Raw genomic sequence first — 56262 nt, 5'->3', positions numbered from 1 at the left:
TCGCGTTTTCGGTCGCCGCCCTGATCAACCTGCCGGGGAACGCGCTCGGCTCTGCTTCCACTATCATCACCGGTAAACGTCTCGGCAAAGGGCAGATTGGCCAGGCCGAGCGCGAGCTGCGCCACGTTTTCTGGCTTTCGACAATCATGCTGACCGCCATCGCCTGGGTGAGCGCGCCGTTTGCCGGGCTGTTCGCCTCGTTTTATACCCATGAAGACGATGTGAAAGAGGTTGTAAAAGTCCTGCTGTGGCTCAACGCGGCGTTTATGCCGATCTGGGCGGCCTCATGGGTGCTGCCGGCGGGGCTTAAAGGCGCGCGCGACGCACGCTTTGCGATGTGGGTGTCGATGCTCGGCATGTGGGGCTGTCGCGTTGTGGCGGGGTATACGCTCGGGATTGTGCTCGACATGGGCGTTGTGGGCGTGTGGCTCGGCATGTTCCTCGACTGGGCCGTGCGCGGCGTCTTCTTCTACTGGCGCATGGTGAGCGGCAAGTGGCTGCAAAAATATCCACGCCCGCCGAAGCGGCCCGTGGTACTGGACACCCCCGCACCGCCGGGGCAACCGAAGGCGATGTAAGCCTGAAGCCAAAAAGCCCGCTAAAAAGCGGGCTTTTTTATACCCATTGATGCGTCTTCTGAAGACGCTTTGCCAGCCAGTCGATATTCCATACTCCCTGAAAATATTTTGTTTATATATCCATTCAGTTTCATTATTTATTTAATAAATAAATTCGCGTGATAAATATAATTGACTATATATTTAACTAGCCAAAAATAAATATTACGCATTGTTTTTCCTGCGTGGTGGCTATAGCAGGCATTCGCATCGAAATATACCTGGCTAAAAATGATTTATTACTTTTTCCCGGATTGACCCGGATTTTTTGCGGCTTATCCTGTTATTTTTTTCGTTATTAAAACTTATCGGACGATTGCCGAAAGCGGCAATCTTTTTCAAAGGAATGAAGGATGACTATTTCCGATAAAGGATTCAGTGTTGCTTCCCGTTATACGCTTGAAATCGCCCACAGCCGGGTGAGGCCCGACGTACTTAATTTTCACGGGCGCGAAGCCCTTAGCGAGCCACACCAATGGCGCATTGAATTCACCGCACCGCAGAGCGACCTTGCGCCTGATGACGTTCTTTTGAAATACGCCACTCTGAAGATGCTTTCTGGCCGCGTGGTATATGGCGTCATTACCCGTTTTGAATGGCTGGGAACGTCAGCAGACCAGACGCACTACGCGGTGACGCTCGCTTCGCGGCTGGCGTTACTGAGCCTTACCCGCCGCTGCGCGGTTTACCAGAATCTTTCTGTGCCTGAACTGCTGGAGCAGATACTGCGTGCGCACGGCCTGGAAGGGCCGGATTTTGATTTCCGCCTGGAGCGGTCTTATCCGCAGCGGGAACTCATCACCCAGTGGCGAGAAACCGATCTCGAATTTATTCAGCGCATTCTCTCTGAAGTGGGTATCTGGTTTCGCACAGAAATGAACGCGGTGACGCAACTGGAAACCCTCATCGTTGGCGACAGCCAGCTTAACTGCGTGTTCGGCGTCAGCGTGCCATACCGGGAGCCATCCGGCCTGTATGACGGCGCGCAAGACGCCGTGTGGGATGTACGGTGCTGGCAGAACACAGTCACCGGCGTGGTACGCACCCGGGATTACAACTATCGCACCGCTGATACCCCGATGGATTCTGCCGTGACGGTAAGGAGCGAGGCTATCACCACCGGCGAGCATTACCGGTATGGCGCGCCGTTTCTTGAAGCGGGCGACGACGCGACGTCAGAGCCGGAAACGGAGAGCGGCGCGTTTTATGCGCGCATCCACCATGAGCGCGAACTGAACAGTGCTACGCGTCTGCATCTTTTCAGCAACGCCTCGCATCTCACGCCAGGGCAGGTGCTGGAAACGCCAGAAAGTCCGGTAGCCGCGCTGAAAGAGGGGATGCTGATTACGCTCGCAACATACCGCGCCGCGCGGGATACGCGCCTGCATGTCTCGCTGTGGGGCATTCCTTATTCCGAGCGGGTGAATTATCGCCCGGTGGAGATTATCCGCCCGGAAATTCACGGTACGCTGCCCGCCCGTATTGAAAGCCGTGAGCCGCATGACACCTACGCCTGGCTGGACGATACAGGCCGCTACCGGGTGAAGCTGGATTTCAGCCGTGAAGATGCTGAGCCTGGCTATCACTACCTGTGGGTTCGTCAGGCAAAGCCGTATGCGGGTGTTGCCTTTGGCTGGCACACGCCGCTTCTGGACGGCACCGAAGTCAGCATTGCGTTTGACGACGGCAATATCGACCGCCCTTATATCGCCCATGCGTTTCACGACGCTGAACATGCCGACATCGTCACGCGCGACAACCGCAGCCAGAACATTCTGCGCACAGCGGCGCGCAATGAACTGCGGATGGAGGATCTGCGCGGGCAGGAGCACGTCGCACTCACCACTCCATACGGTGCATCTTCTCTGAATCAGGGCCACATCACGGATGAACAGAGTCAACAGCGTGGCGCGGGTTTTGAACTCAGAACGGATGAATATGGCGTTATCCGCGTGGCGAAAGGGCTGTTTGTCACTGCAGACGGCCAGACGAAAGCCGCAGGCGAGGTGCTGGAGAGGGAGGCGGCGCAGAGAGAAATAGAAATTTGCCTTAACCAGATCCAACAGTTAGCTGACGCCGCAGCGCAGGCACAGGCGCTGGAAGCAGATATTGCCAGCCAGATGGCGATGTTTAATGCGCGGCTAAAGCCGTTAAACCAGATGGTGCATTTCCACGGCCCGCAGGGAACGGCGTTCACCAGCGGCGAACATCTACAGATGACGGCCAGCAAGAATGTGGTAATGAATGCCGGAGACTCTCTGAGTATGGGCGCGATGGGAAACATGACCCTGAACGCCGGTGAAAAAATCGGCCTGTTTGCCCACACAGGCAAACTGAATGTTATCTCCGGTGAAGGCCCGGTGCAGTTTCAGGCACAGAACGGCGCGATGTCTTTGAGCGCGCAGCAAAAAATAAGTCTGGTTTCGACAAGCGATATGCTGTTTGCCGGCAAAAAGAAGGTGACGCTGATTGGCGGCGGCAGCTACCTGAAAATAGAGCAGGGGAAAATAGAGTACGGAACGACGGCCACGTATTTACGCAAGGTGGAGCGGACAATGGTGGGCGCGCCGAAGAATATGCCTTTAAAAGTACAACGCGTGGGAACGGCCTATATATATTCCGCGATTTACCAGCTACAGGACAAGCACGGCAATATTCTCATCAACACGCCTTACCGCCTCACCACACCCTCTGGCCAGACGATTGCTGGATACAGCGATACTGAAGGCCGCTCTGTACCGGTCTATACCCGCCAACCGGAAGATGTGGAACTGCATATTCTGCACAAAACAGCATCGCCGGAAGAGTCAATGTGGTTTGTAGGCGAAACGAATGTATATCAACTGGAAACCGAACTCAGGGAGAACCCGTCATAATGGACATGCCCGCTTTACCGGACACACCGACAACCGCGCCCGAAACCCCCACCGGCGAGAAAAATCAGCCGTGGGACTGCACGACGACAGGGGTTGAGATGGTCGAAAAACAGTCGCGTCTGCCCACAAATGAAAACCGCCAGTACCTGCATCTTAAGGTGGAATACGCCATGCGTTTTCCTCAACTGGCAGCAAAAATTTGTCGTGAAGGAAAAACGTACCAGATGAGCCTTAAACAGCTCATGATGAGCGGACTTATCCGCGCGGATGAAATCGCCCGTAATTACTACTGGTATTACAAAGCAGAAGTGCCGTTTGATATGCGCACCACGCCGCCACGTCCATTTCTTAGCAGTACATTGAAGCAAGACGACGGCGCTCGCAGACGCCACACCACCAATCCCTTCCCGGTACCCGGTAAAGGAATTTATCGACGTCCTGACGTCATTATCGTGAAAGACAAACAGGATCGCTGGCCTGGGCTGGCGGGGCCGGATCACGATGATCCTCCGGGTATGCATGGCGACAATCTGGCCCGTCTGGTAGAGGTCAAGTTTCCGGGGGATACACTTTTTGAAGATCAATATGACGAATATATGAAGATTGTCGGTAAAGATCGTAACCGTATGACCATTCTGGAGATCCACGACTGCCGCCCGCAAGAGCAGCAGTGGGTGGATCAGGTCGTGAATGTGACGATGAAAGCCTGGCAAACCAGCGGGGCAAAATACTGGCCGCTGTTTCTCTACCCGCCGATATTTATGCCTCGCCCGCCTTCCACGCCAGTAGCCGCACGAATTGAGCCATGGACATACGCCGGTCAAGCCGTGGTCAGTCTTAGCGATGGCGCGATTCGCGGCGTCGCTGAAGGCTGGAGCTCGCTATCAAAAGAGACGCAACAGCTCCTGAACTCAACGGCAGGCTGGCTTAATGACAGCGGGGAGTGGATCTACCGGCAGGGAAGTGAAGTCTGGATATGGGCCAGTAAAACCGGTAAGGCGGTGAAATCCTGGAGCAATGTCCGGATAAAAGCTGCATGGGCGGAAATCCAATACGCCACGGATATGACGCTGGACCTGCTCAAGCAGGTGGACTGGGTACAGATTTTAACGAATGTAGCGAAAACGGTGGGCGTTATCCTGGTGGCTATTTGTGTCGGCGCGCTGGTAGTGACGCTGGGTATCCCGGAGGCCATTATTAGCGCATTTCTACTGATTATTCGTCTGGCGATAACTGCCTGGGAAACCCTCGTAACAATTCTCGGCGGTGGCGCAGGCGCAGCGGCGTTGGGTGCCGGTTAAAAGGAGCAGGTATGGTATTACGGGATTTTGAGCTGAACTACCTTGAGAAGTGGCTGCCGGAAGCGTCAGTGAAATATAAAGACGGCAGCCCGGCAGTTAATCTTGGTCTGATTATCACGGTATTTTTTAAGGACGGGCATACGCCGGACGTGCGCCGCAGGATGGTGGAGTGTGTCGATCGTTTTTATACGGAATTTAAGCCGTATCTGAAAAAAACATTACCGGGTAAAAGGTGGACCGCAATTACTGAGAAAAACTACGCAAGGCAAAAACAAGCAATACTTGACTCTACACCTGAAGAAATTTTCGACTGGACATTAAGTAGCGCCAATGAATCTTATTTAGCGCCCGATTACAATATTCTCATTGTAGGTGAGCGAGTATTTCATAACGATAATGATCGTTCAGTCATAAAATTAACGTTTCCGCTTTCGCTGCTGAAAGAGCCTGACGGTAAAGCGCGATATGAAGGCTGGCTGCTGTGGCTGTGTAACACCTTTGCCGTGGAAAGCGGCTATGCCGGGCTGGCCTTTGTTCTTCCTTACGCATTCGAACGGATGTTTCCGTATGAGTATGCCCTGGCGCAGCGTTTTTCCGGCGTGATGGTGGACTCTCTCGGAACGCTTGAGGGCGGCGAAGCCGTTGAAGGGCTGAAAGGTGCCTGCTGGTACACCATTCTCGGCACCCCGTGGCTGGAAAAGTTGGGGGGTGCAGAGCAGTTAACGCATCGCCTGATTAAAAAGCCGGAAATCAGGCTGTTGCCCTACAGCAACGGTGTGGTCCTTAAGGCCGGAGAGCTTCCTCCGCCGTTGGGTGACATGAAAACGGAAGGATTATCGCCACTCCTGATTAAGGTAAACCAGCTTATTCGCCCGGTGCGGTATGACGGGCATAATGGCCTGCACTTTTTTTCAGGCTATGAAAACTTACAGTTTGAAAAAGCGTCGTCCATGGCCTGGTTTGCCCGCTTTGACGAAGCCAGCGCTCAACTGGATAAAGCCAAAGCAAAGACATCCCGCGAGCCGTGAGGTCAGCGCGTAAATTTACGATACAAAAAACCCGGCGATCTTTAGCAGAAGCGCCGGGTTAATTTGTTTTTAGCATCCCAGGATTGACTGGCACATCACAGGATTAAAATCTGGCTCCTCTGACTGGACTCGAACCAGTGACATACGGATTAACAGTCCGCCGTTCTACCGACTGAACTACAGAGGAATTGCGAGAACGGGGCGCATAGTAACGGCAGCGTTTCGGGTTGTCAAAGCCTGAATGTAAAATGCTGAACCGTTTGCTGAATAATTCCACAACCCCGGCGCGGCCAGCGCTACGCCGGGGTTGCGTTAATCAGCGGAAGGGCGGCTCGTTAAAGGTGCGCAGTTTGCGCGAGTGCAGGCGTTCGCCTTCCGCGCGCAGTAAATCGATGGCGCGAATGCCAATCTGCAGGTGTTCGGAAATCGCGCCCTCATAGAAGCGGTTCGCCTGGCCCGGCAGCTTGATTTCGCCATGCAGCGGTTTATCGGACACACACAACAGCGTGCCATAAGGCACACGGAAGCGATAACCCTGGGCGGCGATAGTCGCGCTTTCCATATCGATAGCCACCGCGCGGCTGAGGTTAAAGCGCAGCGCCGAGGCCGAATAGCGCAGTTCCCAGTTGCGGTCGTCGGTTGTCACCACCGTTCCGGTACGCAGACGTTGTTTCACTTCCTCACCCGGCATATTGCTCACAAGCTTCGTGGCGTCATAGAGCGCGCGCTGCACTTCGGCGATGCTCGGCACCGGAATATCCGGCGGCAGCACCGCGTCCAGCACGTGATCGTCACGCAGATACGCGTGCGCCAGCACGTAGTCGCCAATCGACTGGCTTTCACGCAGGCCGCCGCAGTGGCCAATCATCAGCCAGACATCCGGGCGCAGCACCGCGAGATGATCGCAAATCGTTTTGGCGTTGGACGGGCCGACGCCGATATTCACCAGCGTAATGCCCTGACCGTCAGCGGTAATTAAATGCCAGGCGGGCATCTGGTGTTTTTTCCATGCGAGATCGGAAATCGCCGCCTCCGGCGCTTCAGTATCGGCGGTGATCCAGGTGCCGCCCGCGCACGAGAGCGCCACGTACGGGCTGTCCGGATCGAGGATCTGGCTGCATCCCCAGCGCACAAACTCATCGACATAGCGCGTGTAGTTGGTAAAGAGTACGAAGGGCTGGAAATGCTCGACCGGCGTACCGGTGTAGTGGCGCAGACGCGCCAGCGAGAAATCGACGCGGCGGGCGTCGAAGTGCGACAGCGGGTAGAATTCAGTCGGGTGGAAAATCCCGTCGGCGGTCTCATCGCCAATCTGCGCCAGCTCGGTGGTCGGGAAGTGGCGGGTCAGACCGGCGCTCATCGAACGATCCAGCGTCAGCGCCGAGCCGTCAATCACATACGGGTAGGGGATCTCGTGCTGTGACGGGCCGACTTCAATCGTCGCGCCGTAGTCTTCATACAACAGAATCAGCTGTTCGCGCAGATAACTGCGAAATAACCCAGGACGCGTAACGGTGGTGGTGTAACACCCCGGATGGGTGAAACGCCCGTAAGCGCGCGTCTTCTGCGCTTTGCTACCGTCACCATCCCAGCATACCCGCAACTGCGGATAGACAAATAAACCCTGCGCGCGCGCTGTCTCGTCCGGGAGGCGGCCTTCGTTAATATAGGCGGCGATTGCCTCGCGCAGCGCGTTAACCGCGTCATCATATAACGCTTCCAGTTTGTCGAGCGCCTCGTCGGGCGTCAGTGGTGTTGCAGTGGTATTCATCGGTTCTCCTGATCCCACATAGCTCGGCGGGGAGATGGGCTGTCTCTGATAATTATTTCACAGGTTTATGAAACATAAAGGAATGGCGCAATGGCATAAATCTGTAAAGTGTTTACTTGCTGAGATTGTGCGCAATGGGCCTGGTCGTCTCACGTATTAACGTATTCGCTTTATGAATAAATATTTTCACTGGTTATACATCTGTTTTTATTAATTAAAGTCGCAATAGCCCATAGTGAGCGACTTTTTGCGGGCAAATTCGCCGCTTGCGGTGAAAAGCGACAGGGTATACTGATTTTTTATATGACCTGAACACGCAGGAAAACGATGCTATCTACCCTGATTTACCGCAGTCGGCTGAAAGGCGATATCGACCAGGCGAGCCTGCAGGTGATTGTAAGGCAGGCACAGACGCGGAATGCGCAGATGCAGGTCAGCGGTATTCTTGTCTTTGATGGTCATCAGTTTCTTCAGGTGCTGGAAGGGCCGCTGCATGCGGTAGAAGCCCTTTTTGGTCGTATCAGCCAGGACGAACGGCACGATTTCGTCGTGGAGCTGATGCGCGACTACGCCCCGCGTCGGCATTTCGAAAATGTTGGCATGGCGCTCTTTGATCTGCGTAACGTCAAAGCCCACGCGGTGCTGAAAGCGGTGGTTAAATCAAGCGTGGTGCCGTTTAATCTCGCCCGAGAGGCGCGCGTCTATAAATTTATCCGCTCTTTCCTGCGCCGGCCGGACAGCCAGCAGCTTTCCCGTCAGTTTCAGCCTGGTGCCTGGCGGATGGAGCCCACCTCGCCGCCACCGCTGGCGTCTGTCGCGCCCGTGGTGACGGATATCGCCTGCCAGTTTGCCCTGCAGCCGATTGTTGAGCCGACGACCTGCAAAATTAAAGCGTATGAGGCGCTGATCCGCTCCCCTGAAGGGGGCTCGCCCGCCGCGTTGTTTGCATCACTCTCCAGCCAAGCACTGTACGATCTCGATCTGCATTCCAAAGAAATCGCGTTTGCACTGGCGAAAGCGGTCAATATCGGCAGCCAGATGATCTCGGTTAACCTGCTGCCAGGATCGCTGGTGCAGTGCCCGCATGCGGTGGAGATCCTGCTGGCGCAAATTGCGCGCCAGGGGCTGTTACCACAGCAAGTGATTGTTGAGGTCACCGAGAGCGAGGTTATCTCGCGCTTTGATGAATTTGAGTGCGTCATTCGCCAGTTGCGTGCCGCGGGCATTAACCTGGCGATAGACGATTTTGGCGCCGGGTTTGCCGGTCTGTCATTGCTGACCCGCTTCCAGCCAGGCCGCATCAAAATCGATCGCTGCATCGTCGCCGATATTCACCTGCACGGCCCGAAGCAGGCGATCGTGCACGGCATCGTGCGTTGCTGCGCCGAGCTTGAGATAACGGTGGTCGCTGAAGGCGTGGAAAAAGTGGAAGAGTGGTGCTGGCTGGAAGCGGCGGGCATTCGCTATTTCCAGGGGTATCTGTTTGCAAGGCCATTACTCAACCGCGCCCCGTCGGTAAGCTGGCCAACGGTCAGATAAGCAAGCTCACGAAGGCTGGCATCGGAAACTGTCGTCAGCCTTCATCTGCCAACCCGTCATGCCATTTCAGCTTTCGCGCCAGCCCATTCTTCAAGAAATTTGAACCATTATGTTAAACAAAGGGCATTTATTCTTTCCCGTTATCAGCACAGAGTAGGGTATCTGAACCAGACAACGCGGCGGGCATGGCGTGATTGATATCGGTTGCGCCATATATGCTCGCCCTGAAAACGGGATCAACATGAAAAAAATAGGCTTTTTGTCATTTGGCCACTGGACGCCGTCGCCGCAGTCCGCCACGCGCGCCGCCGCGGACGCGCTGCTGCAATCCATCGATCTTGCCGTCGCGGCGGAAGAGCTGGGCGCGGATGGCGCGTATTTCCGCGTGCACCACTTTGCGCGCCAGCTCGCCTCGCCATTTCCGCTGCTGGCCGCCATCGGGGCCAGAACACATCACATTGAGATCGGTACCGGCGTTATCGACATGCGCTATGAGAACCCGCTCTATATGGCGGAAAGCGCAGGGGCGGCGGATCTTATTTCAGGTGGTCGCCTGCAGCTGGGTATCAGCCGCGGATCGCCGGAACAGGTGATCGATGGCTGGCGCTATTTTGGCTATGAGCCTGCCGCCGGTGAAAATGAATCCGACATGGCGCGCCGTCACACCGAGGCGCTGCTGGAGGTGCTGCGTGGGGAAGGCTTCGCCAAACCCAATCCGCAACCGATGTTTGCTAACCCGCCAGGCCTTCTGAGGCTTGAGCCGTGGTCCGAAGGACTGCGCGAACGCATCTGGTGGGGCGCAGGCTCCAACGCCACTGCGGTCTGGGCGGCGAAGCTCGGAATGAATCTGCAAAGCTCCACCCTGAAAGACGATGAAACCGGCGAGCCGTTCCACATTCAGCAGGCGCAGCAGATCCGCGCCTACCGCGCCGCCTGGGCAGAGGCCGGGCATACGCGCACGCCCCGCGTATCGGTGAGCCGCAGCATTTTTCCGCTCATGGACAGCCGGGATCGCGCCTGGTTTGGCAACAGCCGTGATGACAGCGATAAGGTCGGTTTTCTGGATGAGAAAACGCGCGCCATCTTCGGGCGCAGCTATGCGGCTGAACCGGAGACGCTCATCGAAGAGCTTAAGCAGGACGAAGCGATTGCCGAAGCGGATACCCTGCTGTTGACGGTGCCGAATCAGCTGGGTGTGGAGTACAACGTGCATGTGATTGAATCGGTGCTGCGCCATATCGCCCCCGCAATGGGATGGCGCGATTAGCGTAGATAGCAAAAACCCGCTTAAGTTGCCTTAAGCGGGTTTTAAAATTTGGCTCCTCTGACTGGACTCGAACCAGTGACATACGGATTAACAGTCCGCCGTTCTACCGACTGAACTACAGAGGAATCGTGTGAACGGGGCGCATAGTACCGAGGTCGCCAGGCGTTGTAAAGCCCTGAACGCACCAGAAAATTCGTTTGCTGAGAAAAGCGTCAACCAGCCGAAACCTTCCGCCTTTGCACTCTTCTGGTGCAAACGTACCTCTTATGGGGCATAAGCAAAACAGTGTTTCAACGTTGTAAACCGATAAGTTATCGCTTTCTCTTATAATTTAAGCATTTATATTAGCCGCTCCTGCTTTTCAAAAACTGGCAAGCATCTTGCAAAACCTGTTACGACATCATTGCCGGCATTGGCTCTGGCATTCCGTACAGGAGGCAAAATGAACTTAAGACGACTGAAATACTTCGTGAAAATCGTCGATATCGGTAGCCTGACGCAGGCGGCGGAAGTGCTGCACATCGCGCAGCCCGCGTTAAGCCAGCAGGTGGCGACTCTGGAAGGGGAGATGGATCAGCAACTGTTGATTCGCACCAAACGGGGCGTCACGCCAACGGAAGCCGGGAAAATTCTTTATGCGCATGCCCGCACCATTTTGCGCCAGTGCGAACAGGCGCAGCTCGCCGTACATAATGTCGGCCAGACGCTACAGGGCCAGGTCTCTATTGGCCTCGCGCCTGGTACCGCCGCCTCTTCAGTAACCATGCCGCTGCTGCAGGCCGTGCGCGCCGAACTCCCGGACGTGCTGGTTTACCTGCATGAAGACAGCGGTGCGACGCTGAACGATAAACTGCTAAGCGGCCAGCTCGATATGGCGGTGCTGTATGACCGCGCGCCGGTGGCCGGGCTCACCAGCCAGCCGCTTATCAAAGAAGATCTGTTCCTGGTCGGCACGCGCGATTGTCCGGGGCAGAGCGTGGATCTGGCGAGCGTCGCCCAGATGAATCTTTTCCTGCCGCGTGATTACAGCGCCGTGCGCAAGCGCGTCGATGAAGCTTTCTCGCTGCGCCGCCTGACGGCAAAAATCATCGGCGAAATCGAGTCGGTGTCCACGCTGAGCGCGGCCATCGCCAGCGGCATGGGCGTGACAGTGCTGCCGGAATCCGCCGCGCGCTCGCTTGCGGGCTCCACCAACGGCTGGCTCGCGCGTATCACTAGCCCGTCGATGACGCTGCCGCTCTCGCTCAATGTCTCCTCCCGCGTGCCGTTAACGCCGCAGGCGCAGGCCGTGAAAGATATTCTGCTGTCACTGGTGGCGCGCCCGGCGCTGGAAAACCGCGAACTGCTGCTGGTGGGCTGACAGATATTCCGCAACGGAATAACAGACAGCTTTTTATTATTTGTGATGCCCGCCGGGGGACTTTAACAATAGCGTCATGTTGAATCGCTTCCGGGGGCGCTGTGAATTTCCAGCAACTGAAAATTATTCGTGAGGCGGCAAGGCGGGATTTTAATCTCACCGAAGTGGCCAACATGCTTTATACCTCGCAGTCTGGCGTCAGCCGCCATATTCGCGAACTCGAAGAAGAGCTCGGCATTGAAATTTTCATTCGCCGCGGCAAACGGCTACTGGGCATGACGGAGCCTGGCAAAGCGCTGCTGGTGATTGCCGAGCGCATTCTTAACGAGGCCAGCAACGTGCGCCGCCTGGCCGATCTCTTTACCAACGACGCCAGCGGCGTGCTGACTATCGCCACGACGCACACCCAGGCCCGCTACAGCCTGCCGTCGGTGATTAAAACCTTTCGCTCGCTCTTTCCCGAGGTGCGTCTCGAGCTGATTCAGGGCACGCCGCAGGAGATAGAATCGCTGCTGCAAAGCGGCACGGCAGATATCGGTATCGCCAGCGAACGCTTAAGCGCCGATCCGGGCCTGGTGGCTTATCCGTGGTTTCGCTGGCATCACAGCCTGCTGGTGCCTAAAGATCATCCCCTCACGCAAGCCAGCCCGCTGACGCTTGAAGAGATCAGCCGCTGGCCGCTTATTACCTACCGGCAGGGCATCACGGGCCGTTCGCGTATCGATGAAGCCTTCAGCCGTCAAGGGCTGACGCCGGATATCGTGCTGAGCGCGCAGGATTCCGACGTTATCAAAACGTATGTGGAACTGGGGCTTGGTATTGGGCTGGTGGCTGAACAGGCGAGTGAACCCCATGAAGAGAGCCTGCTCACGCGGCTCGACACGCGGCATCTGTTCGACGCCAATACCGTCTGGCTGGGCCTCAAACGCGGGCAGCTTCAGCGCAATTACGTCTGGCGATTTATTGAGCTGTGCAACGCCGGGCTGTCGGTTGACGAAATTAAACAGCAGGCGCTGGAGCCTGCGAGTGACGTGGTGATCGATTATCAGATTTAGCGGTAAACGCCCCGCCAGCGCAGGGCTGGCGGGGCGTGACGATTACTGCGCCTGTGGCGTTTTAATAAAAAGCGCGGTCAGCGCCGACAGCAGACAGCCCGCCATCAGGTAAATCGCCACCGTATGCCATGCGCCGCCGGAGAAAGTCAGCAGGGCGGCGGCGATAAACGGCGTAAAGCCGCCACCCACCACGCTTGCCACCTGATACCCCACGCCCGCACCGCTGTAGCGATACCCCGCGCCGAACATCTCAGTAAACATCGGCTGCTGCACGCAGACCACCATATCGTGCGCGATGTTCGCGAGCATCAGCGAGAAAATCACCACGCCGACAATCGAGCGCGCTTCCAGCGCCATAAAGAAAGGGAAAGCGCTCAGCGCGCCGAGCAGCGCGCCGGTGATGTAAATGCGGCGGCGTCCGTAGCGATCGGCCATCCACGCGAACAGTGGAATGGTCAGGCAGCTCACGCCGCCCACCAGCAGGCCGATATTAAGAAACAGCTCGCGCGGCATGCCCAGATTCTGCGTGGAATAGTTAAGGGCGAAGGCGGTAACGATATACATCGTCAGCAGTTCGCACAGGCGCAGGGCGATGATTTTCAGGAATGCGCCCGGGTGGCGCACCAGCGCCTCAAAGACCGGCGGTCGCTTTTTCGCCTGCGCGGGCTTTGCCGTCTGCGCGCGCTCAAATTCCGCGGACTCCGCCATACCGTTACGCACCCACAGCGCCGCCAGCACCAGCACAATGCTGAACAGGAACGGCAAGCGCCAGCCCCAGCTCAGGAACTGCGCATCGGTCGTCAGGTAGCTGATAAGCGACACCAGCCCGGTGGCGAGCAGCAGGCCTACGCCATATCCCACCTGAACGCCGCTACTGTAAAACGCTTTTTTCCCGGCGGGGGCGCTTTCCACCGCAAGCAGCGCCGCGCCGCCCCATTCGCCGCCCACGGCAAACCCCTGAATGGCGCGCAGCGTCACCAGTAATACCGGCGCCCACCAGCCAATGGTGGCGAACGACGGCAGAATGCCGATGCAGGCGGTGGCGATGCCCATCATCCAGACAGTCATCATCAGCATCCGTTTGCGGCCCAGGCGATCGCCGAAGTGGCCAAAGACAATCCCGCCGAGCGGACGGAATAAAAAGCCGACGCCGAAGGTGGCGAAGGCGGCAAGCGTGCCCATGGCCGGTGAGATCTGCGGGAAAAACTCGGTGTTAAACACCAGTGCCGCGGTAATGCCATAGAGTAAGAAATCAAACCAGTCTACGACCGCGCCGGCAAAGCTGCCCCAGGCCGCGCGGCGCGCGCGATTGCAGGCAGGGAGCGCCTCATCAGGGCGGGGAGTTGTGATTGTGGAATCCATCGTTGTCCTGTCCATTCGTCAACATTCTGTATTGTTATTGTTATCAAAGCAGATTGAAGGTTACTCACATCGTACGCAGCCAAAAAAAGCCGTTACTGAGACTACCGCGCCAGCCGCCGGGTGAAAACCGTTTTGCGCCGTGACGGACGTTTAAGGACCAATTAACTCAGAGATGCCGGGTGGGCAGAGAAATATGCGGTAAAGAGGGAGAGAATAACGGAAGCAGAAAAGCAAAAAGCCCGCTAAAAAGCGGGCTTTTTTGAATCTGGCTCCTCTGACTGGACTCGAACCAGTGACATACGGATTAACAGTCCGCCGTTCTACCGACTGAACTACAGAGGAATCGTGTGAACGGGGCGCATAATAATCATGCCCCGCATCAGTGTCAACGCAAAAAATTACGCTATGTATTCAAACGCTTAATTCTGCGTCAGATTGCGCTTTTAATGTACCTGACCGCCGTCGGAAAGGGCGGGCGTTTCGCGCAGGCGTAAGCGCAGCAGCGGATCCTGACCGTAAAAGTGACAAAAACGCTGCCACAGCGACGGGAAGCGCGGCGCGAAAAGCTCCGGCGCACTGAAGAAATATTCGGAGAGCACCGCGAAGCACTCCGCCGGATCGGTGGCGGCATAGGCATCAATGCTGGCGGCGCTTTCACCCACCAGATCTATCTCATCCTGAATATTTTCCATCGCCGCGTGCAGGTCGTGCTCCCAGCCTGCGACTTCACGCAGCGCGATAAGCGGAATGCCGCTTGCGCGATCGCCGTTACGCATATCGAGCTTATGTGCCACTTCATGAATGATAAGGTTAAAGCCGGAGGCGTCGAACGAATCCTGAATATCGAGCCAGTTGAGGATAATCGGCCCCTGCTGCCAGCTCTGGCCGGACTGCACCACGCGCTGGTTATGCACCAGACCGATGTCGTCTTCCCATTCGTCATCCACCACGAACGGCGCGGGGTAAATCAGCACTTCGTGAAAGCCGTCGAGCCACTCTAAACCGAGCTCCAGCACCGGCAGGCAGAAGAGCAGGGCAATGCGGGCGCTTTTCAGCTCATCCAGCTCAAAACCCTGTAAGGGCACCAGCCGCTTCTGCTGTAAAAAACGCTCGCCTAAGCGCACCAGCTTCTGCTGTTGTTCGTCGCTCAGGCCCGCCAGTAACGGAATGGCGAGCGCCGCTTCCCAGGGAAGAGGTGCCAGCGCGGCGGTGTGATTTGCTTTCCAGGGCCACTTAATCATCTTATTGCTCGCAAACTCGTCACTTGAACAAAATCGAAGAGGCAGGGACTGTTAAAATGCCAAAGATCCTGGCATCATGGCAACCTCAAGTACGGAGAGATGCCGGAGCGGCTGAACGGACCGGTCTCGAAAACCGGAGTAGGGGCAACTCTACCGGGGGTTCAAATCCCCCTCTCTCCGCCACTATTCAAGCACTTACCGCCTCGTTTTTCAGTGATAAAAATCCCGTTGAGAAAAGTTTGAGACTAATCGCGCCGTGAATTGTGCCCGGCTTCGCTTCTCGCCTGGATGCTTTTTACCTTTCTTTGCAGTTTTCACCCGCTTTCATGTTGCTGGTGGCTTCTCTTTTAAACGCGACAGCGCGCGTCAGTCACCCAAACTAACCCTTAACGATTACCACTGATTTGCGCCATAAAACTGCCGCCTGTGACGCGATCGGGTCTATTCTTATCTAATGCATATTGATGTTAACTCGCGGAATTCTCTGGCTTGTCGTTCGGGGGCTTTCAAAGTGAGTTAAAAACGAGCCTGACGCGGCTTCCGATAAACTTCAGTAAAATTAATGCAACGCGGGCAGGATACGCAGGAGGTGGCCGTCGTGCCTGAGAAAAAACAGTTTATCCGCATTCTGGCGCTGGATACGCCGCTCGGGCGCAGTCTGGCGTTCTTTCTGTTTATTCTGCTGGCAGGAAGCATCGCGGCCAATGCGGTAACGCTGTATCTCTCCTGGGAGCGCACGGTTGAAGATGCCGAGAGCAAGGCGATTAACCTGTCGCTTTCGCAGGTGCGCCAGGCGGATGACACCTTTCTCCAGACAGAGCTGACCCTCCAGGAGATCCGCCGCAATCTGGCTTATGGCTATCTTCCCGATCACGAACTCAACGCATCGCTTGCCGAGCTGGAACAGCGGCTGCCGCAGCTTGATGGGCTGTTTATTTACGATGCGCACGGCGCATGGCGCAACAGTTCTTTCGGGCAGGAACCTGCTGAGGACAACATCGCGGACCGCGATGATTTTCTCTACCACAAAGATCACGGCTGGATGGGCGTGCATATTGGTCATGTGGTGCGCAGTAACATCAGCGGCCAGCTGGTGATCCCGGTTTCGCTACGCCTCAATGACATTACCGGCGGCTTTGCGGGCGTGGTGATGGCCACCGTGAAAATGGACTATTTCCGCCAGTTTTACAGCTACTTTGAACTGACAAATAACGACATCCTGGCGCTGCTGCTGGTCGATGGCAAACCGCTGTACATTCGCCCGTTTGACGAAAGCGTGCTGAATAAAGATCTCTCTGACAGCCCGCTTTTTACGCAGGTGCTGCTGCGAGCGCGCCAGGGCAGCGCCACCTGGCTGTCGGCGCTTGATCAGGTCGTCAGAATCTACGGCTTTGCGCGCTCGACGCGTTACCCGATTGTCGTGGTGGCCGGGTATGACAAAGACAATCTGCGCGCGACCTGGCTTAAAAACAGTATTCCTGATTTGCTTATCAACGGCGCGCTGCTGACCGCCATTATCCTGATGGGCATGGTGCTGTTCAGACAGGTGAGAGTGAATATCCGCGATCGCAACGAGCTGGCGACGCTGCGTGACGAGCTGGTGAAAATCAACCACACGCTGCATTCCATGGCAATGGTCGATGGTCTGACGGGGCTTGCTAACCGGCGGCGCTTTGACGCCTTTCTTGAGCAGGCGCTGGCCGACTCCGCTGTCACCGGAAACCCCGTCTCACTCATTCTTATCGATGTCGATTTTTTCAAACGTTATAACGACAATCGCGGTCACGTGGCCGGTGATGCCTGCCTGCGCCGCATCGGCGGTGTGCTCCAGCAGGCTTCTTTTAGCCATGGCGATCTGGTGGCGCGTTACGGTGGCGAAGAGTTCGCAATCATACTCTCTGAGGCTTCGTCCGCCGACGCCCTGCGCGTCGCGGAAAAGGTGGTCAGCATGGTGCGGGAGCAGGCGCTGCCACACCCCAACACCGAACTGCCCGATGGCGTGGTGACTATCAGCGCGGGCTGTTACAGCATGACATCCGACGGCAGAATGGCGTGTCTGACCGAGCTTATCAAAGGGGCGGACGAGGCGCTTTATCAGGCGAAAAGCACCGGGCGTAACCGTGCCGTCCTGTTGTCATAAGCCCCACTAGCCTGTTGCCTGCTGTATGAAGCGAATAAACGCTTCACTGGCGGATGACAGCCCTTTGTGCGGCGCGTAGATAAGCGAAAAGGGGCGCGTGCGGCCGCGGGTTTGCGGGAGGATCTCCGTCAGCAGGCCGTTTTCCATGAGCGGGCGCGCGATAAAATCGTAAGTCTGACAGATACCCGCGCCGCTGACGGCAAGCGAGATAACGCCCAGAATGTCATCCGAGACCTGAATCTGCCCCTTCGGTGTCCACTCAATGGGGGCTCCCTCCTCGCACAGGCTCCACTGCGCGATACGCCCGCTGCTTGGCATGATAAACGGCAGGCAGCGGTGGTTTTCAAGCGCGGCTAACGTGTGCGGCTCGCCGTGCTGGCGCAAATAAGCGGGTGCTGCGACCAGGCACAGCGGTGCCTCTTCAAGCTTACGCGCGACCAGCCGGCTGTCCGGCAGCGTGCCCAGACGGATAGCGAGATCGTAGCCTTCGGCCACCAGATCCACGTTTCGGTTAGTGATATTCAGCTCAACGGTAATCCCCGGATAGTGCGCGGCGAAACGCTGCAACAGCGCCGGAAGCCGGTAGTGCCCGTAGGTGGTCGGCGCGCTAAGCCGGATATGGCCGACCGTCTGCGCGCCGCGTCCCTGAATATCCCGCTCGGCGCGCTCAAAAACTCCAAAAGCGCTGCACGCCTGCTCGTAATAGTGCCGCCCGGCCTGCGTCAGGCTGAGCTGGCGCGTGGTGCGTCTCACCAGCTGTACGCCAAGCCGCGTCTCAAGCCTTGTTAGCGCCCGGCTCAGTACGGATGCCGTGGTGCCGAGCGCCACCGCCGCCGCGGTGATCGAGCCTTTCTCAATGATCGTCACGAAGATTTCCACATCGCTGAGATGGGCGAAACGGGGGCTCATTATGTCTCCTGAAGAACAAATGAATGTCTTTAGCGGTGGTTTATCCACTTTTGAGGAAACACTACAGTGTGCGCCAGTTGCAGGCAAGGCTTGCAAATCTAAACACATCAACAGGAGTACATGGTGAAAATGGTACGTCATCTCGCGCTCGCCGCAGCGCTTGGTCTTTCTGCCCTGAGTGCGCAGGCCGCCAGCGTGCTGGTAGTGCTGTCGGATTCTGACCATCTGGATCTGAAAGACGGCAAAGTGTTTCAGACAGGCTTTTATCTCAATGAACTGATGCAGCCGGTAAAACGTCTGCTGGACGCCGGGCATCAGGTCACGTTCGCCACGCCGAACGGACAGGCGCCGACGCTCGATAAATCCTCTGATGACAAAATGTATTTCAACAATGACGTGAACGCGTGGCGCACGCATCGCGCGTTGCTCGACAAACTGAAACTGACGTCGCCTTCGTCTTCGCCGGTGATCAGCTTGGCGCGTGCCGCGCAGCGTGGCTACGGCGAGTTTGACGCGATTTACATTCCGGGCGGCCATGCGCCGATGCAGGATCTGCTGACCAGCCCGGCGCTCGGCAAGGCGTTGGCCGCGTTTCATGCCGCCGGTAAGCCGACGGCGCTGGTCTGCCACGGCCCCATCGCGCTGCTCTCCACGCTGCCGGATGCGCCGGCATTCACCCGCCAGCTGGCGGAAACCGGCCATGCCGCGGCGCAGCCCGGCTGGATTTACGCGGGTTACCGGATGACGGTTATCAGCAATGCGGAAGAGGAGATTGCCAAAGGCCTGCTGCCGAAAGGCGGGGCGATGAAATTTTATCCGCAAACCGCGCTTGAGCAGGCGGGTGGCCAATACAGCAGCAATACCGAACCGTTCACCTCGCATATCGTGACGGACAGGGAACTCATCACCGGGCAGAACCCGGCTTCGGCAACGGCGGTGGCGCAGGCGCTGCTGGAACGTCTTCATTAATCTCTGACGCACTGCACTGAGGAACCAACATGGATCTGCAACTGAACACTAAAACGGCGATAGTGACGGCGGCGACGGCAGGCATTGGCCTTGCGATCGCCCGGACGCTGGCGCAGGAAGGCGTGGCGGTCACCATCACCGGCCGCGACCATAAAAAACTGGCGGCGGCGGTCGCGACCATTGAGGCGGAGGCGAAAGGTGCCTTCGTGACCGGCGTGCTGGCGGACGTCAGCACCGTGGAAGGCGTCGCGGCGCTGACGGCGCAACAGTCGGAAACCGATATTCTGATTAACAATCTCGGCTTTTATGAGGCAACACCGTTTGCGGAAATCACCGACGAGGCGTGGCTGCGGATGTTTGATGTTAACGTGATGTCCGGCGTGCGGCTCTCCCGTCACTATTTCCCGCAAATGCTGACGAAAAACTGGGGACGCGTCATTTTTATCTCCAGCGAAGTGGGGGCGTTTACGCCGCCGGATATGGTGCACTACGGGATGAGCAAATCGGCGCAGCTTGCGGTGGCGCGCGGCATGGCGGAGTTAACCAAAGGCACCGGCGTGACGGTAAACAGCGTGTTGCCTTCGGCCACGCGTTCAGAAGGCATTATGGAATATTTGCGCCAGACCGCGCCGCAACCGGGCATGACCGACGCCCAGATTGAAGCGAATTTCTTTGCGACGTATCGCCCGAGTTCGCTGCTTGCGCGCATGATTGATGCCACGGAGATAGCCTCAATGGTGGCGCTGCTGGCAAGCCCGCTGGGCGCGGCGTCAAACGGCGCGGCGGTACGCGTGGAAGGCGGTACGTACCGCTCTATTCTGTAATCAGAGGCGTAACAGGAGAAAAGGGCTGGCCGGGCGTGACGCCGGGTGAGCCTGAATAATAAAAAACCCGCGCTGGCGGGTTTTTTACTGTCGCTTATTCGTTAACCAGCCACATGTCGGCTTCGTCGAACATCTCTTCCAGCATCCGGTTCAGCTTTTCGCGATCGTTTTTATTGGCGTCGGAATTGAGACCGTTTGTCTGCATCGGCTTAACGCGCACGTCAGCATCCGGAAAAATGCGGTGTACGCGGCGGGTCAGCTCGGCCAGGATAATCTCACGCGCGCCGGGCAAGCCTGCGACATTGCGTTTGTCATAAACCAGTTCAACAAACATGGAAAACTCCACAGTATGGATATATATACAGTCCTGGCACACTATAGCGCCCGTCCGGCATCCGGTAAAGAGGAGAGTGAAGGCGCGCGTGAAGAAGCGTGGAAAATAAAAAAGGCCCGCACGCGGCGGGCCTGAAAAGGATGAGTAAAACGCTTAGAACTGATACACCATACCAATGCCGACGATGTCGTCGGTTGCGATGCCATTATCTTTATAGAAGTCGTCGTCGCTATCCAGCAGGTTGATTTTGTAATCAACGTAGGTCAGGAAGTTCTTGTTGAGATACCAGCTGGCACCGACATCCGCGTATTTAACCAGATCGTTGTCCTGGTACTTACCGGCATACCACAGATCTTTACCGCGGGATTGCAGGTAGGCCAGTGACGGACGCAGGCCGAAATCAAACTGGTACTGCGCCACGATTTCGATGTTCTGCGTTTTGTTGGCAATGCCATCGCCGTCGCCATACGGCGTCATGTTGCGGGTTTCAGCATAGGTGGCGGCAAGATAGATATTGTTGGCGTCATACTTCAGGCCAGTCGCCCACGCATCCGCGCGTTCGCCGCCTGCGACGATAGAATCGCCACGGCCCTCATTAACCTGTTTTGACGTACGGTCAGAGGAGGAATAGGCCGCGGATGCGCTAAAGCCCATACCGCAATCATAGGTCGTGGAGAGACCAAAACCGTCGCCGTTCTGGGTCTGGATGCCGTGACCGTTGTTGGTGCCTTCGTTGCCGTTGCCGTCGTCTTCGTTATTTCCCTGGTATTGTAGCGCGAAGTTAAGCCCGTCCACCATGCCGAAGAAATCGGTGTTGCGGTACGTCGCCATCCCGTTGCCGCGGCCCACCATGTAGTTATCGCTGTAGGTGTAAGAGTCACCGCCGAACACCGGCAGCATATCGGTCCAGGCTTCAACGTCATAAATCACGCCGTAGTTACGGCCATAATCGAAGGAGCCGTAATCGCCATATTTCAGGCCCGCGAACGCGAGTTTGTTGTAAGAGGTGTTGCTGTCCTCGGTGCTGTTGGCCATGATTTTGTAGTTCCACATGCCATAGCCGGTCAGCTCTGAACTGATTTGGGTTTCGCCTTTAAAGCCGAATTCCAGATAGGTGCCGTCGCCGTCGTCACCCGGGTTATCGGAAAAGGTATGACGCGCGTCGACTTTACCAAACAAATCGAGTTTATTGCCGTCTTTATTATAAATCTCTGCCGCATTCGCAGCGCCTGCCATTAATAAAGCGGGTACTACAAGAGCCAGTACTTTTCTTTTCATTATTAATTTCCTTATCGTCATAAATAAAATAAATGAATGGTTTAATTGAATGACGTAACGGAGCATCGTCCGCGGCACGCATATTAGCAGAATGTAAAAACGCCACAAAAATTATTTCCCAGGGCGAATTCTGGTGAAAATTAATATATTTGTGTTGGTTATTTTATTTTTTCTTTCATTATTTTCATCAATGTTCTTGGTAGGGCGTTGAAATTATTTATAAAGGGTTGTTCTGGTCGAGGCACAGGCCCAGAGGGTATGGTGGCTGGTTTTTCTGGATGTGCGCGCTATCAAATAAATAAGCGTTAAAGGCATCAGTAATAAAAGATAATTGCCTGTTGAATTATTATTCGGATAATTAATTTTCAGAAAAAAGAACGGTACGAAGCGGGTCTGTTAGCGCTGAAAAAAGTCCGGTTCCGGCGTGTGAAAATAAAAATCAGATAAGTGATGAATGCCTCCTTTTTAAGGAGCGAATTTTAGGGCCCGATATCAATCATTATCCCTGCTACCCGGCACGTTCTTTTTACTTAGCGATTTGTTACGCCTGCAGAAAGCCGTCCGCGCAAAAGCGCATAAAGCATGCTAATTTTGTGATCTGCATTACAGAAAAAACCGGACTGACCCGCGTAGAAGGAGACGCTATGTCGCTCACCCACTGGCAGCAGCGTTTTGAAGACTGGCTGCATCAAAGCTGGAATCAGGATGACAAAGCGCATGATATCGCGCATTTTCGCCGCGTCTGGAAAACCGCGCAGCAGATCATGGCAGGCAGTGAGGCCAACCGTCTGGTGGTACTGACCGCCTGCTATTTCCACGATATCGTCAATTTGCCGAAAAACCATCCGCAGCGCCATCTGGCCTCGACGCTGGCCGCTCAGGAGACGTTGCGCATTCTGGACACTCACTTTCCCGATTTCCCACGTGAAATGTATGACGACGTGGCCCATGCGGTGCGTGCGCACAGCTTCAGCGCCGGTATTGCGCCGACGACGCTGGAGGCGAAAATTGTGCAGGACGCCGACCGGCTGGAGTCGCTCGGGGCTATTGGTCTTGCGCGTGTCTTTTATGTCTCCGGCGCGCTTGGCCGCGCCCTGTTCGACAGTGACGATCCGCTTGCCGCACACCGTGAACTCGACGACACCGCCTGGGCGCTCGATCACTTCCAGAAAAAATTGCTGACGCTGCCTTCCACCATGCAAACCGAGGCGGGCAGGGCGCTGGCGCGCCATAACGCTGATTTTCTCGTGCATTACATGGCCAAGCTCTGCGCCGAGCTGAAGGGCGATTTTTGTGAGCTTGATGAAGAGGTACTGCGTCGCTTTATTCAGGTTACGCCTTAACCGCAGCCCCGCGCGAAAGTGTGTTACTCTGTCCTATATCGGTTTTGTATGGCGAAGGTAATGCTCGACAATCACGCTGTTACTGAAGACGGACTGGCAGGCGCGGAGTTCAACGCCGCTCCTGCGCTGAGCGCGCACGCGCTGCTGCAAAAAGTGCTGGAGATTTACGACACCAAAACGGTGGTGGCGCTGTTAAATGAGGCAGGCGAAAAGCGCTGGAGCCGCGCCAGGCTTAAGCGCCAGCAGCTCAACGCGGATGGCGCGCGCCTTGGCCCGCAAGAGTATCGCCGCCTGCTGGCGTTACTGCCCACGCCACCGCGGCATCATCCGAACTACGCGTTTCGCTTTATCGATCTCTTCGCCGGTATCGGCGGTATTCGCAGCGGGTTTGAAGCCGCAGGCGGCCAGTGCGTGTTTACCAGTGAGTGGAATAAACACGCGGTGCGCACCTATAAAGCCAACTGGTATTGCGATCCGCAACAGCATCAGTTCAATGAAGATATCCGGGATGTCACGCTAAGCCACAAGCCAGAAATCAGCGACGAGGCCGCCGCCGAGCATATCCGCGCGTGTATTCCGCAGCATGACGTTCTGCTGGCGGGCTTTCCGTGTCAGCCGTTTTCGCTCGCGGGCGTGTCGAAGAAAAACGCGCTGGGCCGCGCGCACGGTTTTGCCTGCGAAACTCAGGGCACGCTGTTTTTCGACGTGGTGCGCATTATCGCCGCGCGCCAGCCTGCGATTTTCGTGCTGGAAAACGTCAAAAACCTGAAAAGCCACGACAAGGGCAATACTTTTCGCATCATCATGCAGACGCTGGATGAGCTGGGCTATGAAGTGGCGGACGCCGCCGAAATGGGCCCGGACGATCCGAAAATCATCGACGGCAAACATTTCCTGCCGCAGCACCGCGAGCGCATCGTGCTGGTGGGCTTTCGCCGCTCGCTCAATCTGCACGACGGGTTTACGCTGCGCGCGCTGCCTGAGTTTTACCCCGCGCGTCGCCCGGCGTTTGGTGAACTGCTCGATACGACCGTCGATGCCCGCTACGTGCTGACGCCGACGCTATGGAAATATCTCTACCGCTACGCCCAGAAGCATCAGGCGAAGGGCAACGGCTTTGGTTATGGTCTGGTGGACCCGCAAAATCCCGCAAGCGTGGCGCGTACGCTCTCGGCGCGTTATTACAAAGACGGCGCGGAAATCTTAATCGACCGCGGCTGGGATAAAGCGCTTGGCGAGCGGGATTTCGACGATGCCGCCAACCAGCAGCGCCGCCCGCGCCGCCTGACGCCGCGCGAATGCGCGCGCCTGATGGGCTTTGAAGCGCCGCAGGGCCACGCGTTTCGCATTCCGGTTTCCGATACCCAGGCCTATCGCCAGTTCGGCAACTCGGTGGTGGTGCCTGCTTTTGCGGCGGTCGCAAAGCTACTGCGTCCGCGTATCGCGCAGGCGGTGCGGCTGCGGCTGGAGAATCGCGATGGCGGACGTTCATAGCAAGGCCGTTCGCAGTAAAAATATGCGCGCCATCGGCACCCGCGATACCGCCATTGAAAAGCGGCTCGGCGCGCTGCTCACAGAGCAGGGGTTTACCTTTCGCGTGCAGGACGCCGCACTCGCCGGTCGCCCCGATTTTGTGCTCGACGACTACCGCTGCGTTATCTTCACCCACGGCTGTTTCTGGCATCATCACGACTGCTATCTCTTTAAAGTGCCTGCCACCCGCACCGATTTCTGGCTTGATAAAATCGGCAAGAATGTGGCGCGCGATAAGCGCGATGTGGCCACGCTGCTCAGTGAAGGCTGGCGCGTGCTGTTAGTCTGGGAGTGTGCGTTACGCGGTCGTGAAAAACTCTCTGACGCGGCGCTCGCCGAGCGGCTGGAAGAGTGGATTTGCAGCGGCGGGGCGCATGCCGAAATAGACATCCAGGGCATTCACGCCCTTGAGGGCGAGCGGCCTGCGCCACCCGCCGGTTAAGGTTTACTTCTGAACGTCACAGGGCTCAACGACCGGTTTAGCCGGCAGCAGATATTTACCGAGCGTCACCAGCAACACCGCTACAATGATCACGCCAAGCGCAATCCACTCAATCTGTGACAGGCTCTCGCCGCCAAAGCCGGTGCCAAGCAGCACCGCCACCACCGGGTTGACATACGCGTAGCTGGTGGCGACCGCAGGCGAGACGTTGCGGATAAGATACATATAAGCGTTGATGGCAATCACCGAGCCGAACAGCGCCAGATAGCCCACCGCCAGAAAGCCCGAGAGATCGGGCAGCGCGGTCATCCGCTCGCCGGTGAGCAGCGACGCCACCATCAGCACCAGGCCCGCCGCCAGCATCTCAATCGCGCCCGCCATCATTCCCGTCGGCAATTCAATACGCGAGCCGTAGACCGAACCGAACGCCCAGCTAAGCGAGCCAATCAGAATTAACAGCGCGCCCCACGGATTGCCGTTCAGGTTGCCGCCGCTGTTTAACAGCACAATGCCCGCCAGGCCAATCGCCACGCCGAGCCACTCCAGCTTACGGGTCTGAATGCCAAAGAAACGGCTGAAAATCAGCGAGAAGAGCGGGACGGTCGCGACCATCACGGCGGCGATGCCCGACGGCACATGCTGATGCTCCGCCACCGTCACAAAGCCGTTACCGACGGCCAGCAGCAGCACGCCAATCAGCGCCGCGTTTAACATCGGGCGACGCGCCGGGAGTTTGTGGCCGGTCGCCAGCAGATATGTCAGCAGCAGAACGCCCGCGCAGAGAAAGCGCACGCCCGCCATCATAAACGGCGGCCAGCTTTTTACGCCGACGGCAATCGCAAAATAGGTGGAACCCCAGATGATATACAGCGCGAACAGTGCGCCAAGCAGCGGTAATACTCGACCGAAACGCATACTCCCTCACGACGTGAAATAAAGAACGCTTATAGTGAACGCTAAAATTATTGCCGAGGCGAGATTTTTAATTGTTTCGCTTAGGTTAATTTTGCGTTGACAGAAGGTGGTAGTTTCGGGGTAGCGCCTTTTACTCCATACTTAACACTTCAGAATCACAACACGAAGGAATGAAATTTTGGCCGGAAGTAGTTTATTAACGCTGCTGGATGATATCGCCACGTTGCTGGACGATATCTCAATGATGGGAAAACTCGCGGCAAAAAAGACCGCCGGGGTGCTGGGCGACGATCTTTCGCTTAACGCACAGCAGGTGACTGGCGTGCGCGCGAATCGCGAACTGCCGGTGGTCTGGGCGGTGGCGAAAGGATCGCTGCTCAATAAACTGATTCTGGTGCCGCTCGCGCTTATCATTAGCGCCTTCGCGCCGTGGGCCATTACCCCGCTCCTGATGGTGGGCGGCGCGTTTCTGTGCTTTGAAGGCGTGGAAAAGGTGATGCACAGCATCCACGCGCGTAAACACAAAGAGACACCGGAGCAGAGACAGCAGCGTCTGAATGAGATAGCAAAGCAGGACCCGAAACTCTACGAGCGCGATAAAGTAAAAGGCGCGGTGCGCACCGATTTTATTCTCTCGGCGGAAATCGTCGCCATTACGCTTGGCATCGTGGCCGAAGCCCCGCTCTTAAACCAGGTGCTGATATTAAGCGGTATCGCTGTTCTGGTGACGCTCGGTGTCTATGGAATTGTGGGCGTCATTGTGAAGCTTGACGATATGGGCTACTGGCTTGCAGATAAACGCTCGGCGCTGGCGCGCGGCGTTGGTAAAGGGCTGCTGGTGACGGCGCCGTGGCTGATGAAGGCGCTCTCTGTCCTCGGCACTATCGCGATGTTTCTGGTGGGCGGCGGCATTGTGGTACACGGCATCGCGCCGCTGCATCACGGGATTGAACACTGGGCGCAGAGCCTGGGCGGCGTGGGCGCGGCGGTGATGCCCACGGTACTAAACCTGGTGCTCGGTTTTATCCTCGGCGCTGTCGTGCTCGCGGTTGTTTCGCTTATCGGCCGGCTGCGCGGTAAACCGGCGCATTGAGAATATTCCTGAAACTGCGCGCCTGACAGGCGAAAATCGCGCGTGTTGACTATCTTCTGGATGTTTTCACACTGATAAAGGAGGCAGGCATGGTCTTTTTAGTCAGCGATGAAGTCCGGCGCAAAAACAGCGGTCAACGCATGGTCGTGACCGGTTATTCAAGCGGCATGGTGGAATGCCGCTGGTATGACGGTTACGGCGTGCAGCGGGAAGCGTTTCGTGAAGACGAACTGCTGCCCGGCGAAAGGAAATCTCGCGAAGAACGTCGTTGAAAGAACGCCCGGTTACACTGCCGGGCGTTTTCTTTCCCCCCTCCATCCTGCAACAGATCAATGACATCCTTTTACTTTCCAGGCGACAATCCGTAAAAAAACGGCCACACTTTTAATATCCGCGCCGCCTGGTATTATCTGAGCCGCCTGACCTTCACTCTGCTTCATCCAGTCGAGCCTTTATCAGTACAGGGAGTCTGACGTGCCTGACAAGTTACTCATCAGCCGCTGGCGGACCAAAAACCCTATTCGGGTCGTCAACTTCTGCTTCTGCGCCGTCTTTATCTTCTCCACGCTGCTGACCTGGCGTGAAGGAGTTATTCTGCAGGACGCTTTTATCTCCTCGCAGCGCAATCAGCTCGACAGCATCGCCACGGCGATGGACCGTAATCTGCAATACAGCGTCGATAAACTGCTGTTTTATCGCGCGGGTATGCGTTATGCCATGCATAACCTGTTAGAAGGCCCGCAGACCGACGCTCTCATCGCCGGGTTTAAGGCGGAGCGCGATAAACCTGAATGGACGCTGCCGACCGGGCGCGATCTGGCACCGGAAATTCAGGGCGTATCTGACGCGTTTATTGGTCAGAGCACACTGCTTGAGCGCGACGACGCGTTACTCTATAGCGAGCTGAATGCGACGCTGGCGCTCGGCCACATGCTGAGCATCGCCGATGCCCGCGCTGAGCGTCCGGAAGTACGCACTTTTTATGTGTCGCGCGCCGGTTTTTACCTCACTAATTTGCCGTTTTACGGTCACGGCAGCATACCGGAACTCTACTACCAGCAAGTCAGTAGCCGCTGGTTTCTCGATCAGTCGCGGCGGCGCAATCCTGGGCGTGGCGTGCGCTGGCTGCACGGGCGCGATCTCAGCATGCCCACGGGGCAGCGCGTCACCGCCAGCATCCCGCTGGATGATAAAGGCCGCTGGTTCGGTGTGCTGGCGATGGATTTCCCCATCGGCGCAATGCGCGATTTCCTGAAAAACGCACTGAATGACGACGACAGCGGCGGCGAAATTCTGCTTTTCGACAGCCAGCTAAGCCCGATAGCCACGACCGCTTCCGGCAGCGACACCGCGCTGCATTTCACGGCGCAGGATAAAGCGATGCTGGCCCGCCAGATGGAGCTTGGCAACGAGGGCGACGCGCGGATGGATACCCGCTTCATCACCTGGGCGAAGCTCGATTATTTCGACGGTGTGCTGGTGAAAGTCACCACGGTGTCGCAAAGCGCGGAAGGGAAATTCGGCAAAGTGGCGATGGTGCTTGGCCTGCTGTGGCTGCTCTTTACCGCCATGCTGTTTCTCTCCTGGCGGGTGATCGTGGGTATGGTGCGCAATATGCTGACCATGCAGCGCTCGCTGAAATGGCGCGCCTGGTATGACACGCTGACGCGCCTGTACAACCGTGGCGCGTTCTTTGAGCGCGCGCGTATGGCGGCGAAAACGTGTTTTGCGCAAAGTGAGCCGTTTTCGGTTATCCAGCTCGATCTCGATCACTTTAAAAGCATCAATGACCGCTATGGTCATCAGGCGGGCGATAAGGTACTGACGTGGGCGGGCGGGCATGTTAAGCCGTTCGCTGCGCGCCCAGGATGTGGCGGGGCGCGTCGGTGGGGAGGAGTTTTGCGTGATTCTGCCGGGTACGACCGCTGACGGGGCGCGGCAGGTGGCAGAGCGGATACGCCAGCGCATCAACAGCCAGGAGATTCTGGTGCGCCCGGATACGACCATTCGTATCAGCGTGTCGGTAGGCGTGAGCGAGGCGCGACGCGACGGCGATTACGATTTCGAGCATCTGCAATCGATAGCCGATCACCGGCTTTATCTGGCCAAACAGCGCGGGCGCAACCAGGTATGTGACGAGGGGTAAGGCTTACGCCTTACCCAGAAAATGATCGAGCCCTTCGCGAAAGCCCGCCGGGCCGCGCTCGGTCGTGCGGTAGACGCGGGCGGGATCGTCATTTTTAAGCATCACGCCCTGGCGGTTTAAGCCTTTCACCACCACCGCCAGGTCGACGTTATCAAGCAGCGAGGCGTCATCCGGCCCGTCGCCAAGCCCGATTGTGGTGCGCAGTGTGCCTTCACGCTTGCGGTACTGCTCTTTCAGCCAGTTCACCGCCTGGCCTTTACCGCCGCGTGCATCCAGCACGTGCCAGAAACGGCCACCCTCAATCATCATCAGGCCGAGCGCTTCAAGGCTTGCGGTAAAGCGCGCCAGGTTTTCGTCGCTGTCGCGCCAGATAACCGTCTCGGAGGCTTCCAGCAGCGTCGCCATCGCGGCAAGTTTCGGGCTAAGCCCGGTCCATTCGGCAATGGTTTTCTCATCCACATCGCTGAAGCAGAAAAGCTTATAGCCGTGCTCGTCGCGCAGGCGGTTAATCACGGCGAGGATGTCGTCATGGGGAACGCCATTTAGCAGGCGAGGGAAGTCAGGGCTATCCTCCCAGGCGGCGTCAAGCTGAATAATCGCGCCGTTCTCGGCGATAAAAGGCTGCCCGGAGAGACCAAGCGCATCCTGGATGGCGATAATTTCCGCCGCCGTTTTGGTGCTGGAGAGAATGACCGGCACCTGATGGTCGATAAGGCGAGTAAGCCACGCCTGCGCCGGTTCCCATTCATGCGTATTCGGATCAAGCAGCGTGCCGTCCAGGTCGGTAATCACCAGCAAATCGTCATTCAGATGCGCCATAGTGGCTCCTTTTTACGCGCAGCCATTTGCCTGGCTAACCAGGAATAATCTCGATTAATCGGCCTTTTTTGCAGGGTTATTTTGAGATCGTTGCCACGAAAGGCGCGCGGTTGTTGGCTTGCAGTGAATATATGGTTCCATAATATTAGCAATGTATTATTCACCAAGAAAATATATCCTTGTGCGGCAAAAATTTTGCGGTATGTTGTTCATCGACATCAGTTTCCCTGGTGTAACGAATTTTAAGTGCTTCTTGCTTTCGCAAGCTTATCCCGGCTCCCCAGGCCGGGATATTTTTATGCTCAATGGTTCACTTCGCTCGGCCCCGCATCGCGGATATCCAGTTCAAACTCCTCGCCAAGCTCCCGACACGTATCCTTTCTGCGCGCATCCGCCAGCGTCGGGGAGACGCATTCTGGCGTGTGCCGCTCGTCTTCGCTAATCACCTCAATCGCGCCCAGCAGCGCGTCGATATCAGCCTGTGGCGTTTCTGGCGTTGGGTTTTCCGGTTTCATGGCATTCACCTCACACGACCCCATCACGCTAATTATAGCTGTCCGCCGGCAGGCGCCACTCAGCCCGGTGCCAGCAAAGCGGTTTTGTTCTACACTGGCACAATAGCGATAAGAGGAGCAGTTATGAACGTTAACGATCGGGTTACCGTTAAAACGGATGGCGGGCCGCGTCGTCCAGGCGTGGTGCTGGCCGTTGAGCCTTTTAATGAAGGTACGATGTATCTGGTTTCACTGGAGGAGTATCCGCTGGGAATATGGTTCTTTAATGAGAAAGATCACCCGGACGGGATATTTGTCGAAAAGGTGGAATAACACGTCATATTTTTTACTTATTGTTACGCCGCTCCGTTAATTCGGGGCGGCGTTATTTTTAAGACAGGGTTCATCCTCGCCTGAGCGATATGATGATGAGTAATGTAATCGTTCCGACGAGCGTCAGAGACGAATCGTGTAGGGTACAGGGTAAATTAACGTGCTGCGTTAGCGCATATTCACAAAAATGCCGTTGGTGACGTTATCGGTCAACCGCACAACATGATAGATCACTTGCTTATTATGGGTCTTGATTTTACGTTTTATATTCCCTTTGTGAGACGAAACTGTCTTGGCCTTAATATTCATCTGATCGGAAATCTGAATCGTATCCTGGCCCGACATCCACATTCTCAGCATACTGGATTCAGTACGGCTTAAAGAGAGTGTAGGCAAACTGATTTTCCCAATACACTGCATATCTTTGGTTAAATAATCTCCCAGAATAGCGTCCAGTGACTCTGGTTTAATCGATTTAGAGCTAATTAACAGATTCTTACGCACCCGTAAATATTCATCGAAGTGAATATTGGCAATCGCCATAAAAACAATAAATAACGTACCGGGATGCTGATTAATGATGTGCTTTATATGCTGACTGCTTTCGGGATCGTGAATAAAACAGTCTTCATTAATAAACACCACATGGGGCTTACGCAGCTGACAGGCTTCTTCCAGAGTTTCAACACTATCAGCATGAAATATCTGACGTTTTCTGACTCCTCTTGTCGATAAATAACCGGTTAGCCCGAGCCTGGTATAGCTGCAGAGATCCATAATAATCGTTGACATAGCCTACCCTCACTAAACGCGTTATCCGTTAAAGCACAACGATTGCTCCACCAGCCTGAGAACGACCGCCGTTCTGCCAAGACCAGCATTTACGGGATAATAAAGCGTCAAACGGCGTACCGCAGACCGATAGCGTGAATCGTATCAGCCGGGTATCGAAGTCATTCAGGCGACCCCAACTATCCCGTAAAGTTACGTATAATTTGCCAGGAAAGTTCTTAAAGTAAAGAGGCGATCCGGTTCTGTGAGAGGCGTAAAATCATTAATTCCGCCTGGGATGTATGGTCAGCCAGAGAATATATTTTCCATATTAGGAATATCCTTAGGATGACCATTTAAAGAGAGGGGTTAACCCTTTGCAGGAATTTCGCTAACGATATCAGTCAACAAGTGAAATATTTCTGCGAATAAATGTTCACAGAACGGTGCTATTAAGGGCATTAACGCAGCGAGGACGATTATCCCGATACTCAGCGTCAGCGGAAAGCCAATGGCGAATACGGTCAACTGCGGGGCCATACGGTTTAACAGGCCAAGCGCCAGGTTTAATGACAGCAAAAGGGTAATCATCGGCAGCGCCAGCATGACGCCATTAATAAAAATCAGACCGCCCGCGCGGGTCAGCGCCATGAAAGCGTTGCTGTTAATCGCTTCGCCGCCAATGGGCAGGGTGTGAAACGTGTCGGCAAGAATGGAGATAAGCCACAGATGACCGTTAACCGTGAGAAACAGCAGCATTGCCAGCATATCGATAAAGCGCGCCAGCACCGGCATATTCAGTCGGCTGCCCGGATCGAAAAACGTGGCGAATGAGAGCCCCATTTGCAGCCCGATAAGCTCGCCCGCGGTACGCACCGCCGCGAACGCAAACTGCATCGTAAAGCCAATGGCGACGCCGATAAGAATCTGCTGCAACCCCAGCCACAGCCCTTCAAGCGAGAAAATCGGCACGTTACTGCCGGGAATATTGGGCGCGAGCGCGATGGTAATCAGCAGCGCCAGACCAATCTTGACGCGGATACTGATGGAGCGCTCGCTTAAGATAGGCGCGGTGCTGATAAGCGCCAGCACCCGCAGCAGCGGCCAGAAGTACAGAGTCAGCCAGTGAAGATACTGGTCGCTGGTGAATTGCAGCATGGGCGCGGCCGTCAGCCGATGATATACGGCAGGTTAGAAAACAGCGTGCGCATATAGTCGAGCAGCAGGTTGAGCATCCACGGGCCCGCCGCCACGATAACCACAAACACCGCCAGAATTTTCGGAATGAACGAGAGCGTCATTTCGTTAATCTGGGTGGCCGCCTGCAAAATACTGATAAACAGGCCGGTCACCAGCGCCACCAGCAGCAGGGGCGCGGCGAGCGCGAGCGCGACTTTCATGGCTTCCGTGCCCATCATCATGACCGATTCTGGCGTCATCATGCACCTCGTTAACTGTAAAAGCTTTGGGCAAGCGAACCGACAAGGAGCTGCCAGCCATCAACCAGCACAAACAGCATCAGCTTGAAGGGCAGGGCGATAGACGCAGGCGGCACCATCATCATCCCGAGCGCCATCAGCACGCTCGCCACCACCAGATCGATGATCAGGAAGGGGATAAACACGGTAAAGCCAATCTGGAATGCGGTTTTCAGCTCGCTGGTAACATACGCGGGCAGCAGGATGCGCATCGGCACCGCTTCCGGCCCCTGAATCGGCTGCGTATTGGCAAGTTTCGCAAACAGCGCCAGATCCGCCTCGCGGGTCTGGCGCAGCATAAATTCGCGCAGCGGTTGCGCGCCGCGGTCGAGCGCCACTTCCATCGAAATTTTGTTTTCGGTGAACGGCTGATAGGCGTCGGAATAGATCTTATCGATAACCGGCGACATGATAAAAAAGGTCAGGAACAGCGCGAGGCCCAGCAGCACCTGGTTTGGCGGCGCGGACGGGGTGCCGAGCGCGTTACGCAGCAGACCGAAAACGATAATGATGCGCGTAAAGCTGGTCATCATTAACAGAATGGCGGGCAGGAACGTCAGCGAGGTGATAAACACCAGCGTCTGTACCGGCAGCGACCAGCTCTGACCGCCGCCCGATATCGGCTGGCTGACAAGACCCGGCAGTTGCGCCATCGCCGGCGCCGCCAGCAGGCCGAGCGCGAGGAAAGAAAGATTTAACCAACGACGCATTACTTTCTCCCGCTACGCTTAAGCAGATTTTTCATCAGGTTCTGGAAGTCAGCGCCCGGCACGGTTTCCGGCTCCTGCGCGGGGGGCGCAGGCGGCAGGGTGTGCAGGGGCGTGATAGAGGTGGCGGTCACGCCCAGCACCAGGCGGGCGTCTTCCACTTCGACAATCACAATCTTTTCGCGAGCCCCAAGGCTCAGGCTGCTGTTGAGCTTCAGACCACGCATCCCGGTGCTTTTAGCCGCGAAGCCAAAACGCTTTGCCATCCAAGCAAACAGCAGAATAAAGAGGATAATCAGCGTCAGCGCGCCGCTTACCTGGATTAAGGATGAGCCGGCGTCGGGCATTGCCGGCTGTGCAACCGTGGTCTGATTTTTCATTTAACGACTCAGGCGACGCATACGTTCTGACGGGGTGATGATGTCGGTGATGCGCACGCCATATTTATCGGCGACGACCACGACTTCACCCTGAGCAATCAGGTAACCGTTGATAAGGATATCCAGCGGCTCGCCGGCGAGACCGTCCAGCGCGACCACGGAACCCTGCGTCAGACGCAGCAGCTCTTTAATGGTCATGCGGGTGCGGCCCAGCTCCACGGTGAGTTTCACCGGGATATCCATAATCAGGTTGATATCCTGGAGCGCGCCGACCATGTCGCCGCCTTCCAGCGCGCGGAACACGCTATCCGCCGAGCTCTTGCCCGCGGTTTTCTGCTCGCTCAGCGCATCGGCCCACAGATCGTCTGCGGAGTCGCCGGTGCTTTTTTGTTCTTTCAGTGCATCAGCCCACAGATCGTCCATTTCACCAGCATTTTCATCGGACGGTTTGTTAATGTCACTCATTGGGCTGTTCCTCATTCAGCGAATTCAAAATTGGGTTGATCAAATGTTCAACGCGCAGGGCGTATTGCCCGTTTACGGTGCCGTACTGGCTGGTGAGAACCGGTACGCCATCCACATGCACCAGAATGCGATCCGGCTTATCAATGGGCAGCACGTCGCCTGGCTTCAGCTTCAAAATCTTCGAGAGTCGCAGCGGGATCTCGGCGAAGTTAGCAATTAACTCCAGCTCCGAGTGCTGCACCTGCCGTACCAGAGTGTCGCGCCAGTTCTGATCTTCCTGACGGGAGTTTTCCAGCGGCGGGTTAACCAGCAGTTCGCGCAGCGGCTCAATCATGCTGAACGGCAGACAGATATTAAACTCGCCGGTCAGGTTACCAATCTCGACGTGAAACGGGGTGTTAACCACGATATCGTTCGGCGAGGTGGTGATATTGGTGAATTTCACCTGCATCTCTGAACGCACATACTCCACGTCCAGCGGGTTAATCGCTTTCCACGCGTCGCTGTAGGCTTCAAGCGCCAGCTTGAGCATACGGTTGATGACGCGCTGTTCGGTGTGGGTAAATTCGCGGCCTTCCACTTTGGTCGGGAAGCGGCCATCACCGCCGAACAGGTTGTCCACCGCGATAAACACCAGGCTTGGCGAGAACACAAACAGCCCGGTGCCGCGCAGCGGTTTTAAATGAATCAGGTTAAGGTTGGTCGGCACCGGCAGGTTGCGGGCAAACTCGTGGTAGGGCTGAATACGAATCGCCCCCACGGTAATGTCCGGGCTGCGGCGCAGCAGGTTAAACAACCCCATACGGAACTGGCGCGCGAAGCGTTCGTTGATAATCTCCAGCGCCTGGAGGCGCTCGCGCACCACGCGACGCTGGGTATTGGGATCGTAGGGGCGAATGTCGCCATCGCCGCCTGTCGCTTGCTGTTCCGCGCTCTGCTCGCTGTCGCCGTTTAACAGCGCATCGATTTCGGCCTGAGAAAGAATACTGTCGCCCATGGCTTTACCGCAGAATAAAGGCAGTGTAGAGGACGTCAGTCACTACCTGCTTCGGTTGTCCTGCCACCAGCGGCGCGGAAAGCGTCTGTTTAATCGCTTCCACCAGCTTCTGTTTGCCTTCATCGGTCGCGAGCTGTGAGGCATCCTGACGGGAGAAGAGCAGCAGCAGACGGCTGCGCACTTCCGGCAGGTAGTCGCTAAGACGCTGGCGGGTCGCCTCGTCCTTCAGACGCAGCGTAATGCCGACATACAGCACACGGTCGGCATCACCCAGGTTCACGGTGAAGGTGTCCAGTGCGAAAAAGACCGGCGCTGGCGGCGGTTCTGGCGCCGCTTTAGCCGCGGTGGTGCCATGCTGCTGCATACGCCAGTAGCTGTAACCTGCCGTCGCACAGGCAGCGAGAGTTATAATGACCAGTAACGGGATCCAGATGGAGCGTTTACGGCCTTTACCTTTGGTGATTGCGCTGTCAGTCATCAGACTCGGGTTTCCTGTATCAGTACTGCGATAGAGTGATTATCCCGTCTCTGCGCGCAGTCAAAGCCTGGAAAAAACGGGAATAATCACGTTACCTCTGGCGTTAGGCAAAGATATCGACCGCGCCGTTGCCGCGAGCGGCTGCCTGAAGGCTTGCCGGAGCGGCAATCGCCTCTTCTTCACCATTCAGGCTAAAAGCGCCGCCAGAACGGGATGCGGCAGACTGTTGCGGGTTGTTTTGCTGCTGCTGACCGCTAAAGTTTTCGCTGCTGATGCTGCTCTGACCGAGCTGAATGCCGTTTTCCGCGAGCTGCGCGCGCAGCGTCGGCAGGGCGGCTTCCAGCGCTGCGCGCACATGACTGTGCGGCGACACCATCTGAACCTGCGCCATGTTGTCATCAATCTTCAGGCTGATCTGCACTGCGCCCAGCTCTTCCGGGTGCAGGCGCAGTTCGGCGCTCTGCTGGCCGTTGCGGGTAAACAGCGTGATGTGCTGGCTCACCGAGTTCTGCCAGTCCGGGGTGCCGAGCGGCGCGGTGACCTGCGGGGTCGGCATCGTCATTGCCGGCGTGGTGTTCTGGGTGCCTTGCGTGGTCGTGGAGGCCAGCGCGTGCAGGTTCAGGTTATGCGGCACCTGCGTGCTGCTCACATCCGCGGCGGTTTTATCGACCGTCGAGACCGGCGCGACAACATCCGAAGCGGCCTGGCCGGTGACCGGCGCAGTCGCAGCGGCGGCCGTCAGCGGGGTGGCGGCGTCATCGCTTTTCGCGCTGGTTTTGGCATCGCTTTTGGCGTTGCCGAGCGTCTGGGTCAGGCTTGCCGTCGGGCTAAAACCATTAGCGCTCAGCGCGGCAACGCCCTGCGCCTGGGTTTGCATTGGTGCGTCAGCCGCCGCGTTCGGCTGCTGGGTCTGCGGCAGCATCGCGAAGAGGGCGCTTAACGCGGCCATATCTTCGTCGCTGAGTTTTTTATCGTCGTCAAGACCGGCGGTTTTCAGCGCGGGCTTCGCGGCGTCCGCCGTCACTGCCTGCGCGTCGCCGGCGGCAAGCGTCAGATCGGCCGGGGTGATCTCGCCGTTGGTCAGTTGATCCAGCAGACGCGCGAGATCGTTCTGCACGCCTTGCTGGCCCGCCGTAGCATCGGCCAGCGTTTTACCCGCCAGCGTCTCTTTACCGGCACCCTGCAACTGCGCGAGCGACAGCGTTTTGCCGTCGGCAAACGGCAGCTTGCCTGAGAAATGCTGGCCTAACAGCGCCAGAAAATCCTGCGCCGCGTCGCCGCTTTTCGCATCGACGCCTTTCAGCCCGGCACCGGTGCCAGTCGCATCGACGTCACTGGTAAGCACAACATTGGGCAACGTAATCATTCGCCTTTCCTCATTGATGCCCGCTGGGCAAATTCATCCATTCTTTTTTGATCGAGCCGGTTTTCCGCCAGCAGCGCCGCGCTGGCGTGCCGGTCCTGGAGCGTTTGCCAGGCCTGAAGACGCTGCTTTTTCTCTTTCCAGAACGAGAGCGCCTGATCGACTTTGGTATTCCACTGCGTAAGCTGAAGGCGATGCTGTTCAATCGCTTTCTCCAGCGTCTGGATAAACTGCTGGTAATTCACCCAGCGGTTACTGGCAATCCCCTGGGTCATGGTCTGATTCAGGTTATTGCGATATTCCTGCTGATAATTCATCAGCATCGACAACTGTTCTTCCGCCTGCTGACAGCCGCGACGCATTTCGCCAAGCCGCAACGCGGCATCGTCGACTTCTTTCTCAGCCATATCTTTAAGCGTGTTCAGCGCGCCATTTTGTTTCATGGCTACCTCCCTCATACCTCATCAAACTGACGGGAAGATAAGTTCCAGTGCCTGCAACGCATCCTCTACACCGGAACGTTCGTAAATACCCTGCTGCAGAAACGCTTCCAGTTGCGGCCACAGCGTAATGGCGCGATCCAGCATCGGATCGCTGCCTTTGGCATAAGCCCCAACGCTCACCAGATCGCGGTTGCGCTGGAAACTTGAAAGCAGCTGTTTGAAGGTCCGCACGCGCGCGTAATGCTCTTCGCTGATGATGGCTGTCATCACGCGGCTGATGGACGCTTCGATATCAATCGCCGGATAGTGACCGGCTTCCGCGAGGCGGCGCGACAGCACGATGTGGCCGTCGAGAATGGCGCGCGCGGAGTCGGCGATCGGGTCCTGCTGGTCGTCGCCTTCGGTCAGTACGGTATAAAACGCGGTAATCGAGCCGCCGCCGCTGATGCCGTTACCGGCACGCTCGACCAGCGCGGGCAGTTTGGCGAACACCGAAGGCGGGTAGCCTTTGGTCGCAGGCGGCTCGCCGATGGCCAGCGCGATTTCACGCTGCGCCATCGCGTAACGGGTCAGCGAATCCATGATCAGCAGAACGTGCTGACCGCGGTCGCGGAAATCTTCTGCGATGCGGGTGGCGTAGGCGGCACCCTGCATACGTAATAAAGGAGAGACATCCGCCGGGGCGGCAATCACCACCGAGCGGGCGCGCCCTTCGGCGCCGAGGATGTTCTCGATAAAGTCTTTGACTTCACGGCCACGCTCGCCGATAAGCCCGACCACGATGACATCCGCCTGGGTGTAGCGCGCCATCATGCCGAGCAGTACCGATTTACCGACGCCGGAGCCCGCGAACAGGCCCATACGCTGGCCGCGACCGACGGTCAGCAGGGCGTTAATCGGGCGCACGCCCACGTCCAGCACATCTTCAATGGCGGTACGTTGCAGTGGGTTAAACGGCGGGGTGATAAGCGCGCCGGTGGTTTCGGTGTCAGGGGAGGGCAGACCATCAAGCGGCTTGCCCGCGCCGTCCAGCACGCGGCCAAGCAGTTGCGGGCCGAGCGGCAGCTGTTTGCTGCTCTGTAACCCTTCGCCCCCCCCCGAACGGGCATAAACGCGCGCGCCCGGCAGAATGCCTTCGACTTCTTCAAGCGGCATTAAAAACAGTTTCTGGCCGTTAAAACCGACCACTTCGCTTTCCACTTCCTGGAGCTGCGTGCCTTCCTGACGTTCGATAATACAGGTCGCGCCGAGCGGCAGTTGCAGCCCGGTCGCTTCCAGCACCAGGCCGGTGGCGCGTGTCAGGCGGCCGTAGCGGCGCACCGACGGCAGTTGCGCCATTTTGGTCTCGAAGTTATCGAGCGTATTGAGCCAGCGGGTCAGACGGGCGGTCATTACACCACTCCTGGTGCGGCCAGGCGGCACAGTTCCTGCCAGCGCGTCGCCACGCTCGCATCGAGATCGCCTTCATCGGCAGAGACTTTGCAGCCGCCCGGATGGAGCGTCGGGTCGCCGCGCAGACGCCAGCCGTGCAGGCTTAAGGTCGCGCCGAGCATCTCTTCGACGCGCTGTAAATCGTCCGGATGCACGCGCAGCTGCGGTTTGCCGCTAAACAGCGGCTCCTGCTGCAACAGCGTCTGGATCTGCTTAATCAGGTGGTTGTTATCCACCTGAACGTGGCCGATCACCTGGCGCGCGGCTTCCAGCGCCATCTGCATCAGGCGCGAGGCGATGACGCTGTCGAGCGCGTCCAGGGTGTACTGGAACTCGCTCACCAGCTGCTGCATACGCGCGTGTATTGGCCCCTGCTGGGCGCGCGCTTCGGCGAGCCCCTGTTCGAATCCTTTGGAATGGCCTTCCTGGCGGCCCTGCTCGAAGCCCTGCTGACGCCCTTCGGCGAGCCCGGCATTAAAGCCTTGCTCATGCGCCTGGGTTTGCATCATCACCAGCGCCTGCTGCTGTTGCTGCAGGCGTAACTGCTCTTCGTCGACTTCTTCGCTTTCGCCGCTGACCGTCTCGTCGAATGCCGTGAATTCCGGCATTACAGGCGGGGAGAGGTCATCCGGCATCCAGCGCTGCCAGGGAAGCTTATTAGACATAGGTATCCTCGCCGCTGCCAATTACCATCTCGCCGGTTTCCGCCAGACGACGGACGATGAGCAGGATAGCTTTCTGTTCGTTTTCCACCTGAGACAGACGCACCGGCCCGCGGTTGGCCAGGTCGTCGCGCAGGATATCGGCCGCACGCTGCGACATGTTGCGCAGGAATTTCTCGCGCAGCGGCTGCTCGGCGCCTTTGAGGGCGATAAGCAGAGATTCGGACTCCACTTCCTGCAGCAGGCGCTGGATGGAGCGGTCGTCGACTTCCACCAGGTTTTCGAACAGGAACATTTCGTCGATGATTTTCTGCGCCAGATCGCCGTCGAATTCGCGCACTGCCGTAATAACGGCTTCTTCCTGCTGCGTTTTCATCAGGTTGATAATTTCCGCCGCTGTTCTCACGCCGCCCATTTTGCTGCGCTTGAGGTTCTGGCCGTCGAGCAGGTTGTTCAGCACTTCGGTCAGCTCCGCCAGCGCCGCCGGCTGGACGCCGCCGAAAGTGGCGATACGCAGCATCACGTCGTGACGCAGACGCTCGTCGAACAGCGCCAGGATATCCGCCGCCTGGGCACGTTTGAGGTGCACAAGAATGGTGGCGATAATCTGCGGGTGTTCGTCGCGAATAAGGTCGGCGGCGCTCTGCGGCTCCATAAAGTTGAGCGTTTCCATACCCGAAGTGGTCTCTTTGGAATCGAGAATATCTTCGAGCAGGCTGGAGGCGCGCTCTTCGCCCAGCGCTTTGACCAGCACCGAACGCAGGTAGTCGTTGGTGTTGATGCTCAGCGCCGCGAACTGTTCCGCTTCCTGTTCAAACTCCGCCAGTACGTCAGTCAGCTGTTTGTTAGAGATCTGACGCACGCTCGCCATCGCGGCGCTGAGGTGCTGCACCTCGCGAGGCGAGAGGTGTTTGAACACCTCCGCCGCGCGGTCTTCACCGATGGTCATCAGCAGAATGGCGCTTTTATCGGTACCCGACAGACCATTGGCATTAGCGTTGGAATTAGCGTTACTCATAGCTCGTTACTCATCCACTGGCGGATGACCAGCGCGACCACGCGCGGATCGTTGTCTGACATTTCGCGGATACGCTGGCTCATCACTTCGGCGCTCAGGCGCTGGTTAGCGCGGCGCTGCTGCGTCTGTTCGTCTTTGCTCAGGCGAACTTCCACGGACTCTTCCACTTCTTTACGCTGCTGCTGCATTTCCTGGACGCGCTTCACTTCTTCAGCACGGCGCTGCAGCTGCGGACGGACCGCTTTACGCCACAGCAGCCAGGCGACAATCAGCACCACCAGCCAGCGGCCTGCGGAGAGAAGCTGATCGATGAACGCTTGTTGCTTCCAGAACGGCAGTTCGCCACCCGATTCATCGCTCGCGGTAAACTGCGAGTTAACGACGTTCAGGGTATCGCCGCGCTTGTCGGAGTAGCCCATCGCTTCGCGGGTCAGGTCTTCAATCTGTTTCAGCTGCTCGGCAGTCAGCGCGAGCGGCTTGCCATTGCCCAGCTGACGGTAGTTCACCACCACCGCGACGGAGAGACGCTGCACGTCGCCCACGTTCATTTTGGTGTGGCGAATGGTGCGATCCACTTCGTAGTTCGTGGTTTCATCACGCTGGCTGCTGTGCGGGCCGCTGCTGGCGCCTGCCGTGCTGGTGCTCTGAGTACGCTGCGCGTTCTGACCATTCGCATTCTGACCGTTGGCGTTCTGGCCATTGTTCTGGCCGGCAGGCGCGTCAATCGGTGCGCTGTTGGCCGGTGCAGGCTGGTTAGAGAGCGCGCCCGGTACGCCGCCCGGATAGGCACCGCCCACCTGGTCGTTGGTGTTCAGCTGACGAGAGCGGACGGCCATCTGCGACGGGTCGCTGTTCGGACGGTACTGCTCTTCGGTCTGTTCTTTATTAGAGAAGTCGATCTGCGCGGTGACCTGGGCATGGACGTTGCCGGTGCCGACGATAGGCGCAAGGATAGATTCGATACGGCGCTGAATACGGCCTTCAACATCGGAGGCGTATTTGAGCTGCGCGTCGTTAAGATCACGAGCGCCGGTGCCGGACTGCGTCAGCAGGCGGCCGGTTTGATCCACAAGCGTTACGTTGCCCGGCGGCAGGCCCGCAACGGCGCTGGACACCATGTGCACGATGGCGGCGACCTGGCCATCATCGAGCGCGCGGCCCGGCTGCAGGTTCAGGGTGACCGACGCGGAAGGGGATTTCTGCTCGCGAACAAATAAAGAGGGTTTCGGCATGGCGAGGTGAACACGCGCATTCTTCACCGGACCTAACGTCTCAATGGTGCGCGCCAGCTCGCCTTCCAGCGCGCGCTGGTAGTTAACCTGCTCGCTGAACTGGCTGATGCCGAATTTTTCCTGATCCATCAGCTCAAAGCCCACGGCGCCGCCTTTCGGCAGCCCCTGCTGGGCGAGACGCAGACGCAGATCGTACACCTTCTCGGCAGGCACCATGATAGAGGCACCGTTATCCGCAAAGTTGTAAGGAATATTCATCTGAGTCAGTTGGGTGACGATAGCGCCGCCGTCCTGATCGCTCAGATTGCTGTAAAGCACGCGGTACTCCGGCTGTTTTGCCCAGAGCACCAGAGCCACAATAATAGCCACCGCGGCGGCCCCGGCCACCATTAAGGGGATCTTCGGGTTTGCGCGTAAGCGGTTGAGCCACTCTACGGTTTTATTTTGTGGCGTTTGAGTTGAAGCTGCGGCAGTCATTGCGCCCCTCTTGACTCAGCGTTGACAGAATAATGCGTGTTATGAAGCAAAACGGACTCCCGGGTCGGCAAGCACGACTAAAGTTCCACTTGGATGGCGAGGGTCATTATTGGCTGTCGCGCGTTTTTCTATGGGTCAAATAGGTTGGTTTTTTATCGTTATTTAGAGCCTTTATCCCATTGACAAAGTGTTACTCTGCACCCCGTTGAAAAATCATCCAGGGGTAAAAGATGGCTATTCAGGGTATTGAAGGGGTACTCCAGCAGATGCAGGCCACCATGCAGGTGGCGCGCAATAATGCTGTCGAGACCCCGCCCTCCGTGAGTTTCGCCGGAGAGTTACAGGCCGCGCTTGGACGTATCAGCGATACGCAAAACGCCGCCCGCACTCAGGCGGAAAAATTCGCAATCGGCACGCCGGGCGTGGCGCTGAACGATGTGATGGTCGACCTGCAAAAATCGTCTATCTCGCTGCAGATGGGCATCCAGGTGCGCAACAAGCTGGTTGCGGCGTACCAGGATATTATGAATATGCAGGTTTAACAGGCCTGACTCGCTGATAAGATTGAAAAATATGGCATCCCTGGCGTCTCGCTTTTGCTGGTGGACTTCAGTCTGCACGCGAAGCATAACGACATCATGGTCGCCAGTATTGGCGGCGAGTTCACCATTAAAAGGCTGGTGACGTACCCGGTGGCGCAGCTGCGCGCCGAGAACCCGGCTTACCCGCCTATCGCTGTTTATGACGCCGACGACCTCGACATCGTCGGCGTTGTCATTTGCGTAATACACACTCTGCACCGCAATGTTCGCGCTGGTTGTTATGAACTCGTTCTATACGAGTTGCGAGACGGCATTCCGTCCGGATCTGGCCAGTCAGCCCATTGTGGCGCTTTCGAATAACGATGGCTGCGTGATAGCGCTCAGCCGCGAAGCCAACGCGCCTGGCATAAAAATGGGCATGCCCTGGTTCCAGCTTCGCGAGATGCAGTTTCCACAGCGGATCATAGCCTTCTCAAGCAACTATGAACTCTATGGCGACATGAGCCAGCGGGTGATGACCACGCTTGAGGAACTGTGCCCGCGCGTTGAGGTATACAGTATCGATGAAGCATTCTGTGACCTGACGGGTGTGCGGAACTGTCGCGACCTGGCTGATTTTGGCCGGGAGATACGCGAGACGGTGCGGCGTAACACGCGAATTCATTGTGGTGTCGGTATCGCCCAGACGAAGACGCTGGCTAAACTCGCCAATCGCGCGGCCAAAGAGTGGCCGCAGACGGGCGGGGTGGTGGACCTGTCGAACCAGGCGCGCCAGCGGCGGCTGATGGCGCTGATGCCGGTGGAGGAAGTCTGGGGCGTCGGCCGGCGTATTGCCAGAAAGCTGGAGACAATGGGCATCAAAAATGCTTTGCAGCTCTGTGATACCGACATCCGCTTTATCCGCAAACACTTTAACGTCGTGCTGGAGCGCACCGTGCGCGAGCTGCGCGGCGAGCCCTGCCTGGAGATCGAAGAGTTTGCCCCGGCGAAACAGGAAATCGTCTGCAGCCGCTCGTTTGGTGAGCGCATCACCGACTATGAAGCGATGCGCCAGGCTATATGCAGCTATGCGGCGCGCGCGGCAGAAAAGCTCCGCGGCGAGCATCAGTTCTGCCGGTACATTTCGGTGTTTGTGAAAACGTCGCCGTTCTCTGCTGAGCCGTATTACCGCAATCACGGCGGGACTAAGCTGCTGACGCCCACACAGGACACGCGCGACATAATTGCCGCGGCGACGCGCTGCCTTGATGCGGTCTGGCGCGACGGCCACCGGTACCAGAAGGCGGGCGTTATGCTGGGTGACTTTTTCAGCCAGGGCGTGGCGCAGCTGAACCTGTTTGACGAGAACGCGCCGCGCGCGAACAGCGAGGCGCTGATGTCACTGATGGACAGACTCAACCAGCAGGGCAGGGGAACACTCTATTTTGCGGGGCAGGGTATCCAGCAGTCGTGGCAGATGAAGCGGGAGATGCTGTCGCCGTGTTATACGACACGGCTTGCAGATGTGCCGACCGTGCGGGCTTGGTAAAAGTGATGTTTACACATTTATAATGCAAGATAACGTCCGCTTTGAGCGAGGAGCGGAAGTTAAAACTTCTTCTCACTGATTATACAACTTTAACTAATTATCCAAAGCGCCAGTTAATAGGGAGAATGTCAAAAGCTATGGTGCTGAAAATGAATGTGTCGATTATTTCTTCTGAAGAAACACCACATGTCTTAAGCTGTTCTGTACATGAAGACTGCATTCTCTTTGATAACTGTCACTGGATTATTCATCCCCTTCCTGGAGCTCAAAGCAGATATTTCTTACTGGAGCGATAATTCGAGTTACCAAAGGCCCTCCCGATTGCCAGCTTAGTGTAGAAAAAAGTACAGTTTTTTTCGCAATAGCCCATGCCCAGCTAACTCAACATAATAGCGCCAGCCGTATTCAACGTCCCAGGAAGAGAAAAATGACTCGTATTACGAAAGAACAGAAAGCAGCGATGGACTTTGTGGATCAGCTCTGTTTTGATCAACTGGTAGTTCATTGCGGAATGACTGCTGCTGAGCGGCAACAGACAAAGGAAATCGTGACGCGTGTAAATCAGATGGCTGAAGAACACTATACCGGTGCTAATGCAGAAGCCATCAAACATATGGCTTACTGCTTTCTGGAAGTCTACCTGGCGAATACGCGTGATGAGCTGATAGAGGCGATTCCTGTGGATGTTGAAGCGATAGATCTTCCTGAAGAAACCATTGCAGATTATGATCGTTACAGTACCAATTACCAGTTGGCGTTTATGCTTGTTGTCATCGAGAAAGCGACAGGTTTTGATACTCGTTATGCGCTGGAAATCGCTGAAACCCTAAAGGAAGAGTTTGCTGGCTATTCGGCGCTGGTTCGGCGCGATCTGGTGAAACGCTGTCTGGCCTGGGAGTTTGTGGATGCACCACTGAAGGCCTACTGCTGGTTGATCGTCACAGGGATACTGCCTGCGAGAAAAAATGGTCCTGAACGGATTAACAACTCCGTTACGCCTGAATTTGCTACCCGCCTGACCTTAATGGCCAGTCATGAAATGATAATGCAGTATCTGAAGGTAACGCTCGGTGCAAAGAGTGCAGCATCAGTACTGGTTCGCAATAACAACTTGAAATTAAATGAAAATTATATTGAAAGATTACTTGACGTCGAACACTCATTCAATGAAGCCAGTCTCAGGCCAAGCCTGAGAGACGTGCCGCTGATCACTATCCGTGATTTCAATAATCCGCAACGGGTGCAGAAGTTCTTCAGCAACTGGGGTAGCCGTAAGACAAGGTTACGTATGCACACAGGGACACTGGCCAGCTGGCCGGGATATCTCGGCGCTGCCATGATTGAAATTCGCCTGGCCGACGAATACCTTTCTGCGGCGCAGGAAAAGTTTCGCCAGGGCAGCCGCAATGTTTACATGAGTGACCTGAAGGTTCTGCCGATTTTCAATGCCTTTGATAATCAGCACACCCTGAGCGCAGAAGTGCAAGGAAAACTTGCTACATATGGTCTGCAGATTAACGCAGACACTCTGTACCGCACGCATGTGATGATCATAAAGACGACCCTGCAATTACTTCATAGTTACTGTCATTTGACGCGTACAACCGGTGTGGTCATGTCGGCCATCGAAGATGACATTTGGTATATGTCTCTCTTTATTCATCGCGACAAAGTAGCAGCTCAACAGCGTTAGCGGTACATAACGGGATCGCCAGGCACATAACGTGCAACCCGATCCTCTCAGGCCTGCAGTAAACTGCGGGCCGCACTGATGCAGCCTCTTGACCTGCTCCCTATTGATTGGCACCGATTGTTCTCAGTAACTTCCGCAACTGGCACAGGGCTGCTGTTGCAGCCCCGACAACCCTAGACTTCAATCGACTCCGAGATCTCTAACGCATCATCGACCTCAATGCCCAGATAACGGACTGTGCTTTCGAGTTTCTTATGGCCCAACAGAAGTTGGATCACCCGGAGGTTCTTAGTTTTCTTGTAGATTAGGTAAGGTTTTGTTCTTCTCATGGAATGTGTGCTGTACAGCGAATCGTCGAGACCAAGCTTTTCTACCCACCCATGAAAGATTCGGTTGTATTGCCGGGTTGAAATGTGCTGGTTAGTTCCGACCCGAGACCGAAACAAGAAGTCTTTACTGTGCAAATTGCCAAGCTTTATCAATGCAGAAACAGCTTCTCTGGTCCCTTTGGTTATCTCAAATTGCACAGGACTACCGGTTTTCTGTTGCAAAACCGTTGCTCTGCTTGAAACAGAGCTGCCATATGCAACATCAGATACTTTGAGTTTGACCAGATCACAGCCCCGAAGCTTACTGTCCAGGGCCATATTGAACAGAGCTAAATCGCGCGTTTTACCTTCCAGTTCAAGTCGGATTCTGATCCCCCAGATATGAGATATCTGAAGTGGTCTTTTTTGGCCGATGATACGGTCTTTGTTCCACGGTGACGTGTTCATACTCAAATCTCCTGCAATGTGGGAGATTTGAGTATGGTTGTCCCTTATGAGCGAAGAGTGGAAATTCGCAGCTCCAACAACTACATGGCCAACATTGAGGTGTCTTAATCAACGCGGAGCAGGTCAGTTACTGAAGTTTTTTTCTGTTTCTCGTCCACCTTGAATTATGAACAACATTAGAAGATATTAAGTTTTGAACGAATAAAAATGATCGTATTTTTATTAATCAGATAATTATAATAATCTGAGGCGATGAATGAAATTAGTGAAGATTGTAGGGTATTGCGCAGGTGGAGTTGCAGTAGGTGTTGCTGCTGTTGCTTTAGCTCCATTCACGGGTGGCGGCTCGGTCTTGGGTGCTGCTTCATTAGCAGGATCACTGCTCGGTGCAGAGGCTCTTGCTGTAGGGGCTGCTGTAGTGGGAGGTGCTGCTGGAGCGGCTGCAAGCGTTGCGGATGACTCTGCAACTGAAGCCCGTCGCCAGAGTGATATTAATCAAGGCAGGAATGAGGAGCGGGCTCGCCATACTGCCGAAATGCATGCACTGAAACGCCAGATCACCGCGCTGTTGGATCAAATTGCCAATCGTGACCAATTCATTGTCGCTGCATTCGGACTTGGCATAGCATGCGCTTCCACTAGTCGTAAACTCACAGACAATTTGATGGAAGAGCTGGACTGGCTGATTTGCGGGATAGGTACGAGAGCGCAGCTGCCTGCAATTACACAAAATAAAATTTCAGAAATGAGAAGTAACCCACCCTCAACAAATTCAGCCAAAGCGTTGATCAAAAAACATGCCTTTACTAGCAGTGAACACGAAGAAATCTTCAACATCATTATCAATACAGTTGCCGAATTTACTGAAGGTAGCCTCCAAACCGCCCATGGATTCTGACAGTTTCTAATTGCTTGCTGGATATAGGATAGTGACATGGATAATGCTCAACGACATAAAATGCGATTAGCTAACATTCGACAGCACCAATCAGCAGCAAGGAAAGGTAACCTGGCGATGCCTGATTTGTTTGGATTAAGCCTAATCAATGCCGAAGATGCCCGGTTTATTGAAAATAACGATATGGCTGCTGCCTATGTTGGCGAACTCTATAGTTACGAAGTTAAAGATTCAGATATCGCAGAAATTACTGATTTAATCGCAAATATGGATGCGGAAAGCGGCTCTAATTCAATTCTGGAACCCGTCTTCCTTGGCCTTATCGATGGCACCATGCGGTCATTTAAGCTTGGTACTAAGCAAGGGATCACCGCGTCACGACTCTATAACGAATGCAAAGTATTTTCGTATGCCAAACCGCAGAGCAATACGACGATTGATAGTTATACCGAACAGCTCAATGAGCAGGTGAACATCGCGATATTTGATAAACGGTCAGTCTACTATAAGGGAAAAATGACTCGCGATGGCAACGTAACCACGATGCGAAAAGATTCAGATCCGATTAAAGAAAAGTATTTTGGTGACGAGAATACTGCCCAAGATGGTTATGATCCTGATAGCGTTATTTATAAAAACAAGAAACATGCCAAAAGTGAAGGTTTACCGGGGCAAGCTGCTCAAGCAGATCATGTGGTGCCTTGCGCAGAACTTTGCAAAAATCTCAAGAGCAACAAAGCATTGACTGTTGATGACATAAAAGACATCATCAATATTGAAGAAAATATTGTGATTACCAGCCAGGTAAGTAATGCCGGTGGCAATAAAGCTAAACATGATTTGACGCGTGACGAATTACAACAGCAAATTGACCAGGGCTACGTACTTAGTAAAAATAAGCAGAATAAAATAGTTCTTACGGAAAAAGACAAAGAAGTCAAAGCGAATCAAATTAAGAGAATGGACGAAGCACAAATTGCCTTAGATAAGAAAACAAATGAAACAGTGTGGGGTAATGTCAAAAGCAACAGAGAAGTTCAACAGAGACTGGCTGTCGATGCGGGCAACGCTGCGGGACACCAACTGCTGGGAGAAGTGATTTTATTTGCAATAAAACCGCTCTACTATGAGTTAAATGACTGTCTCAGAAATGGCATTGAAGATGGGATTGCCGCAAATAGTTTCAAAGAGGCGCTTAAGGAACGCTTTGGCCGGATGAAAATGCATATTATGGAAAAGGCAGCTAACCTTTTAAAAGGTGGACTACTCTCCTTTTTTAAAAACTTCATCAGCATGCTGCTCGAAGGGATCCTTAACTGCTTCGTTGGCGTATTTAAAAAAATCGCTCGGGTAGTTAAGGAAGGCGTAAAAATATTGATGCAAATTGCTCCTATCCTGAGGGACGCAAACAAATCACCTGCGCAAAAAGGCGATGCCATTCTAAAGCTCATTGCAGGCTCGGTAACTATGTTTGCGGGTATCGCTATCGAAAGCTGGCTCAGTGGCATGGGCATGGGTGAGCCGTTAAGTATAATTGCGGCCTCATTTTTGTCTGCTGTCTTAACCGCACTCACCATGTATGCGCTGGATAAAATGGATTTGTTTAACATCAACAAAGGATTAAGAACTCAACGTATTTCTGAAATTCTCAATCTGGAGATTGAAAATACAGAACATGAAATTATCGATTCCCTTACTCTCCTGACTTAGTAAGGGTTGAGCGTTAATAAGCTTTCAGTAGTCCTTCACAATAGCTTCGGTTGTGTCTGGAGGATTACTTTGTCATCGCGTTGATATAAATTAGAAACCATTATCGCCATTACCACGCATTAATCCGTGTGCATTACCGAACCGGCGATTCAGAATTAAATAGCACCTTTATGTGTCTACCCATAATTCAGTGCGACTGTAATTGTATTATAAGTGATCGCTCAGGCGATTACCTTACTCGATCCTAAAATGGTTCATCGCCAGTTTAGGATTGGCATACTGCACCTTTTTGAAACGCCCGCTTCTGGCACAAAGCTGACAGGGCTATTGCCTCGCAAGTCGCTCTAACCAGAAGTAGACTAAACCGTTCGGAAAGTTACTTGCTGTTTGAGCAGGTATCAGGGCAATCTTAGTAGATTGACCTGATACCTGGAGCTATGTCAGATGAATATGATGCTAAAATTTATGCTCTCTCAGTATGCTCAACTGCCCATACCACAGGACATCCTTCATAGCTGGCTTGAAAAATGGATTTATGAGCAGGAAAAATACTGTGTGGATACCACCTTTTCAGCACGTTTTCCATGGAAAGAAACTGGCTTACCACAAGAGTATTTTTTACAGCGTAAACTCAATATTGATGGTCATCAGTTTCTTACTGGTCCGCGTTATCGCGGGGGCGATATCAATAACCCTTTCATTGATATTGTCGCTTCAGACTCCAACATAGATTGCTCTGTACTCAAATCTGTCTGCCAGGAGTGGGAGCAGTTAAAGCCACAGTACATTCGAATTCTCACGCCCTGCCACGAAAAAAATCAGAGTATAACAGACCAATTAATCTATGCATCCTGGCTGTCTGGTGCTTCAGAATATCCGGATGACACAGTAACCCTGAGATTGGCTGAGTACGTCGATTTTGAATGGTGCCGACGGGCTCTGATGGATGCCTATCAGTATTCGTTGTTAGCTATCCCAGCCTTAAGAGGCAATCTGTGCCCTGTCGATGAGGAAGAGCTCAGTAATCATATTTCAGAAGGTGATGCGCATATTGTTTACGAAGAGGGAATCCGTGTAGGACTGATAATTTGCGAAAGAGGAGACGTCGCTTTTTTACGTGGCTATCGAATTTCTGACGAGGTTATCGTTCCTGCCTTTCGCGGACGCTCTCTGGCCTCCTTTGCTCAGCGCCTGCTTTGTAACTCTCTTTACCATTCCAGCCGGGAACCAATTCTGATGACAGGAACTATCATTCCGGAAAATTTGCCATCCATAAAGACAGCTGTAAAAGCGGGGCGGACATGTATTCTCAGATATGAGTTTTTACCTGTGATGTTTAGTTAATCGGCTGAACCTGAACGTTAGTTCTGTTGCCGTGTATTGATATAAAATATGTCTATATGACTTTCTCTTTTGACCTGCTCCCTGTTGATTCACCCACCACGATGTTAGTAACGCCTTCATCACCAGTCTGATTGAAATAATAGCGAAGCTCTTAACTCCCGATGTGCGGACATAGTTATGGCAGGCGCCAGGCCTGCCGAACCTCATCGAAAAAAATCGTCTACCGCATCGCTCCACTCATGGCCTGACTTCGACCATATTTTGTTTATTGGTGGAGGAAAACCACTTCTGCAGTACCCATTTTTCCCGACGAAATCAAAAGCTCCATGCGGGTATCCGTTAATCAGTAGCACGCACTTTTGACTATCTTCAGACCAGCCAATTTTTACATCAGAAGGGACGTGGCCGTCAGAAATATCTTCGGCGTTGTAGATATGCAACGCGTCCTGAATCGGATTTCCGTCGACAGACTCATCGAGAGCGTAGAAATATCCGGTCTCACCATCGTCCTCAAAAACTGCCGCCAGCATCCCCTCAGGAGCCAGGCTCTTTATCACCTGCGTTTCACCAACTACGAGCTCGGCCTGTATTGTTACTAAGATTGCCATTCAAATTACTCTCCTTTCCTTGTGCATTACGTTAGATAGCTTTCTAACTTACCGCAAATTTAACATAGCGTCTGTTCTGGCATATAGCAGATAGTAATAACACTATAGAATTCTCTTAAATATCCCGCACGGTCAAGAACGGCACGAATTTTAGAAGTCGTATGGCATGGCGACCACCGGTACCAGAAAGCGGGGGATACTGGGTGACTTTTTCAGCCAGGGCGTGGCGCAGCTGAACCTGTTTGATGAGAGCGCGCCGCGCGCTAACAGCGAGGCGCTGATATCACTGAGGGACAAATTCAACCAGCAGGGGCGGGGAACGCTCTATTTTGCGGGGCAGGGCATCCAGCAGTCGTGGCAGATGAAGCGGGAGAGGCTTTCGCCTTGCTGCACGACATGGCTCGCTGATGTACAGACCGCGCGGGCATGGTTAAAGTGATGGTCTCCGGGCATTCAATCCAAGATAACATCCGCTTTGAGCGAGGCGCGGACGTTTAATCATGGCAAACTGAAGAAAGTCTGACTCAGCCTTCGCGCTGGGCCCGGTTTTGGGTTATCCAACGCTCTATTTTCATCCTGCTTTCTTCGGTTGCTGGATTGAAGAGCATCATTGACAGATCCGGTCTCCCTTCGACAGAAAAGGTGCAAAACTCCAGCGCAATTGTCCCGATTTGCGGGTGATGTAGCATCTTTAACCCTTCCCCATGTCCGGCAACATCGTTGTTACGCCACAGGCGGGCAAAGTCAGCGCTTTGAGCGGATAGCTCCTCAACCAGCAGAGCGATTTCCTCTGACGCACCAAGGCGCGCGGCATCCGCCCGAAAGGCATTGACGATGAGCCGGGCCACGCCCTCCCGGTCGTGCTGCATCTCCAGCGCCTCCGGGTCGGTAAACAGCAGGCGCAGAATATTTCGCCGCGCGGGCGGCAGCAGCGCGTAGTCCTTCAGCACAACCGTCGCCGGGTAATTCCATGCCACTACATCCCAGATGACGGTTTTGATAATCGCCGGAATCGTCAGGCTTTCCAGCACGCGTTGCAACCGTGGGGTTATGCTGCCGGACGGACTTACCCGGCTTTCCGGCGGATGGCCAAAGGCAAGTATAAACAAATGATCGCGTTCGGGAGATGTAAGCCGCAGCCCGGCAGCAATCCGGTTCAGCACCTCGCGTGAGGGGGCTCCCCCTCGGCCTTGCTCAAGCCAGGTATACCAGGTCGGGCTGATATTCGCGAGCTGAGCCACCTCTTCGCGGCGCAGGCCCGGCGTACGGCGGCGGCCGGGCAAAAAACCAAACGAAGCCGGGTCAAGTCCCAGACGGCGGGCCCTTAAAAAATCACCCAGAGGATTTTCAGAAAGCAGCGTCATAAATTAGCCTGTTAATGTTTATACACTGATAACGTCACGACTTTAATAGTAAAAGATCCGTGCTTACGCTGTTGCAGTAAATTACTCAGGAGAAAGACCATGCGTATTTTTGTAACGGGTGCGACGGGTTTTATTGGCTCACGTGTAGTATCAGCCCTTCTTGCACGCGGCCATCAGGTGACCGGGCTTGTGCGTTCAGAAGAAGCAGCCCGGCAGTTAGTCGATAAGGGCGTTACTGCCCAGCGCGGAACGCTGGAAGATCCCCTGTCGTGGGTTGCAGGCATCGACCAGTGCGATGCAGTGATCCACACCGCCTTCGATCATGATTTCACCCGTTTTGTGGAAAATTGCGAAAAAGATCGCCGGGTTATTAGCGCTATTGGCTTTGTGCTTCAGGGCAGCCAGCGCCCGCTGCTTATCACCTCCGGCACCGGGATGGGTGATGACGGCAGCGGCCAGCCCGCTCTGGAGCAGAATTTCAACCCGGCACATCCTAACCCACGTGTAGCCTCTGAGCTGGAAGGCTCTCAGCTACTGGAATCAGGGATTGATGTGCGCGTGGTGCGTTTGCCTCAGGTTCACAACACCGAACGCCAGGGGTTAATCAGCTATTACATCTCTCTTGCCAGAGAAAAAGGCGCAGCAGCTTACATTGGCGAAGGTAAAAACGCCTGGTGTGCGGCACACGTGGATGACGTGGCCGGGCTGTACGTAAAAGTGCTTGAGCAAGGCGAACGCGGCAAACGTTATCATGCGGTAGCGGAGGAAAGCATTGCCTCATGGCTGATTGCGCAAACCGTGGCGACCGGCCTGGATATCCCTGCTGTTTCGCTGAAATCAGAACAGGCCGCAGAGCATTTTGGCTGGTTCGCCGCTTTCACAATGATGGATATGCGTGCCAGCGGTGCATGGACACGCCAGCAGCTCGACTGGCAGCCCAAAGGACCAGGGCTTATTGATGATTTGCGCAGCATGAGTTTCTCAGGCAAGCCTTAGACCCAGCGCCGGGTAGCGGTTAAAACTTACATCTATAGGCAAAGCCTGTTATTACGGCGCCGCCGATACGTCCGCTCCTGGCATAGAGCAGATGTTATTAATACCATACACGTGTCTCTGATTTTCGTACTGTCAGGGACGACACGACGTCTGGATGCCGTATGGCGTGACGACCATCGGTACCAGAAGACGGGCGTTATGCCGGATCAGGCACGGTTTTATGGGCAAGTAGCGACAGGCTGTCAGAAATTCTCTGCCTGCTTTTTTGTTTTTATCACCGCAGGCCAGCGATCCGCTGACCGCAGTTTTATGACGCGCAAGCGCGGGTGTTTTCTTGCTGATTTGTCTGACTTAAGCAACCCTCCCGGAATGTTAAGCCTATACTGACCAGTGTAGTCGTAACTTTCCTCTGAGGTGGCGTACGGTAAATGAACCGATACCCGCCTTACCTATGGTCATCAGGAGAACAACATGCAAAAGACGAAAACCCTGAAAGGGCTGCTGGTTGCCTCAGCAGTCGCCGCGATGTTCAGCACCGCAGGCGTGCAGGCCGAGACGCCGAAAAGCTCCACGCAAAATGAGGCCGCAGGTCAGACCACATCGGGTGCGAAACTCAGCGCGGGCGATGAAAAAGCGCTGAAGGACATGGCGCAGGCCGACATCAATGAAGTCGCAGCCGCGAAGATTGCGCTGGAAAAAGCACAGAACAGCGACGTCAAAGCCTTTGCACAGAAGATGGTCGATGACCATAGCGCTGCCCTCAGCAAAGTGCAGGCGGTTGCCCAGCAGAAAGGCGTGACGCTGCCGACCGAGCCCGACGCGAAGCACAAGGCCATGGCCGCTAAGCTTGAAAAAGAGAGTGGCGACGCCTTTGACAAGCAGTATATGGAGAACGCCGGTACTAAAGACCACAAAATGGTGCTCTCAAAACTGCAGAGCGACGCCAAAAAAATCAAGGATGCAGATGTGAAGGCGCTGGCCGACGCGCATACGCCGGTTGTTGAGGAACACCTGAAGTCCGCCGAGCAGATGTCGAAACATTCAGGTAAATAATCGGGTCAATGTGTGAGCACAGGGTTCGGTAAACCGGAATACTTGTGCTCAGGACAAAAAATCGCGCCACGCCAGAAGTGGCGTTGTTGTTGCGATCAATAGATGAATAACAGGGACGTTATTTTCACCACATCGCAGGCAAAAAAACCAACCGCAACAGGTTGGTTTTTTAATCGGTACGGACACCCATTCACATTGTGTTCGTGTCGTTCATCTGGCCGTGAAGCGTTGTGATAAGAAAAGCGGGGCGCTGCATTTGCCACAGCATCCAGATGACTCCCAGGCCCACGACGATAGCACCAACCCAGGCGGTGCTGGTCAGTCCCATAACTTCCAGACTCGCCCCTCCGAACAGTGAACCCAATGCAATGCCACCGTTGAAGCCGGCAATGTTTAATCCAGCGGCAACGGCGGGAGCGTGCGGCGCATGGCTATGGGACAATCTGATAACACGTGCCTGCAAGGCCGGTACAGCCGCATAAGTCAGTGCTCCCAGCAAGCCTGTGAGCAGCACCATCAGTGGCAATGACGACGCTGATAGCCAGATAGCCAACAACACGACGGCGAGGCCGACAAGCACCGTCATCACGGCCGCATCGGGCCCCTTACGATCGGTGAGTCGCCCACCCCATACGTTGCCAATGGCTGCCATGATGCCATAACCCAGCATCAACAGGCTGGCAGTGCCTGAGCTAACATTCGTCACTTGCTGTAAAACGGGTGAAATATAGGTATATAGCGCGAACGATCCTGCATAGGCCAGTACGGTGATACTGGCGCCTGCCAGTAAACGCGGATTGAATATGGCCCGTAGTCCGTTCATCGCATTAGCCTGCGTTAAGGTATCGTCACGTTCCGC

At 55.3% G+C, this 56262-nt stretch carries 52 protein-coding genes, 4 tRNA genes and 3 pseudogenes (2 of these 59 running past the window's edge); 29 read left to right on the top strand and 30 right to left on the bottom strand.

Features of this window, described 5'->3' with window-relative positions:
* From ACUW6V_RS03625 to ACUW6V_RS03610, 4 genes and pseudogenes are all read left to right on the top strand, one after another.
* Positions 1-578 carry the 3' portion of an EmmdR/YeeO family multidrug/toxin efflux MATE transporter gene (locus ACUW6V_RS03625; RefSeq protein WP_142968956.1) on the top strand. 895 nt of this gene lie to the left of the window's left edge, so only the last 578 of its 1473 coding nucleotides appear in the window; the start codon falls outside the window, past its left edge; it ends in the stop codon at positions 576-578.
* Positions 579-970: 392 nt separating this feature from the next.
* The gene (locus ACUW6V_RS03620; protein ID WP_454038009.1) at positions 971-3493 is read left to right on the top strand and encodes a type VI secretion system Vgr family protein; all 2523 of its coding nucleotides are present in this window, start codon (positions 971-973) and stop codon (positions 3491-3493) included.
* Positions 3493-4794 (top strand): VRR-NUC domain-containing protein, encoded by a 1302-nt coding sequence (locus ACUW6V_RS03615; RefSeq protein ID WP_109995939.1) that lies wholly within the window; start codon positions 3493-3495, stop codon positions 4792-4794. Before ACUW6V_RS03620 ends, ACUW6V_RS03615 begins: the two co-directional genes overlap by 1 nt.
* An 11-nt stretch (positions 4795-4805) precedes the next feature.
* Positions 4806-5819: pseudogene (locus tag ACUW6V_RS03610) on the top strand (DUF3396 domain-containing protein); the annotation flags it as partial.
* Between the two features lie 114 nt (positions 5820-5933).
* Here ACUW6V_RS03610 and ACUW6V_RS03605 read toward each other — a convergent pair.
* Positions 5934-6009: transfer RNA gene (locus tag ACUW6V_RS03605), tRNA-Asn, on the bottom strand.
* Positions 6010-6138: 129 nt separating this feature from the next.
* Complete coding sequence (locus ACUW6V_RS03600) at positions 6139-7593, bottom strand: AMP nucleosidase (RefSeq protein ID WP_004387287.1); 1455 nt, start codon at positions 7591-7593, stop codon at positions 6139-6141.
* Positions 7594-7920: 327 nt separating this feature from the next.
* Here ACUW6V_RS03600 and ACUW6V_RS03595 point away from each other — a divergent pair, with 327 nt between their 5' ends.
* Both ACUW6V_RS03595 and ACUW6V_RS03590 read left to right on the top strand, forming a co-directional pair.
* Positions 7921-9132, top strand: coding sequence for a diguanylate phosphodiesterase (locus ACUW6V_RS03595; protein WP_454038008.1), 1212 nt, complete (start codon positions 7921-7923; stop codon positions 9130-9132).
* A 241-nt stretch (positions 9133-9373) separates the two neighbouring features.
* On the top strand, positions 9374-10399 hold the full coding sequence (locus ACUW6V_RS03590; RefSeq protein WP_105605008.1) for an LLM class flavin-dependent oxidoreductase: 1026 nt from the start codon (positions 9374-9376) through the stop codon (positions 10397-10399).
* A gap of 49 nt (positions 10400-10448) precedes the next feature.
* On the opposite strand, the gene ACUW6V_RS03585 is transcribed toward ACUW6V_RS03590, so the two are convergent.
* Positions 10449-10524 (bottom strand) — tRNA-Asn (locus tag ACUW6V_RS03585).
* 317 nt (positions 10525-10841) lie between these two features.
* Here ACUW6V_RS03585 and nac point away from each other — a divergent pair.
* On the top strand, positions 10842-11759 hold the full coding sequence (nac, locus tag ACUW6V_RS03580; RefSeq protein ID WP_004387290.1) for a nitrogen assimilation transcriptional regulator NAC: 918 nt from the start codon (positions 10842-10844) through the stop codon (positions 11757-11759).
* A gap of 101 nt (positions 11760-11860) precedes the next feature.
* The gene (cbl, locus tag ACUW6V_RS03575) at positions 11861-12814 is read left to right on the top strand and encodes an HTH-type transcriptional regulator Cbl (RefSeq protein WP_454038007.1); all 954 of its coding nucleotides are present in this window, start codon (positions 11861-11863) and stop codon (positions 12812-12814) included.
* A 42-nt stretch (positions 12815-12856) separates the two neighbouring features.
* Here the strand turns inward: cbl and shiA are convergent, their stop codons facing one another.
* From shiA to mtfA, 3 genes are all read right to left on the bottom strand, one after another.
* Entirely contained in the window at positions 12857-14176 is a 1320-nt protein-coding gene (shiA, locus tag ACUW6V_RS03570) for a shikimate transporter (protein WP_076726517.1), read from the bottom strand.
* Between the two features lie 266 nt (positions 14177-14442).
* Positions 14443-14518: transfer RNA gene (locus ACUW6V_RS03565), tRNA-Asn, on the bottom strand.
* 101 nt (positions 14519-14619) lie between these two features.
* Positions 14620-15417, bottom strand: a complete 798-nt coding sequence (gene mtfA, locus ACUW6V_RS03560) for a DgsA anti-repressor MtfA (protein WP_014728570.1) — start codon at positions 15415-15417, stop codon at positions 14620-14622.
* 93 nt (positions 15418-15510) lie between these two features.
* Between mtfA and ACUW6V_RS03555 the strand changes: the two genes are divergently transcribed.
* Both ACUW6V_RS03555 and ACUW6V_RS03550 read left to right on the top strand, forming a co-directional pair.
* A tRNA-Ser gene (locus tag ACUW6V_RS03555) sits at positions 15511-15600 on the top strand.
* Between the two features lie 415 nt (positions 15601-16015).
* Positions 16016-17557: a diguanylate cyclase gene (locus ACUW6V_RS03550; RefSeq protein ID WP_454038006.1), complete on the top strand. Its 1542-nt coding sequence runs from the start codon at positions 16016-16018 to the stop codon at positions 17555-17557.
* 6 nt (positions 17558-17563) lie between these two features.
* Here ACUW6V_RS03550 and ACUW6V_RS03545 read toward each other — a convergent pair whose 3' ends face one another.
* Positions 17564-18466: a LysR family transcriptional regulator gene (locus ACUW6V_RS03545; protein WP_454038005.1), complete on the bottom strand. Its 903-nt coding sequence runs from the start codon at positions 18464-18466 to the stop codon at positions 17564-17566.
* Between the two features lie 120 nt (positions 18467-18586).
* Here ACUW6V_RS03545 and ACUW6V_RS03540 point away from each other — a divergent pair, with 120 nt between their 5' ends.
* Complete coding sequence (locus ACUW6V_RS03540; protein ID WP_054624263.1) at positions 18587-19435, top strand: type 1 glutamine amidotransferase domain-containing protein; 849 nt, start codon at positions 18587-18589, stop codon at positions 19433-19435.
* Positions 19436-19464: 29 nt separating this feature from the next.
* On the top strand, positions 19465-20259 hold the full coding sequence (locus ACUW6V_RS03535) for an SDR family NAD(P)-dependent oxidoreductase (protein ID WP_454038004.1): 795 nt from the start codon (positions 19465-19467) through the stop codon (positions 20257-20259).
* A 94-nt stretch (positions 20260-20353) separates the two neighbouring features.
* On the opposite strand, the gene ACUW6V_RS03530 is transcribed toward ACUW6V_RS03535, so the two are convergent.
* Both ACUW6V_RS03530 and ompC read right to left on the bottom strand, forming a co-directional pair.
* Positions 20354-20593: a DinI family protein gene (locus ACUW6V_RS03530; protein WP_007794693.1), complete on the bottom strand. Its 240-nt coding sequence runs from the start codon at positions 20591-20593 to the stop codon at positions 20354-20356.
* A 153-nt stretch (positions 20594-20746) separates the two neighbouring features.
* Positions 20747-21871 (bottom strand): porin OmpC, encoded by a 1125-nt coding sequence (gene ompC, locus ACUW6V_RS03525; RefSeq protein WP_454038003.1) that lies wholly within the window; start codon positions 21869-21871, stop codon positions 20747-20749.
* Positions 21872-22515: 644 nt separating this feature from the next.
* Between ompC and ACUW6V_RS03520 the strand changes: the two genes are divergently transcribed.
* The 3 genes from ACUW6V_RS03520 to ACUW6V_RS03510 are packed head-to-tail and all read left to right on the top strand — an operon-like array spanning position 22516 to position 25189.
* Positions 22516-23214, top strand: a complete 699-nt coding sequence (locus ACUW6V_RS03520) for a phosphohydrolase (RefSeq protein WP_007868970.1) — start codon at positions 22516-22518, stop codon at positions 23212-23214.
* 60 nt (positions 23215-23274) lie between these two features.
* On the top strand, positions 23275-24708 hold the full coding sequence (locus ACUW6V_RS03515; RefSeq protein WP_454038002.1) for a DNA cytosine methyltransferase: 1434 nt from the start codon (positions 23275-23277) through the stop codon (positions 24706-24708).
* The gene (locus tag ACUW6V_RS03510) at positions 24692-25189 is read left to right on the top strand and encodes a very short patch repair endonuclease (RefSeq protein WP_063264546.1); all 498 of its coding nucleotides are present in this window, start codon (positions 24692-24694) and stop codon (positions 25187-25189) included. The genes ACUW6V_RS03515 and ACUW6V_RS03510 overlap by 17 nt, the downstream gene beginning before the upstream one ends.
* Positions 25190-25192: 3 nt before the next feature.
* Here ACUW6V_RS03510 and yedA read toward each other — a convergent pair whose 3' ends face one another.
* Positions 25193-26104, bottom strand: a complete 912-nt coding sequence (gene yedA / locus ACUW6V_RS03505; protein ID WP_029039563.1) for a drug/metabolite exporter YedA — start codon at positions 26102-26104, stop codon at positions 25193-25195.
* Between the two features lie 178 nt (positions 26105-26282).
* Here yedA and ACUW6V_RS03500 point away from each other — a divergent pair, with 178 nt between their 5' ends.
* From ACUW6V_RS03500 to dgcQ, 3 genes and pseudogenes are all read left to right on the top strand, one after another.
* Positions 26283-27197 carry a DUF808 domain-containing protein gene (locus ACUW6V_RS03500; RefSeq protein ID WP_454038001.1) on the top strand — a complete coding sequence of 305 codons (915 nt, stop codon included), beginning with the start codon at positions 26283-26285 and terminating at the stop codon, positions 27195-27197.
* An 89-nt stretch (positions 27198-27286) separates the two neighbouring features.
* Positions 27287-27469, top strand: a complete 183-nt coding sequence (locus ACUW6V_RS03495; RefSeq protein ID WP_004388133.1) for a YodC family protein — start codon at positions 27287-27289, stop codon at positions 27467-27469.
* A 202-nt stretch (positions 27470-27671) separates the two neighbouring features.
* A pseudogene (gene dgcQ / locus ACUW6V_RS03490) lies at positions 27672-29343 on the top strand (cellulose biosynthesis regulator diguanylate cyclase DgcQ).
* Between the two features lie 3 nt (positions 29344-29346).
* On the opposite strand, the gene ACUW6V_RS03485 reads toward dgcQ, so the two are convergent.
* Together ACUW6V_RS03485 and ACUW6V_RS03480 are read right to left on the bottom strand one after the other, a co-directional pair.
* Positions 29347-30162, bottom strand: a complete 816-nt coding sequence (locus ACUW6V_RS03485) for a mannosyl-3-phosphoglycerate phosphatase-related protein (protein ID WP_004388134.1) — start codon at positions 30160-30162, stop codon at positions 29347-29349.
* A 302-nt stretch (positions 30163-30464) separates the two neighbouring features.
* Positions 30465-30677, bottom strand: a complete 213-nt coding sequence (locus ACUW6V_RS03480; RefSeq protein ID WP_004388135.1) for a DUF2525 domain-containing protein — start codon at positions 30675-30677, stop codon at positions 30465-30467.
* Positions 30678-30800: 123 nt separating this feature from the next.
* Here ACUW6V_RS03480 and dsrB point away from each other — a divergent pair, with 123 nt between their 5' ends.
* Complete coding sequence (dsrB, locus tag ACUW6V_RS03475; RefSeq protein WP_004388136.1) at positions 30801-30989, top strand: protein DsrB; 189 nt, start codon at positions 30801-30803, stop codon at positions 30987-30989.
* 168 nt (positions 30990-31157) lie between these two features.
* Here the strand turns inward: dsrB and rcsA are convergent, their stop codons facing one another.
* From rcsA to fliF, 14 genes are all read right to left on the bottom strand, one after another.
* A complete protein-coding gene (gene rcsA, locus ACUW6V_RS03470) occupies positions 31158-31781 on the bottom strand; it encodes a transcriptional regulator RcsA (RefSeq protein ID WP_004388137.1) in 624 nt (207 codons plus the stop codon).
* Between the two features lie 348 nt (positions 31782-32129).
* The gene (gene fliR, locus ACUW6V_RS03465) at positions 32130-32918 is read right to left on the bottom strand and encodes a flagellar biosynthetic protein FliR (protein ID WP_012124383.1); all 789 of its coding nucleotides are present in this window, start codon (positions 32916-32918) and stop codon (positions 32130-32132) included.
* 11 nt (positions 32919-32929) lie between these two features.
* Positions 32930-33199 (bottom strand): flagellar biosynthesis protein FliQ, encoded by a 270-nt coding sequence (fliQ, locus tag ACUW6V_RS03460; RefSeq protein WP_004388139.1) that lies wholly within the window; start codon positions 33197-33199, stop codon positions 32930-32932.
* 11 nt (positions 33200-33210) lie between these two features.
* Entirely contained in the window at positions 33211-33948 is a 738-nt protein-coding gene (gene fliP / locus ACUW6V_RS03455; protein WP_004388140.1) for a flagellar type III secretion system pore protein FliP, read from the bottom strand.
* A complete protein-coding gene (fliO, locus tag ACUW6V_RS03450; RefSeq protein WP_014728582.1) occupies positions 33948-34325 on the bottom strand; it encodes a flagellar biosynthetic protein FliO in 378 nt (125 codons plus the stop codon). Before fliO ends, fliP begins: the two co-directional genes overlap by 1 nt.
* Positions 34326-34790 (bottom strand): flagellar motor switch protein FliN, encoded by a 465-nt coding sequence (gene fliN / locus ACUW6V_RS03445; protein WP_004388142.1) that lies wholly within the window; start codon positions 34788-34790, stop codon positions 34326-34328. It abuts the gene before it with no gap.
* Entirely contained in the window at positions 34783-35787 is a 1005-nt protein-coding gene (gene fliM, locus ACUW6V_RS03440; RefSeq protein ID WP_004388143.1) for a flagellar motor switch protein FliM, read from the bottom strand. Before fliM ends, fliN begins: the two co-directional genes overlap by 8 nt.
* Positions 35788-35791: 4 nt before the next feature.
* A complete protein-coding gene (fliL, locus tag ACUW6V_RS03435; protein ID WP_004388144.1) occupies positions 35792-36265 on the bottom strand; it encodes a flagellar basal body-associated protein FliL in 474 nt (157 codons plus the stop codon).
* Positions 36266-36368: 103 nt separating this feature from the next.
* Positions 36369-37631, bottom strand: coding sequence for a flagellar hook length control protein FliK (fliK, locus tag ACUW6V_RS03430; protein ID WP_454038000.1), 1263 nt, complete (start codon positions 37629-37631; stop codon positions 36369-36371).
* Positions 37628-38071: a flagellar export protein FliJ gene (gene fliJ, locus ACUW6V_RS03425; RefSeq protein ID WP_004388146.1), complete on the bottom strand. Its 444-nt coding sequence runs from the start codon at positions 38069-38071 to the stop codon at positions 37628-37630. Before fliJ ends, fliK begins: the two co-directional genes overlap by 4 nt.
* A gap of 21 nt (positions 38072-38092) precedes the next feature.
* Positions 38093-39463 (bottom strand): flagellar protein export ATPase FliI, encoded by a 1371-nt coding sequence (gene fliI, locus ACUW6V_RS03420; RefSeq protein ID WP_012124387.1) that lies wholly within the window; start codon positions 39461-39463, stop codon positions 38093-38095.
* The gene (gene fliH, locus ACUW6V_RS03415) at positions 39463-40167 is read right to left on the bottom strand and encodes a flagellar assembly protein FliH (RefSeq protein ID WP_004384855.1); all 705 of its coding nucleotides are present in this window, start codon (positions 40165-40167) and stop codon (positions 39463-39465) included. The genes fliI and fliH overlap by 1 nt, the downstream gene beginning before the upstream one ends.
* Positions 40160-41182 carry a flagellar motor switch protein FliG gene (gene fliG, locus ACUW6V_RS03410; RefSeq protein WP_004384858.1) on the bottom strand — a complete coding sequence of 341 codons (1023 nt, stop codon included), beginning with the start codon at positions 41180-41182 and terminating at the stop codon, positions 40160-40162. Before fliG ends, fliH begins: the two co-directional genes overlap by 8 nt.
* The gene (gene fliF, locus ACUW6V_RS03405) at positions 41179-42891 is read right to left on the bottom strand and encodes a flagellar basal-body MS-ring/collar protein FliF (protein WP_029039567.1); all 1713 of its coding nucleotides are present in this window, start codon (positions 42889-42891) and stop codon (positions 41179-41181) included. The genes fliG and fliF overlap by 4 nt, the downstream gene beginning before the upstream one ends.
* Before the next feature lie 230 nt (positions 42892-43121).
* Between fliF and fliE the strand changes: the two genes are divergently transcribed.
* From fliE to ACUW6V_RS03385, 4 genes are all read left to right on the top strand, one after another.
* A complete protein-coding gene (fliE, locus tag ACUW6V_RS03400) occupies positions 43122-43433 on the top strand; it encodes a flagellar hook-basal body complex protein FliE (protein WP_004384862.1) in 312 nt (103 codons plus the stop codon).
* Between the two features lie 21 nt (positions 43434-43454).
* Positions 43455-43793: a S24 family peptidase gene (locus tag ACUW6V_RS03395; protein WP_454038055.1), complete on the top strand. Its 339-nt coding sequence runs from the start codon at positions 43455-43457 to the stop codon at positions 43791-43793.
* Positions 43696-44961 carry a Y-family DNA polymerase gene (locus ACUW6V_RS03390; protein WP_454037999.1) on the top strand — a complete coding sequence of 422 codons (1266 nt, stop codon included), beginning with the start codon at positions 43696-43698 and terminating at the stop codon, positions 44959-44961. Before ACUW6V_RS03395 ends, ACUW6V_RS03390 begins: the two co-directional genes overlap by 98 nt.
* Positions 44962-45388: 427 nt before the next feature.
* A complete protein-coding gene (locus ACUW6V_RS03385) occupies positions 45389-46654 on the top strand; it encodes a hypothetical protein (RefSeq protein ID WP_012124392.1) in 1266 nt (421 codons plus the stop codon).
* Positions 46655-46827: 173 nt separating this feature from the next.
* Here the strand turns inward: ACUW6V_RS03385 and ACUW6V_RS03380 are convergent, their stop codons facing one another.
* Complete coding sequence (locus ACUW6V_RS03380; protein ID WP_045514381.1) at positions 46828-47430, bottom strand: site-specific integrase; 603 nt, start codon at positions 47428-47430, stop codon at positions 46828-46830.
* Between the two features lie 256 nt (positions 47431-47686).
* Between ACUW6V_RS03380 and ACUW6V_RS03375 the strand changes: the two genes are divergently transcribed.
* The 3 genes from ACUW6V_RS03375 to ACUW6V_RS03365 all read left to right on the top strand — a co-directional run bounded on the left by ACUW6V_RS03375 (position 47687) and on the right by ACUW6V_RS03365 (position 51382).
* The gene (locus ACUW6V_RS03375; RefSeq protein ID WP_012124395.1) at positions 47687-48328 is read left to right on the top strand and encodes a hypothetical protein; all 642 of its coding nucleotides are present in this window, start codon (positions 47687-47689) and stop codon (positions 48326-48328) included.
* 36 nt (positions 48329-48364) lie between these two features.
* Complete coding sequence (locus ACUW6V_RS03370) at positions 48365-50038, top strand: hypothetical protein (protein ID WP_454037998.1); 1674 nt, start codon at positions 48365-48367, stop codon at positions 50036-50038.
* A 444-nt stretch (positions 50039-50482) separates the two neighbouring features.
* Positions 50483-51382: a hypothetical protein gene (locus ACUW6V_RS03365; protein ID WP_454037997.1), complete on the top strand. Its 900-nt coding sequence runs from the start codon at positions 50483-50485 to the stop codon at positions 51380-51382.
* Between the two features lie 203 nt (positions 51383-51585).
* Here the strand turns inward: ACUW6V_RS03365 and ACUW6V_RS03360 are convergent, their stop codons facing one another.
* Positions 51586-51990 (bottom strand): DUF2251 domain-containing protein, encoded by a 405-nt coding sequence (locus tag ACUW6V_RS03360; protein ID WP_069682474.1) that lies wholly within the window; start codon positions 51988-51990, stop codon positions 51586-51588.
* 144 nt (positions 51991-52134) lie between these two features.
* Between ACUW6V_RS03360 and ACUW6V_RS03355 the strand changes: the two are divergent.
* Positions 52135-52429, top strand: a pseudogene (locus ACUW6V_RS03355) (DUF4113 domain-containing protein); the annotation flags it as partial.
* An 85-nt stretch (positions 52430-52514) separates the two neighbouring features.
* Here the strand turns inward: ACUW6V_RS03355 and ACUW6V_RS03350 are convergent.
* The gene (locus ACUW6V_RS03350; RefSeq protein ID WP_075183952.1) at positions 52515-53354 is read right to left on the bottom strand and encodes a helix-turn-helix transcriptional regulator; all 840 of its coding nucleotides are present in this window, start codon (positions 53352-53354) and stop codon (positions 52515-52517) included.
* 99 nt (positions 53355-53453) lie between these two features.
* Between ACUW6V_RS03350 and ACUW6V_RS03345 the strand changes: the two genes are divergently transcribed.
* Together ACUW6V_RS03345 and ACUW6V_RS03340 are read left to right on the top strand one after the other, a co-directional pair.
* Positions 53454-54350 (top strand): SDR family oxidoreductase, encoded by an 897-nt coding sequence (locus ACUW6V_RS03345; protein WP_012124400.1) that lies wholly within the window; start codon positions 53454-53456, stop codon positions 54348-54350.
* A 471-nt stretch (positions 54351-54821) separates the two neighbouring features.
* Positions 54822-55403 carry a DUF4142 domain-containing protein gene (locus tag ACUW6V_RS03340; protein WP_105571283.1) on the top strand — a complete coding sequence of 194 codons (582 nt, stop codon included), beginning with the start codon at positions 54822-54824 and terminating at the stop codon, positions 55401-55403.
* A gap of 190 nt (positions 55404-55593) precedes the next feature.
* Here the strand turns inward: ACUW6V_RS03340 and ACUW6V_RS03335 are convergent, their stop codons facing one another.
* Positions 55594-56262 carry the 3' portion of an MFS transporter gene (locus ACUW6V_RS03335; RefSeq protein WP_454037996.1) on the bottom strand. It continues 549 nt past the right edge of the window, so 669 of the gene's 1218 nt are visible here — the last part of the coding sequence; its start codon lies beyond the right edge, outside the window — the gene reads right to left on this strand; the stop codon is at positions 55594-55596.

Source organism: Cronobacter sp. 153480017-3 (genome assembly GCF_053627815.1).
Note: the sequence above shows the minus strand (reverse complement) of the source record. Positions and strands in the feature narration are given on the sequence as shown.

Excerpts from the sequence above, each read along its gene's own strand:
- ACUW6V_RS03620 (WP_454038009.1), top strand. The coding sequence starts at position 971 with ATGACTATTTCCGATAAAGGATTCAGTGTTGCTTCCCGTTATACGCTT.
- ACUW6V_RS03615 (WP_109995939.1), top strand. The coding sequence starts at position 3,493 with ATGGACATGCCCGCTTTACCGGACACACCGACAACCGCGCCCGAAACC.
- ACUW6V_RS03600 (WP_004387287.1), bottom strand. The coding sequence starts at position 7,593 with ATGAATACCACTGCAACACCACTGACGCCCGACGAGGCGCTCGACAAA.
- ACUW6V_RS03595 (WP_454038008.1), top strand. The coding sequence starts at position 7,921 with ATGCTATCTACCCTGATTTACCGCAGTCGGCTGAAAGGCGATATCGAC.
- ACUW6V_RS03590 (WP_105605008.1), top strand. The coding sequence starts at position 9,374 with ATGAAAAAAATAGGCTTTTTGTCATTTGGCCACTGGACGCCGTCGCCG.
- nac (WP_004387290.1), top strand. The coding sequence starts at position 10,842 with ATGAACTTAAGACGACTGAAATACTTCGTGAAAATCGTCGATATCGGT.
- shiA (WP_076726517.1), bottom strand. The coding sequence starts at position 14,176 with ATGGATTCCACAATCACAACTCCCCGCCCTGATGAGGCGCTCCCTGCC.
- mtfA (WP_014728570.1), bottom strand. The coding sequence starts at position 15,417 with ATGATTAAGTGGCCCTGGAAAGCAAATCACACCGCCGCGCTGGCACCT.
- ACUW6V_RS03545 (WP_454038005.1), bottom strand. The coding sequence starts at position 18,466 with ATGAGCCCCCGTTTCGCCCATCTCAGCGATGTGGAAATCTTCGTGACG.
- ACUW6V_RS03540 (WP_054624263.1), top strand. The coding sequence starts at position 18,587 with ATGGTGAAAATGGTACGTCATCTCGCGCTCGCCGCAGCGCTTGGTCTT.
- ACUW6V_RS03535 (WP_454038004.1), top strand. The coding sequence starts at position 19,465 with ATGGATCTGCAACTGAACACTAAAACGGCGATAGTGACGGCGGCGACG.
- ACUW6V_RS03530 (WP_007794693.1), bottom strand. The coding sequence starts at position 20,593 with ATGTTTGTTGAACTGGTTTATGACAAACGCAATGTCGCAGGCTTGCCC.
- ompC (WP_454038003.1), bottom strand. The coding sequence starts at position 21,871 with ATGAAAAGAAAAGTACTGGCTCTTGTAGTACCCGCTTTATTAATGGCA.
- ACUW6V_RS03520 (WP_007868970.1), top strand. The coding sequence starts at position 22,516 with ATGTCGCTCACCCACTGGCAGCAGCGTTTTGAAGACTGGCTGCATCAA.
- ACUW6V_RS03515 (WP_454038002.1), top strand. The coding sequence starts at position 23,275 with ATGCTCGACAATCACGCTGTTACTGAAGACGGACTGGCAGGCGCGGAG.
- ACUW6V_RS03510 (WP_063264546.1), top strand. The coding sequence starts at position 24,692 with ATGGCGGACGTTCATAGCAAGGCCGTTCGCAGTAAAAATATGCGCGCC.
- yedA (WP_029039563.1), bottom strand. The coding sequence starts at position 26,104 with ATGCGTTTCGGTCGAGTATTACCGCTGCTTGGCGCACTGTTCGCGCTG.
- ACUW6V_RS03495 (WP_004388133.1), top strand. The coding sequence starts at position 27,287 with ATGGTCTTTTTAGTCAGCGATGAAGTCCGGCGCAAAAACAGCGGTCAA.
- ACUW6V_RS03485 (WP_004388134.1), bottom strand. The coding sequence starts at position 30,162 with ATGGCGCATCTGAATGACGATTTGCTGGTGATTACCGACCTGGACGGC.
- ACUW6V_RS03480 (WP_004388135.1), bottom strand. The coding sequence starts at position 30,677 with ATGAAACCGGAAAACCCAACGCCAGAAACGCCACAGGCTGATATCGAC.
- dsrB (WP_004388136.1), top strand. The coding sequence starts at position 30,801 with ATGAACGTTAACGATCGGGTTACCGTTAAAACGGATGGCGGGCCGCGT.
- rcsA (WP_004388137.1), bottom strand. The coding sequence starts at position 31,781 with ATGTCAACGATTATTATGGATCTCTGCAGCTATACCAGGCTCGGGCTA.
- fliR (WP_012124383.1), bottom strand. The coding sequence starts at position 32,918 with ATGCTGCAATTCACCAGCGACCAGTATCTTCACTGGCTGACTCTGTAC.
- fliQ (WP_004388139.1), bottom strand. The coding sequence starts at position 33,199 with ATGACGCCAGAATCGGTCATGATGATGGGCACGGAAGCCATGAAAGTC.
- fliP (WP_004388140.1), bottom strand. The coding sequence starts at position 33,948 with ATGCGTCGTTGGTTAAATCTTTCTTTCCTCGCGCTCGGCCTGCTGGCG.
- fliO (WP_014728582.1), bottom strand. The coding sequence starts at position 34,325 with ATGAAAAATCAGACCACGGTTGCACAGCCGGCAATGCCCGACGCCGGC.
- fliN (WP_004388142.1), bottom strand. The coding sequence starts at position 34,790 with ATGAGTGACATTAACAAACCGTCCGATGAAAATGCTGGTGAAATGGAC.
- fliM (WP_004388143.1), bottom strand. The coding sequence starts at position 35,787 with ATGGGCGACAGTATTCTTTCTCAGGCCGAAATCGATGCGCTGTTAAAC.
- fliL (WP_004388144.1), bottom strand. The coding sequence starts at position 36,265 with ATGACTGACAGCGCAATCACCAAAGGTAAAGGCCGTAAACGCTCCATC.
- fliK (WP_454038000.1), bottom strand. The coding sequence starts at position 37,631 with ATGATTACGTTGCCCAATGTTGTGCTTACCAGTGACGTCGATGCGACT.
- fliJ (WP_004388146.1), bottom strand. The coding sequence starts at position 38,071 with ATGAAACAAAATGGCGCGCTGAACACGCTTAAAGATATGGCTGAGAAA.
- fliI (WP_012124387.1), bottom strand. The coding sequence starts at position 39,463 with ATGACCGCCCGTCTGACCCGCTGGCTCAATACGCTCGATAACTTCGAG.
- fliH (WP_004384855.1), bottom strand. The coding sequence starts at position 40,167 with ATGTCTAATAAGCTTCCCTGGCAGCGCTGGATGCCGGATGACCTCTCC.
- fliG (WP_004384858.1), bottom strand. The coding sequence starts at position 41,182 with ATGAGTAACGCTAATTCCAACGCTAATGCCAATGGTCTGTCGGGTACC.
- fliF (WP_029039567.1), bottom strand. The coding sequence starts at position 42,891 with ATGACTGCCGCAGCTTCAACTCAAACGCCACAAAATAAAACCGTAGAG.
- fliE (WP_004384862.1), top strand. The coding sequence starts at position 43,122 with ATGGCTATTCAGGGTATTGAAGGGGTACTCCAGCAGATGCAGGCCACC.
- ACUW6V_RS03390 (WP_454037999.1), top strand. The coding sequence starts at position 43,696 with ATGTTCGCGCTGGTTGTTATGAACTCGTTCTATACGAGTTGCGAGACG.
- ACUW6V_RS03385 (WP_012124392.1), top strand. The coding sequence starts at position 45,389 with ATGACTCGTATTACGAAAGAACAGAAAGCAGCGATGGACTTTGTGGAT.
- ACUW6V_RS03380 (WP_045514381.1), bottom strand. The coding sequence starts at position 47,430 with ATGAACACGTCACCGTGGAACAAAGACCGTATCATCGGCCAAAAAAGA.
- ACUW6V_RS03375 (WP_012124395.1), top strand. The coding sequence starts at position 47,687 with ATGAAATTAGTGAAGATTGTAGGGTATTGCGCAGGTGGAGTTGCAGTA.
- ACUW6V_RS03370 (WP_454037998.1), top strand. The coding sequence starts at position 48,365 with ATGGATAATGCTCAACGACATAAAATGCGATTAGCTAACATTCGACAG.
- ACUW6V_RS03365 (WP_454037997.1), top strand. The coding sequence starts at position 50,483 with ATGAATATGATGCTAAAATTTATGCTCTCTCAGTATGCTCAACTGCCC.
- ACUW6V_RS03360 (WP_069682474.1), bottom strand. The coding sequence starts at position 51,990 with ATGGCAATCTTAGTAACAATACAGGCCGAGCTCGTAGTTGGTGAAACG.
- ACUW6V_RS03350 (WP_075183952.1), bottom strand. The coding sequence starts at position 53,354 with ATGACGCTGCTTTCTGAAAATCCTCTGGGTGATTTTTTAAGGGCCCGC.
- ACUW6V_RS03345 (WP_012124400.1), top strand. The coding sequence starts at position 53,454 with ATGCGTATTTTTGTAACGGGTGCGACGGGTTTTATTGGCTCACGTGTA.
- ACUW6V_RS03340 (WP_105571283.1), top strand. The coding sequence starts at position 54,822 with ATGCAAAAGACGAAAACCCTGAAAGGGCTGCTGGTTGCCTCAGCAGTC.